The following is a 57,671-nucleotide window of genomic DNA, read 5'->3' as shown; positions in this document are numbered from 1 at the left end:
AATGAGTTTGCAGATATTTACCGTTATGTTTTGCAGGTTTCAGATAAAAAATTGGTAGAAATTGACGAAGAACTGGCTTTCGTTAAAAAATATTTCAAACTGATTCAGCACAAATACGGAAAATCTTATCAACTAAACATAGAAAGCCATCGATCTCAAGGTTTTATTGTTCCGCTAAGTCTTCAGTTATTATTAGAAAACGCCATTCAGCATAATTTTGGAACAGAAACAAAACCCGTTTTTATTACCATTAGAATTGATGAAAATCTTACCGTTTCAAATAACAGTATTCAAAAGAGAAATGCAAAATCTCCATCAGGAAAAGCATTAAAAAACCTCAACGAACAGTATTTTTTACTAACTGAAAGTCAGATAAAAATTCAAAATACCAACCATCAATTTTCCGTAACCCTACCTATAATTCCAGAAGCATGATAAAAATAGTCATTATTGAAGATGAAATTCCGGCAAGAAAAAAAATCATCAGATTTATTAACGAGTTAAAAGAAAATATCGAAATCACAGCAGAAATCGATAATGTGGAAGAAGCTGTAGAATTTCTCAAAATAGAAAAATCTATTGATCTTATTATTTCGGATATTGAATTATTAGACGGAAATGCTTTTGAAATTTATGATCAGGTGAAAATTTCCTGTCCGATTATTTTTACGACCGCTTATGACCAATTTTGGATGAATGCTTTTGAAACAAATGGAATCGAATATCTTCTAAAACCTTTTACATTAGAGCGTTTTCAAAAAGCCTGGAATAAATTTTCAGTACTTAATAAATCTCATGCTTCTAATGAAATTTTATTGAAAATCAGCCAGATTCAAAAAGAAATTCAGCCTAAAAGTTTCAAAGAGCGGTTCAGCGTGATTAGCAATAAAGGAATTTATTTTTTAGAAACTGAAAAGATCACATTTTTTAAAGCTGAAGAAGGCGTTATTTTTGCGTTTGATGATTCCGGTAAAAAACATTTACTCAATCAAACTGTTCTTAAAGAAATAGAATCTCAGCTCAATCCTAACGAATTTTTTAAAATTAATCGTAGCGAGCTGGTCAATAAAAAGAGCATCATAAAACTTGAACGCTATTCGAAAAATGCTTTAGCGTTAGAAATTAAAGGCTGGGAAGATCTACTTATCACAAGCCAAAGTCAGACAGCAGCTTTCAGAGAATGGATTGAAAAATAAAAACCTCCCAATTAGGAAGGTTTATAATTTTAGTGAGGCGAAGGAATTTGTTTATTGGAAGCATTCACATCCTTCACTTCTTCTTTTTTTTCTGTAATTTTTTTGATAACGTATTCAATGACAATAGGGACTACCATTGCAAGTACCGCTTTTAATATTCTTGATTTCATAATAATTTTATTTTCGAAATTAAATTACAACTTTCAAGCCAATTTTTAATGACACAAAATTACAATTCTTCAGTCGTTGTATTTTGAGCCTGATAATTTGAATGAGCAATTCTAATACTTTTAGCGATTCTCTGTTTCAGTTTTCTTGGACCTAAAACTGTTAAAAACTCTCCCATTCCCAGAATCATTCGTTCCAGTTCAAAATTGAGCTGAACACAAATTTTAAAAGTTGTTCCGTTTTCGTCTTCCTTGATAATTTCCTGAGAATGATGAAATGGCTTGGTTTTCACATAAGGTGCATGTTGTGAAGTTACAAAAAAGACGACATTTTGTGGTCTTTGCGTCTCAGAAACCGTTGCTCCTATGACTTCACCAAAGTAACGATCTGCATCAAAATCCTTATCAATATATTCCGTCGTTTCATCGATTTCAATTTCCTCCATCCTGTCTAAAGCGAGATTGTAAATTGCTTTTTTATGCCAACAAATCAAAAACCAACGGTTGTTATATTCCTTCAGCAATTGCGGATGTACCGTAATAATATTTGATTCTCTCGCCTTAAAACTTTTATAACAAATCTTTAAAACCTTTTTGTTTAAAATACTTTCATACAGAATATCAATATGTTCCAGACCTTTCAGCTGCTCATTTTTATCTAAATGAATAATCGATTTCTGGCTGGTCGAATGTATAGAATCTTCCAGTTTCTGAATGACGCCATTCATTTCTTTGAACATTGAAAAATCTTTAAACTGCTTTAAAATCTGTATTGCATTATTCATTGCTTTCAGATCATTTTCATTCACAGAAATCTGATGAATACTGTATTCAGGATCGCTGTACCGGTAATACCTTCTTTCATAAACCTCAATCGGCGCCTCATACCCGAATTTTTCACTTCGCATATTCTGCAGATCAAGCTGAACAGTCCTTTTGCTCACAAAAGACTCTTTGCCTTCAAATTCAAACAAAGCCTCGGAACATTCGTCAATTAAATCTTCCAAAGTGTATTTTTTGTATTTATTCTTCAGACATTTATCTAAAGTTTTGTATCGGATCAAAGCGTTTTTATTGGACGACATAGTTAAAGTTTAAGGTTGAGTTAAAGACTAAAGCGTTTAAATTCCCTCCTCTTGAGGGGTGGCAAAAAATCTTTGATTTTTTGCCGGGGTGGTTACACGAATCATTCCACGAAGTCAAGTTACTACAAATCTCCTAGCATCACTATTCCCACTCTTCTCCCGTAATCGTTTTGAAAAAAACATCTGTAGAATACGTTTCATTTTCATACACAAAGCTTTTTAAAAATGGATGTATTTCAACTGCATAATATTTCGAGCCATCTGGATAAATTCTGAACTTTATCTTCAAAAATTCTCCGTCAACCTCTTCAATATCATCAAGATTAAAAATCTTAATCACAGGAATAATTTCTTCACCGGTAAATGCGTTTTCCAGTCCAAAACCGTTAATCCACAGTGCCATTTTGAATTCATTTAAATCTGTAATGAGTTTAAATTTCCCATTACAAACCTTTTTTTCCTTTCTGTATTGCATGATTGGTTTTTTAGTTTTCTCTGTGAAAAGATTATAAATTTAAATCTACTTTCTCTTCAAAACCTTCCCTTCAAAAGAAATCCCATCCCAGCCAAATTCCATAAAGTTTCTGATATTCTGATGATCTGTTCCTTCAGGATTCTGCAAAACATCGACTCTGTAAAAATCTCCAAAAAGAGCAAGCGTTTCTTCTTTAGATAAATCATTCAGCTTTGCAAAACTGAAAACTTTACACGAACCATTATTTTGATCTGCCTCATTCACAGTATTTCCGTTCGTAAATTTTGTCGGAGTAAAATCATAATGCTCATCAATAAAAGCAATAACATCATTAAACTGTATTTCTTTCTGGGAGTTTTCTAATTGTTCAAATAACATTTCATTAAATTTTCTCAAAAATAATTAAAATAATTTTATCTACGCAAAAAGATTGCATACTTGTGTTATTACTTTGCATTATCAAAATGAAACAAAAATGGAATTTAACGGAAACAACTTAATCGAATTGGGATACAGACCATCAAAATGGTTTAAAGATGCCATCGAATATATCAACGAAAATAATTTAGATGAAAATCAAATTACAGCATATTTGGAACAGTTCAAACAGCCGGAATTGATTCCGCTTCATGAAACAGCAAAAGATTTTGTCATCAACATCAAAGCTGAACACGAAAGTGAAAACTATAATGTGGAAAAAGTAATCAACACCATGAAAGTTTTGATGAAAACTCCGACTTTGGTTGCAGGTGCGATCATGCCCGATGCCTGTCCGACAGGTCCTGAAGGTCAGATTCCTGTTGGTGGAGTTGTTGTGGCAAAAAATGCGATTCACCCGGGATTTCATAGTGCAGATATCTGTTGTTCAGTGATGTTGACAGATTTTGGAAAAGCTGACCCTAAAGAAGTTTTGGATGCAGCCCATTCAATTACCCATTTTGGATATGGAGGAAGACCGAGAGGTGAGCAAAAGGAAATGTCTCAGGAGTTGATGGATGCTTTCAGAGAAAACTGGTTTCTAAATGAAGAAAAACTGATCAGCATTGCCCGTTCGCATATGGGAACTCAGGGAGATGGAAACCATTTCTTATTCGTCGGGATTTCTAAAAATACAGGAAATACCATGTTGGTGACTCACCACGGATCAAGAGCTCCGGGAGCTGCTTTGTACGATAAAGGAATGAAGGTTGCCAATAAGTTCAGAATGGAAATTTCCCCGGAAACACTGAGAGAAAACGCCTGGATTCCCTACGAAACGGAAGAAGGAAAATCATATTGGGAAGCGTTGCAATTGATAAGAACATGGACGAAAGAAAACCATACTTCAATCCACGATGCCGTTTTAAATAAAATGAAAATCGAAAAAAAGGATAGATATTGGAATGAACATAATTTTGTTTTCAAGGATGGAGATTTGTTTTATCATGCAAAAGGTGCGACTCCGTTGGACGATAAATTCATGCCTGATATTACGGGTCCAAGATTGATTCCGTTGAATATGTCAGAACCGGTTTTAATCGTTCAAGGGGAAACAAACGAGAGGAATTTGGGTTTTGCGCCACACGGAGCAGGAAGAAATTTCAGCAGAACGCAGCATAAAAAATCGTTGGCTCATAAAACTATTGAAGAAATTTTTGAAGAAGAAACTAAAGGATTAGATATCCGTTTCTTCTCCAACGAAATTGATATTTCTGAACTTCCGACAGCTTATAAAAGTGCCAAAAATGTAAGAGCGCAGATTGAGGAATACGGACTTTGCGAAGTTTTGGATGAAGTGATGCCTTATGGATGTATTATGGCAGGTGATGTGCAGAAAAATGCGCCTTGGAAGAGGAAGAAGAAATTTAGAAAAGCATAGTTTGTGTTGATAAACCTCCTATTCTAAAAATCTTCAAACAGTTTGTTATTAAGGAGGAATCTCTGCAAAGTTTCTTTTATAATTGTTTAGATTCCTCCGGAATTACAAACTAGGGAAATTTTTTAATCATTAAAAAACAAAAAAAATGACACCAAAAATATTAGAAAAATTAAAAGAAATGGAGGCAGAAAGAAATATAGAAATACTTCTTGCCGTAGAATCGGGAAGCCGAGCTTGGGGTTTTGCGTCTCCTGACAGCGATTATGACATACGTTTCATCTATCAACACGAAAAAGACTGGTATCTGTCGCCGTGGGATAAGGATGAAACGATAGAATTTATGACTGAAGATGATCTGGATGGTTCTGGGTGGGATCTGAGAAAGACTTTTCATTTATTGTTAAAGTCGAATGCAGCTTTATTGAGCTGGTTCTACTCTCCTATCGTTTATGTAAAAAACGAAAAGTTTTATGAACTTTTTAAACCTTTGGCAGATTCCTGTTTTTCTCCAATAGCGGTTTCTTACCATTATCTGAGCATGAGCAAAAAATATCTCGAAGCCTGCAGAGCCGATGAAGTAAAACTGAAAAGTTATTTCTACTGCCTTCGAACAGCCTTGACAGGAAAATGGATATTAGAAAAAGGAACGGTACCGCCAGTTTTGTTCAGTGAATTGCTGGTTTTGGTCGATGATTTTACGAGAACCAAAATAGAAAATCTTGTTGCTTTAAAAGCCACAAAAGGAGAATCTTATTATCATCCAAATGATTGGGAACTTTTTGGATTTTTGGAGGAAATAGTGAAGGATAATGAGGAAAGGTCTAAAGGTTTATCATCAGGAAAAAATGACAAAAATGAGATGGAGAGGGTTTTTAGGGAGATATTAAATTATTGAATATAAAAATTTGGAAATATTATTCTTTATTATTTTTTTTCCATTCCTTTTTATATTCTGTAAAAATTTCAATCAATTTATCATCTGTAACTTTTAATTTGAAATATGACAAATTTATAGATTCAGCATTTGATTTGGTAGATAAAATCAGTTTAGATGTAAATACTGTACCATTTTCTGAAGATTCGTAAGAGCCGTGAGATATAGACATTTTCATTGATTTTTCCCACGAATGAAACTTTCCTTTAAATTTAATTCCTTTGTCGTCAAAAACAATAGGTATATAAAGAGTATTGATTAAAGGAATAAAAAATAAAGTTTGTATAAAAAATCCTAAAAATGGAATTATTATTAAATCTTTATCATTTTTGACAAAACATATATAAGCAAAAATGAAATAAATTATATAAAATATTGAGTGAAAAACTGTATAAATAATTATAGAATCTTTCTCCATGCGGATAACTGTTTTCCCCATTTGTGTTTTGAATTAATTAATGTCAACCTTAAATCAACAAATAACCATAAGTATCTTATTACCAAATATAAAAAAATATTCTGACAATTGAATTTTATTTAATTTTAGTAATAAGCGTAATGATTTATAAAAAATAAAATGAAAAATATAATCGCCCTGTCTCCCATGTACACGGAAGACAGCAACAATCTGAAAAAAGCATCAATCAATTCACCTTACGAATTGAATCGTTTCAATGCAAAATGGAGCATTCCCGAAGAATTTCGTTCAAATGTGATTGCAGTGTATGGAGAAGATATTTATGCAGAAATCGTTGCTGAACAGTGCAATCTGACATTAACAAAACCCGATGATAACTGGCTTTCAAAAATTTCAGAAGAATTCACGAAACGTAAGATTTCTTATGGACGATTAAAAGAATTCGTTGATGAAGAAAATATTTTCATTAAATGTTCTGATTTTAAAAATTTTAAAGCCGGAGTTTTTGATCAAGTTACCAATATCAAAGGTTTTGATTCCTTAGATTTGGAAAGCACAGTTTTTACCTCAGAAGTTGTGGAGTGGGAACTTGAAGTAAGGTGTTTTGTTTTAAATAATGAAATCAAAACTTATTCTTCTTATTGGCGAAATGATGAATTTGATACGAATCAGCTTTCTAAAACTGAGCAAAAAGATCTATTTGAGTTTTTCAACAAGTTTATGAAACAATATTCTGAAACGCTGCCAAAAGCGATAGTTCTTGATTTTGGAATTATCAAAGGAAAAGGCTGGGCTTTGATTGAGGCGAATCCGGCTTGGTGTTCCGGTTTGTATGATTGTGATGCAGAGAAAGCTTTGGAGGTTATTGTGGAAAGTTGTGTGAAAATTGAGAAAAATGAATAAAGCACCACAATGCATAATATATCTTAATGATGAATTGAGGCTAAAACAAGAATATATTTTTGCCTACTCTTTTAGTGATGGCTTTACAGAACATCTCTTCGGATTCGATTTAATTATTAAAGATTTTAGAGAAGCATCTTTGTATTATTCCGGTTTTCAATTAGAAGAAAAACAGGAAGTTTTAAAGGAAGTCCCAAAATCGATTTGGGACTTTTTAGAGTATGTGGATAAAAACGAACTGCCTTTCTCCGAATATTCTTTTGATACAGGACTTTACATAAGTAATATTTCTGCACAACAAATTTTCTTAAATTGGAACGGAAAATCATATTTTATTTCTGTGGAAGGAACATCAAAAATACACTTCACTGAAAAAGAAACTGAAGAATGGAAACTACAATTCAAAAAAATATTGGTTTTTCTTGAAAATTTAGCTTCGAAGAAACGGAAAACATTAGTAAACAAAAAGACTCATCAATGAGAATCATTAAACCTAAAATACTTGGAACTTTGAAAATTCAAATGATGATGGCAGGAAATTATGCTGTTATAAATGGTATTAAAAATCCACCCAATAAATTAATAATTCCATGTGATAGATATGAACATGGATTAGAAATAATTGAACGACTAAAAAACGCTAAAGTTGGCGAAGTAATTTATACATAGAATGGATATTTCATATTTAAAATCCCGTAACCTCATCCTCTTCGAAGCCATCTCCGGAAGCCGTTCTTTCGGGCTTGCTACAGAAAACTCAGATACAGATATAAAAGGCGTATATCACTTACCGAAAGAAGACTTTTTTGGTTTAAATTATATTCCGCAGATTTCTAATGAGACAAACGATATAACATATTACGAAATCGCAAGATTAGTTGAATTATTACAGAAAAACAATCCGAATATTTTAGAGATTCTGGCAAGTCCGGAAGATTGTATTCAGCACAAAAATTCGTTGATGGATTTACTGAAACCTGAAGATTTCCTTTCTAAATTATGCAAAGATACCTTTGCAGGTTATGCCATTTCACAGATCAAAAAAGCAAAAGGACTAAATAAAAAGATTTTAAATCCTATTGAAAAGGAAAGAAAATCGATTCTTGATTTCTGTTATATTTTAGAAAATAACGGTTCGGTTCCATTGAAAAAATGGCTTCAAGAATTCCCCTCCTCTGGAGGAGTGTCCGCAGGACGGGGTGGTCTCTTACAGGAAAAATGCGGATTGGTGAACATTGATAATACAAAAGGTATGTTTGCTGTTTTCTACAACGAATCGGGAGATTTAGGCTACAAAGGAATTATCCAGAACGAAGAAGCCAATCAGGTATCGCTGTCATCAATTCCAAAAGGAGAAAAATCGGTGGCTTTTATGTTTTGCAATCTCGACGCCTACTCCACCTACTGCAAAGATTACCGTGAATATTGGAAGTGGGTTTCCGAGCGAAATGATGATCGTTACAACGTCAATCAAAACCATGGACAAAACTACGACAGCAAAAACATGATGCACACAATTCGTCTATTGCAGTCTTGTGAACAGATTTTTAAAACAAATTCTTTAAATATTCTGGTAGAAAACCGTGATGAATTATTAGACATCAAAGCCGGAAACTGGTCTTATGAAGCAGTAATGGGAAAAGCAGAAACTTTGATAAAATCAATTGAGCATTATCATTCCATTTCTAAACTTCAAGAAACTCCAAATTTAGAGAAGACTACTAAAATCTTAGTAGAAATAAGAAATTCTTTATACAATATTTAAACAGATAAAGGCTCCAAATTGGAGCCTTTATTATGATATAATTTATTCGGTTTTTGATTCCGAAAATTGAATAATTATTTTACCATTCTGATTTCTACGGCAACAAAACCTTTTGGAGATTTCTCTTTTTCAAAAGATACTTTGTTTCCTTTTTTAATCGGCTCCATACAGTTGTTACTGTGGAAGAATACATTTTCTTTAGAACCGTCTTCTGTAATAAAACCGTAACCTTTTTCACTGAAAAATGTTACAATTCCTGTCTTAATTAATTCTTCAGCTTCAATAGGAGCTGCACCCAATTGAATGTTGTTGATGTCAAAATCCTCAACATTGCTGTTATCCGGTGGTGTAGAAGTCAACTGACCGTTTGCATCAACATACATGATCATGTCATCAAGACCTTTACCTTTGTTGTTGACCGTTTTACGCTCTTCTCTTTTCTGAGCTTTTTCTTTTGCTTTCTGAACTTTTTTCTTGAAATTTTCTTTTTTTGAGAAAGAATCCGCCATATATATTTAAAAATTTATTTGTTACGAGCTGATATTTGAATGAAGTTTTACTTTAAAACATTTCATTTCATCAAATACTATTTCTGAAATTGATGTAGAAAGGTATCCTATTGTTTTTCAGTAATAATATAAAGATTGCCGGTACAAATATTTTTAAGGAATAAACTGGGGCATCTGAAATGTGAAAACTGAGGGAAAATAAATGTTTTTAACCCTGCCTGAAGCAAAAGTCGAAAACCTTTCTATTAATTGCTATGCAAATATACGAAAATATTATTGGTATTTAAGCTAAATATAACTTTTTCATATTCAATAATTTATAAAGGTAATTTTTTTATTAAAATTTAGTACTGAAAAAAACTTCGTATCGATTGTAACAAAGTAAAAAATTCAACTACAAATTAATTGATGTATCAATAATTGATTAATCATCATTAAACTTTTAATTATGGAAAAATTAGATTCAATCATTTTTTACAATATAGATAAAGCGATAAGAGCATATAGAAATTACGCTCAGAGACAGCTAAAAATCAACGGTTTTACCATTACAATCGATCAATGGTTGATCATTAAAGCAATTCTCGAAAACCCTGAAATCACTCAAAATGAAATCGGAAATTTAGTTTTCAAAGATAATGCCTCTGTGACAAGAATTATCGAGTTATTGGTAAAATCTGAATATGTGATTAGAACAGTTCACAGCACAGACCGGAGGAAAACCAATCTTGAAGTAACAGCTTTAGGCATAAAAATCATTAAAGACGTTCAAAAAATTGTAGAACAAAACAGAGCAATCGCATTAGATGGAATTTCTAAAGAAGAACTGCAAATCATGAACAACGCATTATTAAAAATTTCAGAAAACACAATCAACTCTAAAAAATAAAACACGATGGCACGACTAATCCTATTCATTTTTGTTTTGCTGATGTCTATTTTCAGCAGCAAAATCTCTGCACAAACAGCTTCCCAAATCTACTCTCTTTCGGGAAGCATCGATTCTGATAAAATCAATCAGGTGGAAATCAATTTGTTTAATGCTGAAAACAAATTAGTAAAAACCGAGATTGCCGATCAAAACGGAAAATTTACGTTTAATGATCTTGCAAACGGGAATTACATGGTAAAAATCAACAAAAACGGTTCTGAGGTCTACAAATCTGAAACTGTTTCTGTATCGGAAAATACAAACCTTCCTATAATTCATTTAAACGAAAAAACGATTGAAGGCGTTACAATCACAAAAGCAAAACCATATATCGAGCGACAGGAAGGAAAAATGATTCTGAATGTAGAAACAGCATTGCTGCAACCGGAAATTCAGCATTTGAGGTTCTGGAAAAAGCTCCCGGAGTCAATATTGATGGCAGTGACAATATCAGTTTAAGAGGAAAAGGAAATCTATTAGTTCAAATCGATGGTAAAAACACACCGATGACCGGAACTGATCTCGCCAATTATCTCCGGGGAATTCCCTCTTCGAGTGTAGAGAAGGTAGAATTTATTACCAATCCTTCCTCAAAATACGATGCAGCAGGAACTTCAATTATCAATATTAAACTAAAAAAAGATCAGCGAAAAGGCACGAACGGAAGTCTTTCTACTTCATTGGGAACGGGAAAATATATTAAAAACAATAATAATTTCAGCATCAATCACCGCAACAAAAAGGTAAACATCTTTGCCAATTATGGTTTTGCTTATAGAGAATTTTACAATCATCTGGTTTTAGACAGAAACTTTTACGACAACAACGGAAATTTCGAGAAAGCATATCTACAGGACAATTATTTAAAATTTAATTTTAGAAATCACATCGCTAAAGCCGGAATGGATTATTACATCAACGACAATAACATTATTGGATTTTCGGCAGGTTTCGTAAGCAACAGATTTGATCCGAGAGGTGACAATTCGAGTTTGGTTTTAGGCAGCAATCAACTTCCTGAAAGCACTTTTACTACACAAAACCGCTCAAAAGATCATTGGAAAAATGCTTCTTTTAATCTAAATTACAAATACAAAATCGATTCTTTAGGTTCAGAATTAACGACCGATTTAGATTATATCAATTACTCAAACACTTCACTGCAGAATTTTGACACAAAAAATTACGCCATCAATGGAGCACTAAGCAGTTTTGATATTCTAAAAGGCGACATCAATGGTGATTTAAATATTTACTCCTTAAAATCCGATTTATCGAAACATTTAAAAAACAACTGGAAAATAGAATCCGGAATTAAAACCAGCTTCGTAAAAGCAGACAATGATATGCAGTTTTTCGATGCCACTTCGGGAATTCCTATCGTTGATCAAAACAAAACCAATCACTTTATCTACGAAGAAAACATCAATGCATTGTACGGAAATGTTTCTAAAAAATGGGATAAATTCAGCACCACATTTGGCTTAAGAGCCGAAAATACCAATGTGACAGGAACTCAGATTACCACCAATCAGGTAAACAAAAAGAATTACACCCAATTGTTTCCGAGTGCCGTATTTTCTTACGATCTGAATGATCAAAATAACATTGAACTTAATTTCAGCCGAAGAATTACAAGACCAAGTTACAATCAGTTGAATCCATTTAAGTTTTTCCTCGATCCTACAACATACAGAGCCGGAAATCCAGATCTGAATCCGCAAACAACAATGAATTATGAATTCACCTACAGCTTAAAAAACAAATATTTCGCAACATTAAGCTACAGCAAAACCTCAGATAACATTACCGACGTTTTGAAACCAACCGTAGAAAACGGAAATATTGTAGTGGTTCAAACCAATGATAATTTAAGTTCGGCATCTTATTTAGGATTATATCTTATTGCTCCTGTGAAAGTCGCAAAATGGTGGGATATGAACAACAGCGCCAATTTCTACTATGGTTCTTACACCGGAAATATTTCCGATACCTATATTAAAAACCAGGGAAATTTCACCTTCAATGTCAACAGCATTAATTCTTTTAAACTTGGAAATGGCTTCACCGCCGAACTTACCGGAAATTACAGAGCTCGTGAAGTTTATGCTTATATGAATTTAAAACCAAACTGGTATCTGAATATTGGTGCTCAGAAGAAATTTAAAAACAACAGTACCTTGAAATTTGCCATCAATGATATTTTCTTCACCAGCAACCCCGAAGCTAAAAACGTCTACTCCAATTACATCGAAAATTTCGTAGTGCGAAGAGAAACGCGTGTTGCAACGCTTTCTTACACCTATAATTTTGGTTCATCTAAAAATGCACAGCCCAGAAAAACTGGTGGTGCGGATGATTTGAAGCAGAGGATTGGGAATGGATAAGTTATTGTGAAGATTAATAACTGTCATTGCGAGGAACGAAGTGACGAAGCAATCTCATCTCAGAATAAATAAAAAGGTTACGGTTTTCCGTAATCTTTTTTTATTACTTAATAATATATTTACTCATTCAATAATGATATATTCATTATATTTATAAAAAATAACAACCATGAAAATAGAGTCTATTTATATAAACAATTTTAGGCTACTCAAAGATTTCAAAATAGATTTGGAAGAATCTCTATCCTTGGTTTTAGGGAAAAATAATACCGGAAAAACTTCACTTTTAACTTGTTTAGACAAATTCATCAACAATTCAGATAAGAAAAAAATTGTTTCTGAAGATTTCAATCTTGACTACAAAAAAGAAATTGAAAAACTAATTTTTGAAACTATTGAACTTAATGAAGAAGATTTTAATAAAGATATTCACGGTATAAAATTGAGACTTGTAATTTCTTATGAAGAAGGAGAAAACACAAGTAATATTTCAGATTTGATGATGGATTTAGATCCTAATCATAATAAAATTATTCTAGGTTACGAGTATTATTTAAATTATGATCAATATAAAGAGTTTCGAAAAGAGTATAAATCGTTTGTGCTTGCTGAGAGGAAAAAAGTAAAAGAATGTGAAGAGAAAGAAAAGCATAAACCTGAAGAAGAAAGAAAAAAATATATTCCAAAGAACTTTGATTATTTTTTTAAACTGAATGTAGAAAAATTCTTTAAATATAGATGGAAAAGTATTAATTATGATTATGAACATTCAGTAATTGATGAAAGTAATTTTAATGATTTAGAACAATCTAAAACAAAAAGTAATTTAAGTGATATTATTAATTTCAAATATATCAGCGCGAAAAGAAGCGTTACAAATAAAGAAAATGAAAAAACTCTATCTACACAAACATCTGAAATATATGAAAGAAGTGAAAAAAACGATGAAGACGAAAAGAAAATTGACGAATTTAAGTCAGTAATCGAAGATACTGATGAAATTTTAGGAAATGTATATGAAGCCTTATTCAGTGATATTACCGAAAAAGTAAGTTTATTTGGAGGAGTAAGAAAAGATGAGTCTATAATAAAAGTAATTTCCACTCTGCAACGAAAAGAATTATTAAAAGGAAATACAACTGTTATATATAAACACAGTAATGATTCTGAATTCCCCGAACATTATAATGGTTTAGGTTATATGAATCTTATAAGTATGATTTTTGAGATTGAAATTTTAGTAAGTGAATTTAAAAGAGGAAAGGATGAAACTCCAGCTGACATTAACTTACTTTTTATTGAGGAACCGGAAGCCCATACTCACCCGCAAATGCAATATGTATTTATTAAAAATATTACCGAACTTTTAAAAGATGGAATAATACTTAAAAATAGTAGTGGAAGCATCACAAAAAAAATACCTTTTCAATATATTATTAGTACACATTCATCCCATATAGTTGCTAATTGCCAAGATTTTAATTCCATAAAATATTTAAAAAAAGAATCAGTAAATGACATTAAAGCAAAAAACATTAAAGATTTAGAAAAAGAATATACTAGCGCAGGAGAAGAAAAAAATTACCGCTTTTTAAAACAATATTTAACCCTTAATAGAGCTGAATTATTTTTTGCTGATAAGGCTATTTTTATTGAGGGCGATACGGAAAGAATTCTATTACCTGCAATGATGAAAAAATTAGACTTAGAAGTTGAATTAGATGCAAATGAACTTCCGTTATTATCGCAAAATATATCTGTTATAGAGGTTGGTAATTATGCAAATATTTTTGAAAAACTAATAAGCTTTGTTGGATTAAAATCTTTAATAATTACAGATTTAGATTCTGTAAAAAAAGATTTTATACGAAATAGCGATGGGAGTATTAAAAAAACAAAAAAAGACAAAGAAAGAAAGTCTGATTTTAGTTGTAGAGTCTCTGAAGCAGAAAAAACAAGCAATCCTACTTTGCTTTTCTTTTATCCATCAGATTCAATTTCTTTTCAAAATATTTTGCAAAAAAGTTTTGAAGAAAAGAGATTTTCCAAAAATTCAATATGGCAAGAACAAGTTGACGGATATTTACAAATTATTATGCAGACAGAAGAAGAAGGATATTGTGCAAGAAGTTTTGAAGATAATTTTTTTCATTTATCACAAAACAAAACTTTCATAAAAGATAACAGAAGTAAATTTAGTGGTCTTAAAAATCTTAAATTTTTTTACGACAATTCAAAAGATGCATATTTTTTAGCAGAAAAATGTGTCGATAGTAAAGGGTCTTTTGCAATTGATATATTGAGATGTACAAACGAAACATATTCTAACTGGCAAATTCCAGCTTACATTAAAGAAGGATTATTATGGTTAAGGAAAGACTAGACATACAAGATCAGCCAGAAGTATTATCAATTTTTGATCATATTGATAATGGGCACAATTTTCTATTAAGTGGTGGCGCAGGAAGTGGTAAAACATATTCTTTAGTTTCTGTAATTAGGCAAGTCATTAAAGAAAATCCTACAATTAAAATCGCTTGTATGACTTATACAAATTCAGCAGTAAAAGAAATTGAAGATCGTGTAAACCATAAAAATCTAAAAGTATCTACAATTCACGATTTTCTCTGGGATAATATTAAAAACTTTCAGTCCGAATTAAAGTCAACTTTAATACAATTAGCAAAGGACGATACTGTTAATAATATTGTTATAGATAATCCTGAGGAAACTTTATCTGAAAATATTGAAATTCAATATAAAGAATATGTAAGATTGAGAGAAGGGATTATCTCTCACGATGAAGTATTAACTATTTCGGAGTATCTGTTTGTAAAGTACCCTAAATTATGTGATATCTTAAAGGACAAGTTCAGATTCATATTCATTGATGAATATCAGGATACGAATGAACAAGTAATTAGAATATTTTTAAATCATTTACGAATATCTAAAAAGGAATCTATCATAGGTTTATTTGGAGATGCAATGCAATCTATCTATGATGATGGAATTGGTACTATAAATTCTTATTTAGAAGAAGGTATTGTAAAAGAGGTTGTTAAAAGTCAAAACAGAAGAAATCCAAAAAAGATTTATGAACTAGCTAATAAACTTAGAACTGATGGCATTACGCAAGAGCATTCTTCTGATTTGAGTGCTCCTAACATTTTACCTGATGGAAATGTAAAAAATGGTAATATTTTATTTTTACACTCTGTAGATAAGGATATTGAAAAAATAAAAAAATATTTAGAAAGTCTTAGTCAAGGGTGGAACTTCGATAATTCTAAAACAACTAAAGAGTTAAATCTGACTCATAATTTAATTTCTGCACAAGCTGGATTTTCAACTTTGATGGAGATTTATGACGAAGATCCAGTAATTAATCTTAAAAGAGACTTAGTTGAGAAAATCAAAAGTGATAATTTAAATATTGAGGACGAGAAAACATTTAATGAAGTAGTTGATGAATTAGGTTTACAGTCTCGATCATATTTATTAGATGAAATAAACTTAGATGTGTCAGCCAAAGAAGAATTTGAAGGAATAAAAAATTTACCTAAAGAAAATTTTTCAGATTTAGAATTTGAAAGCGAATTATTGATTGAACTAAAAGAAAAAAGTTTAAAACAAAAGAAAATTCCAAAAAAAAATCTAAATAAATATAATACAATAGACGAATTTGTCAGCGAATTAAATTTTACAACTAATGTCTTAAAGAAAAACAAGATACTCTCAAATGAAACTCATAGATTACTTTATGAAAAAGTAAAAGATAAATCCTTCAATGAAATAAGAAAAATTTATATTGATAAAGAAAATCTTATTGATGACAAAAGAGAAGTAGATGAGCAGAATGCTAAAAAAGGTTCAAAAAGAGACAATTTTATCAAACACTTATTTAAAATTCAAAATGTATTAAGATTTTATTCCGATAAAAATTTTCCTGAGTTTTTTAGAATTATGAAGAAAAATGGGATTTCTATTAATACTATTGAGGATAAAAGGAAACTTAAGAATAATATTGAACAATTGTTAACAAACCAAGATACAACAATAGGTCAAGTTATTGATAAAGCAGACGAACTACGAATTGTAAAGAAGGATGATAAATTAGATGAGTTTATATCCTCTTCAGAATATATATATGCTCAAGTAAAAGAAGTATCATATCAAGAGTTCATTAAATTATATAATTATTTAGAAGGTTTAACTCCATTTTCAACACAGCACAAAACTAAAGGAACTGAATTTGACAATGTATTGGTAATTTTAGACAGTGGGAATTGGACAAAATATAATTTCAATTATTTATTTACTAATAGAATAGATAAAGCGAGTGTTTTAGAAAGAACTCAAAAATTATTTTATGTTTGTTGTACTCGCTCAAAAGAAAACTTAGCAGTATTTTTTCAAGATCCGTCATTTCAAGTTCTTGAAACTGCAAAAAATTGGTTTGATATAGTTATTAATCTTGATGAATTCACAGATTAATACTAAATCGAAATGTTTCTTAAATTTAGAAAATAGAATAAAACCCTAACTTCCCGTTAGGGTTTTCCCTTTTCCAAACTTAACATAATATCCTCACAATCAAAATATTTCATTCAAAAATCATTTCAAATCAAAATAAATTTTATATTTGAAAAATAATTTAAAACACAAATACTTATGTCATCTACATCCGAAGTAGGACATGCCAAAAATGTGGCAAACCTACAAAAACTTACCCAGCAAGTTTCCGTTTATAGCCTTTACAATCCGCCGGTTCCAAATCTTACGGCTGCTAATCTTCAGGCATTGTACGCCACAGCTAATACAAAATTAGCCGAGGTCGAAGACAAACGAAACGCCAACAAAAACGCCATCGCTTTGCGTCAGACCGCTTTCGAAAACCTGAAAACAACCTGCACCCGCATCATCAACCGTTTAGAAATTTTGGGATTACTGGAGGGAACTTTAGATCAGGCAAAATCCTTAAACCGTTCTATCCAGGGCGGTACTAAGAAAAAAACAATTTCCGCAAAGACTGACAACGAAGAACAACCCACCAATAACCCCATTTCTACTTCCCGACAGTCATTCACCCAACAAACAGAAAATTTCGGAATTCTTCTGCAGCTGTTGGCAACCATTCCCAATTACAGTCCGGATGAAGCCGAACTACAATTAACCAATCTCAATACCTACCGCATTTCTTTAGTCAGCGCTACTCAAACCGTCGACCAAACCGAAGCCGAACTCAACGTAAAGCTGATTGAGAGAAACCAAATTTTATACACAGAAGAAACCGGTCTCTATTCCATAGCCCAAAACGTAAAAAAATATGTTAAAAGCCTTTATGGAGCTACCTCTCCGGAATATGCTACTGTCTCAGCTATAAAATTTACCATCATTCCTGATTAATACATTACAATAAAAACGATGATCAGGCCGATCAACCATTTTACAGCAATCAAGATTTAATTTTAAACATCCCAACCGAATATTCAGTTGGGATGTTTTTATATTCTGCCATCCACACACAATATTTTTGCTCCTGTAAACCATATTGTTAATCCTGCAAATAATATTCTTATCCCTTTAAATAATATTCTTGTCCCTACACATCATATTCTTGCTCCTGCGAATGATATTCTATCGCCTGCAAACAATATTGTTGCTCCTGTAATTTCTATTCTTGCTCCTGCAACTAATAATCTACAACCTAACAAAAACAAGACTTCACAAAAAAACCACCGGAAATTCGGTGGTTTTATATCTATATGATTTTAAAAATCTTAAGCTTCGTTCAAAGGCTTATGTTCTCCAGGCTGATCTTGTCCTTCAGGATTTACATTTCCTTCAGGTCTTGCCGGTCTGTCTGGTCTTCCTTGGCCTTCCGGTCTTGCAGGTCTATCCGGTCTGTTTTGTCCTTCTGGTCTTCCCTGTCCTTCTTCTCTTGGTTTTTGCTCAGGTCTTGGAGGTCTTGGCAATAAAACTTTTCTTGAAAGCTTCATTTTCTTACGGTCATCGTAACCCATAAACTTCACTTCTACCTGATCACCTTCGTTGTAAGGAACTTTATCAAGTCTCGCCCACTCGATTTCAGAGATATGAAGTAAACCTTCAGTACCTTTTGCAATCGCTACGAAAGCTCCGAAATCCATTACTTTCACTACTCTGCCCTGGTAAACTTCACCAATAACAGGTACAAAAGTAATTTCGTTGATTCTTGCAATCGCTTCGTTGATTTTCTCTCTGCTAACACCAGAAATTTCAATTCTACCGATTTCGCCAACTTCTTCAATTGCGATAACAGTATCAGTATCTTTCTGCATCTGCTGAATGATTTTTCCACCAGGTCCGATTACAGCACCGATGAAATCTTTAGAGATTTCCATCATCACCATTTTCGGAGCGTGAGGTTTCACGTCTTCTCTTGGAGCAGAAATAGTTTCATTTAATTTATCAAGGATATGAAGTCTTCCGTTTCTAGCTTGTAGAAGCGCTTTCTCCATAATATCCATAGACAATCCTTGGATCTTAATATCCATCTGACAAGCAGTGATACCGTCTGCAGTTCCTGTTACTTTGAAGTCCATATCACCTAAGTGATCTTCGTCTCCTAAGATATCAGAAAGTACTGTGAATTTTCCTGTTTTAACGTCAGTTACCAATCCCATTGCAATACCAGAAACCGGTTTTGTAATTTGAATACCTGCATCCATCAAAGCCAATGTTCCTGCACAAACTGTCGCCATTGAAGACGAACCGTTTGATTCTAAAATATCAGAAACGATACGGATGGTGTAAGGATTTTCTTCAGGAATCATATTTGCCAAAGCTCTTTGAGCTAAGTTTCCGTGACCAACTTCTCTTCTTGAAGTTCCTCTTAAAGGACGAGCTTCACCCGTTGAGAACGGTGGGAAGTTATAATGAAGGAAGAATCTTTCGTCATAATTAATCATTACGCTGTCTACCATGTTTGCATCTTTCACAGAACCTAAAGTTACAGCTGTCAAAGACTGAGTTTCACCTCTTGTAAAGATTGCAGAACCGTGAGCTCCAGGTAAATAATCGATTTCGCTCCAAATTGGACGAATTGTTTCAGGATCACGACCATCAAGACGGATTTTGTCATTGATAATCATCTGACGCATCGCCTCTTTCTCTACATCGTGGTAATATACTTTTGCAAAAGGAGTTACTCTCTCCAATTCTTCAGGATGCTCTACATATTGAGCTAAAAATTCAGCCAAAACAGCTTTGAATTTCTCACCTCTTTCTTCTTTTCCTGAAGGAGTTTTCGCTACTTCATATACTTTATCGTAAGTTTCTTTCCACACTTTTTCACGAATTGCTTCGTCGTGATTTTCGTGGCTATATTCTCTTTTTGGTAAAGATTTACCTACTTTTTCAGCTAATCTTTCCTGAGCTTCAACTTGTTTTTTGATTTCAACGTGAGCAAATTGAATCGCTTCAAGCATTTCTGCTTCAGAAATTTCTTTCATTTCACCTTCTACCATTACGATAGAATCTTTCGTTGCTCCAACCATAATGTCTAGGTCAGCAATTTTAAGATCTTCTAATTTCGGGTTGATAGAAAGTTCACCGTTGATTCTTACTACTCTTACCTCAGACATCGGTCCGTTGAAAGGAATATCAGTAATTGCAATTGCTGCAGATGCTGCAAGACCTGCCAAATCATCTGGAATAGATTGTCCATCGTAAGAAATCAATGAAATCATTACCTGAACTTCTGCGTGGAAATCTTCCGGGAACAAAGGTCTCAAAACTCTATCTACCAAACGCATTGTCAGAATTTCCTGATCTGAAGGTCTAGCTTCTCTTCTGAAGAAGTTTCCAGGGATTTTACCACCTGCATAGAATTTTTCTCTGTAATCTACTGTCAATGGTAAGAAATCTACACCATCTCTAGCTTCTTTACTGGCTACAACAGTTGCTAAAAGCATTGTTCCGCCCATTTTTACTACTACAGATCCGTCGGCTTGTTTTGCTAATTTCCCTGTTTCTAATGTGATTTCTCTGCCGTCTGCAAGAGTAATCATCTCTGTAATTGCTTGAGGTATACTCATAAATTGTTTTGTGTCGCACTCCGTATTGAGTGCTTTAATTAATTATATATCGTCTAAATGTGATGCAAATTTAGTGTTTTTGTTTTAAATAGTATGATGAAAGTATTTCAGCGTTAAATTCATCATTCCATTTGAGTTAACTATCTGTTGTGCATTTTAAATTTTGTCTTTCGAAAATAAGTGAAACGGCTTTGTTTAACTTTATTTCAGTATTTTTTTTAATTCCTTGTTTATCCTTACGTTTTTTTAATCGCTAAGAAAGGCAAGGTTTTTCAGATAGATTTCTTTTTTAAATATAAACAATGGCATTTCATTCAACAAACAAACACAATCGTTTAATTATCAATCATTAAAAAACACCTTCAAATAACGGGTTTAAATTATAGATTTTTCTTATTAAAAATTCTATAACCGAGTCTCCATTCTATATAATCAGCTTTATGGAAAATAAATGAACGAATACCAATTCCGATTAACAGATTTTTCCCAATTGTATATTGGAAACCAACTCTCTGATAGAAAATTGTTTTATCATAACGCTTATCGATTGGCTTTTTAAATAAATAAAACCCAGGCTGAATCTGAATGGCAAATTTTGAAATTGAAAGCCGGTAAGAAGGAAAAATATTCAGCAAAAGCTGATCATTTTGAAATCTTTTCTCTGTTTGAATTTTACCGTTTTCATCCTGATAAAATTTATGGTTGTAATCTTCGTCATACATTATTCCTAACCCCAATCCAAGTGAAGATTTATAGGTAATCTGTCTGTGGTAAACTGTTTCCAAACCCCAATTCTGATAATATCTTCCTTTAAATTTATCTATCAAATCAACATCATCATATGTAAAACCTTCATCTTTTCCATAAAAAATAGAATGTCTTACGCCACCAAAAACATTCACATCCAAAGTAGAATATTTGTCAAATACCGACAAAGTATCTTTCGGGGCAAATTGTCTTTCATCAAAATGATACGTGAGAGAAAGCTGTGAATTGAATGTATTCATTCCTTTATTGGGAAGTTTCAAGGCGCCATTTGAAAAATGGGTAAAATTTAAACCCAATCCTAAATCTAAATGCTGGGAAAGATAATATTTATAATTGACTCCGAAGTTAATGTACACACTCACTGAAGATCCGAAAGTTTGATTAAGATACCCTTTTTCCTGATCAAAAGGCGTCCAATTGAAAGCAAAACCACCGCTTGTGTTGTAATTCCAGGAATGAGTTGGCGTTTCTTTGATAGCTCCACCAAAGGTTCCATAAACAGCGAAAGGTCTTCCCATATCACTGTTTTTCAAGAAATCATAAGCTACAATTCCTCCTCCATAATAAGGTCTTCCAAATCTTTTATGCCACTCCTGACTTCCATCGGTTTGTATGGTCAGTTCTGCAGAAGCTCCGATAAATTCTCTATGTTTAAGGGTTTTAAGATAATCGTTAGTTCCTAAAAACTTTCCAAACTGCATACTTACTGAACCCTGAAGATTTGACCTTGGAATACTATCCAATTCCTGAGAATTGTAAAAACCTGAAATCAGCAGAAATATAAATAAATAAAAGTGTTTCAAATCAGTAGATTTATTAAAAAAAGCAAATTTAAACGATTTCTTTAAAGATTTGTAAACTCTTATGCCAAGTTTTAAAATTTTGACCGTATTTTAAACAAAAAAAGCAACCTCTTTCGAAGTTGCTTCTTTATTTTGGAAACCGGATAGATTATTTTCTTAATCCTAATTCAGCGATAATCGCTCTGTATCTTGTAATATCTTTTTTCTTAAGATAATCCAATAAACTTTTTCTCTTACCTACTAATTTCACCAAAGATCTTTCAGTATTGAAATCATGACGATTAGCTTTCAAGTGCTGAGATAAGTGGTTAATTCTGAACGTGAAAAGAGCTACTTGTCCTTCAGCTGTTCCTGTGTCTTGTGCAGATTTTCCGTGCTTTGCGAAAATTTCTGCTTTTTTTTCTGTTGTTAAGTACATTCCAATATTGTTTAATGATTATTATGTAACGGGTGCAAAAGTACGACTATTTTTTAATTCAGCAAAAAAACATTTTAGAATTACATTAAATCTTTTAAGAATTTCATTTTCAAGTCGCTGACTTTCTAATATTTAAATTAAAATATCATTAAATCTTCAACTTTGGAAACATTATTGATTCCATATATTAATTTTGATAGAAAAATATGTTAAAAAAATCTTAATAAAATTATGTCATCCCATTAAAAGACAGTAATTTTACAGCCGACAAAAAGATGAAAAATTTTTTATTTTACACGCTTATTTCTTCTGTATTTATCATCAGTATTTCTTCTGTAAAAGCGCAGAAAAGCATTGGTCATGATAATGTAAAGAAAATTCTGTACTTCAACCCTGAAGTAGAACCCGATATTGAAGAAATAAAAGAACCCACTAATCATGCTTTCTTTAGCGCAGTTTCGGATAACATCAGTGCTTTTCGAAAAAATAAAATGCTGAGATCTGAAATTCAGGTTTCTTTTGACAGCATTGACTCTAAAACTATTATGGAATACTGCAAAAACAACGATGCAGATTTCGCTATTGTTCCCAAAGTAAAATATTTCAAAGTAGGATTGGGAAAATATGTTTTCTCCAATCAAGTTGTTATAAGCATGAAACTTTTTGATTCTGAAGGAAATCTTATTACCTCATCCGATTATGATACTTACCGTAAAAACATGAGGCTTTTAGGTTCTGCTGCAAACTCAATAAAAATAGGAACCAATGGCGCCATGAAAAATATTCTGAAAGAATTAAGGAAAATAAAACCTTCTGTAGAAGCTGGTTTTTAAACTTTAAATAAACCTTAAATTTAGCACATCGGTCTCCAATTCTAAAAAATTTGGGCTATTTTTGCATATCAAAAATTTCATGTTTTGAATTCTACAGACGAACTTATCTTTAATCCCGCCGATATTGCCGAAAGACTTAGCGAACTTCACGCTGATGAAAGACTGTTGGCTTTTCTGAAAGTTCCGAAAGAATACAAAGCCGATGTTTTTTCACATTTAGATCCGGATTTTCAAGAAGAAACCATTCGAAGTATTGGAAGTGATGATGTTTCAGAAATCCTGAATGCAATGACTCCTGATGACAGAACTGCACTTTTTGAAGATTTCCCGGATGAATTGATTAAATATTCCATCAACCATTTAAATCCGCAAGAACGAAGAATTGCTCTGAAACTTTTAGGTTATAATTCTGATTCTATTGCACGTTTGATGACGCCTTATTACATTCAAATCCGTAAAGAATGGACTGTAAAAAGATGCCTTCAACAGATTAAAAAGGTCGGAAAAAAGGTAGAAACCATTAATCATCTTTACGTTGTTGATGAAAGAAATCATTTGATTGACGATTTGGCTTTGGGAAGTTTATTGTTAGTAGAAGAAGATACATTGGTTTCCGAACTTACAGATAATCAATTTGTTGCTATTAAAACTACTACCTCTAAAGAAGACGCCGTAACTTATTTCGAAAAATATGACCGCACAGCACTTCCTATTATTACAGAAGCTGGGGTTTTGGTTGGAATTGTAACGATTGACGATATTTTAGATCAAATTGAATCACAAAACACCGAAGATATTCAGAAATTTGGAGGTGTTGAAGCCCTTGATGATCCGTATATTCAGACCCATTGGTTTGAAATGATTAAAAAGCGTGGACTTTGGCTGATTGTTCTTTTCTTTTTACAACTGATTACGGCATCTGTCATGGGTTTTTATGAAAACGAGATCGAAAAAGCAGTAGTTTTGGCACTATTTATTCCTTTAATTATTTCAAGTGGCGGAAATTCCGGTTCGCAGGCTGCAACTTTGATTATTCGAGCAATGGCTTTACAGGAGATTACTGTAAAAGACTGGTGGACTGTGATGAAAAAAGAATTGGTTACAGGTTTAATTTTAGGAACTTTTTTAGGTGTAATTGGGTTTTTCAGAATTATGATTTGGCACAAACTCGGTTGGTTTGATTATGGTGATTACTGGTTTTTCATAGGAATCAGTGCCGGAATTTCTTTGGCAATGATTGTACTTTGGGGAACAATTTCCGGTTCTATGGTTCCGTTTATTCTTAAAAAATTTAATCTTGACCCTGCAACTTCTTCTGCACCATTTGTCGCAACTTTGGTTGATGTTACCGGATTAATTATTTATTTTACGATTGCAGCAATGTTTTTAACCGGAAAACTTTTGTAATTTTAGGCAAAGTCTAAAATTTTATGCGAGTTATTTCTTTAGTACCTTCTATTACAGAAGCTTTATTTGATTTAGGTTTAACGGAAAATGAAGTTGTTGGCAGAACAAAATTCTGTATTCATCCTTCAGAAAAAGTAAAAAATGTAGAAATTATCGGCGGTACAAAAAATCTTAATATTGAGAAGATTAAAAGCTTAAAACCTGACTTAATTTTAGCCAATAAAGAAGAAAACGTAAAAGAACAAGTTGAAATTTTAATGAAAGATTTCAAAGTGAATGTTTATAATACCGAAACGATTGAAGACAATTATTATTTATTAAAAAACTTAGGATTACTCTTTCATAAAGAAGAAAAAGCGCAGCTTTTTAATCTTAAAATCTACGAAGTTCTCAATCAGACTAAAATTAATTCTAAAACAAAAGTTGCTTATCTGATTTGGAATAATCCTTATATGACGGTTGGCTCAGATACATTTATCCATCATATTTTAACTGAAATAGGTTTTGAAAATATTTTTAAAAATCGAACCCGTTATCCGGAAATTCAAACCGAAGATTTAAAGGAAGCAGATGTTATTATGCTTTCCTCAGAACCTTTTCCATTTAAAGAAAAACATATTGAGGAGTTAAAAGCTGTTTATTCTGATAAAAAAATAATGATTGTTGATGGAGAAGCTTTTTCCTGGTATGGAACGCATATCGCAAAATGTGAAAATTATTTTAAGGAATTAATTGCTGAATTTAATCATTAAATTAGGTTAAAATCCATTTTCCAAACGGACTAAAGCCCTTTCCTATTTATATTTTGCTCGTAAAAAACTCCGATTTTTCGTCGGAGTTTATATTTTATATTAAATAAGATTACAAAATCTTTGAAACTTCATTACAAAGCCATTCTAGCAATTCTAAATCTTCTTTTGTAAAAGGATCGATGGTGTGAGAATCAATATCAATCTGACCAATATTTTCTCCGTTTTTGAAGATAGGAACTACAATTTCCGCCTTTGTATCGATTGAACAGCTCAAATAATTATCCTGCAAATGAACATCAGGAACAATGAATGTTTGGTTTGAAACAGCAACCTGCCCGCAAATTCCTTTACCGTAAGGAATAATGATGTGATCGGTTTCCGCTCCAACATAAGGACCTAATTTTAACTCATCTTTATCTCCATTTTTGAAATAAAAACCAGTCCAGTTGAAATAAGAAATTTCCTGATCCAACAAATGACAAACTTTTTCAAGTTTCTCCTCAGTATTATGTTTTGGACTTTCTAAAATAAATGAAAGCCTTTTTTTTAATTCAGACATTATAATAATTTTTTATGAAAATTGTTTTAGAGACAGCTCGTTTTTAAAACCGAACATCGCTCTTTCTTTTATCATTTCTGCAACTCCTTCGGGAACCTGATTTTCCCAACCACTCATGTTACAGGCAATTTTTCTTAAAATTTCTCTTGAATAAATCTCCAAAAACTCAGGATTGTAATTGGTAATATCTACAATACGATTATTCATCTTGAAATATTTGTATAAATCTTTTAAATTTTCTTCCACTTTTAAGTTTGAAGAATCTAATAATTCGTGAGTTTCAGGATCTTTGTAAGGATAAAGGTACACTCTCATTCCGTTTCTGAAAAACTTACCAAATGCTTCCAAAATTCCACCTGAAAGATCTTTATAATATTTCTCGTCAAATACCATCAACATATTGTTTACTCCCATTGTAACGCCAATATCGCCGTTTGTATAGTGAGAGAAATAATCTATTAATCTGTAATATTCTGAGAAGTTTGAAATGATAACTGTATATCCTAATTTACCAAGAACGTCTACTCTATCAAGGAAATCTCTTTCATCAATGTCTCCGTCTGCACGAAGGTTTGAAATGGTAATTTCGATTAAAATCTCTGTTTCTTCCTGAGTACAGATTGCATCTTTTAGAAACATATCGATTCCGCTCTTAAGCATATCAATATTAACCTTTGTAACCGGTCTGAAACTACCTCTTACTGCAAAAATATTTTTCTTGTACAAAATATCTGCAGGAAGCATATTGTTCCCTTGAGAATTGAAAATTACAGCATCGGTCATATTATTTTTCACGAGCTGTAAAGACATTAATCGGTTATCAACGTAAGCAAAAGCAGGCCCGTTGAAATCAATCATATCAATCTCAAGACTATCTATTGCAATATCATCGTAAAGAGATTCGATCAATCTTCGTGGGTTATCATAATAATGATAAGCTCCGAAAATAAGATTTACACCAAGATTCCCAAGAGTTTCCTGCTGTAAAGTAGCATCATTTTCTTTGAATTTAACGTGGATTACAATTTCATTATAATCTTCATTTTCATTCACCTGAAAACGAATTCCTACCCAACCGTGACCTTTTACTGTTTTATCAAAATTGATTGTGGTTACCGTATTTGCGTAAGAAAAATACTTTCTCCCGGGATTGTTGTCTCTTGAAATTCTTTCTTCAATAAGTGACACTTCATAACGAAGCATTTTACGGAGTCTGTTTTGGGTAACATACCTGTTTTTTACTTCTTTTCCGTAGATGGCATCACTAAAATCTTTGTCGTAAGCCGACATTGCCTTAGCAATTGTACCGGAAGCTCCCCCTGCTCTAAAAAAGTGTCGAACAGTTTCCTGCCCTGCTCCAATCTCTGCGAAAGTACCGTAAATGGTAGGATCTAGATTAATTGTTAATGCTTTTTGTTTAGGAGTTAATTTCTGATACATTAGGACATTAAATTTTTCGTAAATTTACCAAAATTAAACCAACCTCAAAACAAAATGAAGTTGAAATTTTTAGGAACAGGAACTTCACAGGGTGTACCGGTAATTGGCTGCACTTGTGAGGTGTGTACTTCACAAAACCCAAAAGACAGCCGTTTCAGGGCTTCAGCAATGGTCACAACCAATGAAAACCGAAAAATTCTTATCGATTGCGGACCAGATTTCAGGCAACAAATGCTTATCAACAAAGAAAGTCATGTAGATATTACTCTTCTCACCCATGAACATAACGATCATGTGATTGGTTTGGATGATATGCGCCCTTTGATTTTTAAAAGTGGTGAAAATATGCCGATTTATTGCCTTTCAAGAGTCGGAAACGAAGTGAAAAACCGTTTTCCTTACGCTTTTGCAGATGTACGATATCCCGGAGCGCCGGCTTTCGATTTGCACGAAATTGATAAAGAAAGTTTCACTGTTTTAGATACTGAAATAACTCCGGTTGAGGTTATTCATTATAAAATTTCTGTTTTGGGATATAAGTTTAAAAATCTTGCTTATATCACCGATGCTAATTTCATTTCTGATTCGGAAAAGGAAAAACTTCATGGTCTGGATGTATTAATTTTAAACTGCATTCGTAAATTTGATCCCCACCCTGCCCATTTTGTCTTGCCGGATGTCATAAAATTGTTTGAAGAATTAAAACCTAAGAAATTATTTTTAACGCACATTAGTCATCATTTCGGCTTGCATAATATTGAAGACAAGGAACTTCCACCCGGAATCCACCTTGCCTACGATGGTTTGGAAATAAATTTTTAAAGAAAAGTTGATAAAAAGTTTTTGAATAATAGAAAAAGTTTCTATATTTGCACACCGATTTACAGCACAATAACACTTGCCCAGTTGGCGGAATTGGTAGACGCGCTAGACTCAAACTCTAGTATCGAAAGATGTACCAGTTCGATTCTGGTACTGGGTACAAGAAATTAATTACAGCTAAAAGACAGTTCTCCGGAATTGTCTTTTTTGCCTTTCAACGCAAAGATTCGCAGTGTTTTAGCAAACAACATAAATAATTTAGCTATGCACCTAGAATCAGTACTTCAGCACACCTTTGACACGAGAAGAGACACGAAAAAAATATTCGTGGCTATGACTCACAAATTCACAATTAGAACCGACAAAAACAAAGACGGTAAATGTTTAGTTTTTCTTCTCATTAGATCAGGAAAACTAAAAACAACAATGAATCTTGATATTAAGATAGATCCAAAATATTGGGACAACTTAAGATGCAGAGTTAAAAAATCAGAAAACTTTGAAAACTTTAATATCATTCTTGATACTATCGAGGCTAAAATCATAACTATTAAAAGAGACTTTTTAATTTATGAGAGGGTTCTCACTCCGGAGCTTCTGGTGGAAAATATTAACAACAGTGTACCTGCATTTGACTTTATTTCATTCTGTACATTCCATAGTGAAAGTGGAAACTACAAACCAAATACGCTGAAGGCACATAAAACAGCTATAAATAAACTGAAAGAATTTAGAAAGGAAATTCCATTTTCAATGTTAACTCTAGAGTTTTTTGAAAAGTATCGAAAATGGCTTCTAACTTACAAAGGAAATAAGGACCCCACTTGTTTTACTGATTTCAAAATTTTAAAAAAATTTATTAACCTTGCTGATGAAAAAGGAATTCGATTGGCTTTTAATAAAGATAAATTTATAGTAAAAGAAAGCAAGACAACACCGGTATTTTTGGAACCTGAAGAAGTGGGTAGACTTCACAAATATTATTTTAATGAGTTTATAAGTCGATATCACTTCCTTCCATTAGGATATTTCCTTTTTTCATGTTACACAGGATTAAGAATTTCAGATATCCAAAATTTAAAAAGGCAGGATGTTGAGCAAGATATTTTTAGATTTAAGCATGTTAAAACTTCCAATGACCAATACATGAAAATTACAGATGAATTACGTTCCATTTTAGATTATAATCCAAAACTATTTATTGATAGACTAAGCGATCAAAAAATAAATAAACAGTTGAAAAATATAGCGGATGTGTGCAAAATTGAAAAATCAATTTCTATGCATGTTGCCCGCCATACTTTTGCAACAACTTTTTTAAAGAACTCCGGAAGTATCGCAAAACTTTCGAAACTTTTAGGTCATTCCACAATGAAACATACTATGGTTTATGCGCATCTTACAGATCAGGACGCACTTCAAGAGATGAGAAGAATTTCATATTCAAAATCAGAGGAAGAAGATGAGCAAATTAATACACAGTCTCCGTCGTGATGTCAATAGTATAAGTATCTGCAGAATAATCTTTTGTCCAGCTAGTAATAATGTGAACATTTTTATAACAGGATATATAATCTTTAATTTTCACATTTAAGTCATCCGCTTTAATTTGGAACTTCCAAGTAAACTCAGTTCCGTTGACTCTTTGTCTCAGCCACTTTTCCCAGTTGGAATAAAATAAATCAGGAAAGGTGGCTTGAGGTTTAGATATAGCATTATTTTGACCATTAGAAATTCCATTGTAGAAAACCAAGGCCAAGCAGCTGCTATCATCTCTCTTGACTGTCGCAGTCGGATGTGAATTAGCTTTTACTTTCTCTACAGGCATAGGATATCCGTTGATTTCAATTTCATTAGTGTCTTCAATAGCCTCCTTATTAATTGTCGCTCCTGATTTTTGATAAAACATACTATTCAGCTTGTTATCTCCGTCGAGATCTGTATGCTTCAAGAGAAACGTTCTTTTCTGCAATAGATTCCTTTTAGGAATTTCAACTTCCGCATGTTCAAAATTCTTTATATTATTAGGTTCTGCGCCAAGCTTGTTCATGTAAATTGTTTTTTCATACGGTTCGAAACCGTAATTAAACCAATTACGAACGATATTAATAAAATCTCCAACCTTCATATCTGGAACAGCTTTTGCCAAGTTTATTTCATTTGGATTTTCAACAACAGCATCTTCATCTGAAGAAGGAGTTCCGGTGGAAACAATACTACTTGATTTTAAATCATATTCTAAAACATTGTAATTTTCTGAAAAATTTGAAACACCTCCTTCTATTAAAAATTTAAGCGTTGCATGATTCACATTTAACTCTATTGAAAATGGCAAAATAACTTCCTGAAATGAAGAATAATAGACATCGTGATTCCAAATGTCATTTCCGTTTATCTGAATTTGACATTTTAAATTTGTTCTATCCCTTACTTTAATTCTGAATTTCCCGTTAATAAATACTTTATCAGAAAAATCAAGAGGCACATCTTCACTGTAAAAGTATCTGGGATAATATCTTGTGTAAAACATTCCATTAATCCACTCATTATAGTGAACAACATTTTCCTGTTTATAATAATCATTCATACTAAGAGTGAATGCATTTAAAAACTGAGATATTTTATTGAAATATTCAGTTCCCGAAAACACCCATGCATCTAAAAACATTGGATCCGTAAGAACTTCTCCTTTCAAAGCAAATCCAACATCTTGAAAACATTTTTTCAATAAATAAATAAAATGAATACATGGATGAATTATATTTTGGTTGAAAATATTTCCGGAAGAATCAACATAATTTCGTCGCATCTCGTTATATGAAGAATCTAAATCATTATAATAACCGTTAAAGGCATCCCACATTTTTTCCGTCGGCGAATACTTTGATGTATTTATTCTCGGAAAATTAAAATTAGTCTGTGGATATGTTTTTGCGCAAATATCTTTAGCATAAGTATGAATGTCTGGTACAGAAAACTTTTCCCAACTTAATTCCGATAATTTTTTATCCCAATTCGGTAGATCTTCAAAACCAAAATCTATTTGCCCAGCTAAATATTTCCCTTCAATTGACTCGATATTTAGTTTTGCATCACTTAACGTGTTTTCAAATAATAAAGGTCCTGCAATAACATTGTCAACTCCAAAAGTTTCATATGATTCAAAATCTCCAAAGGAATTTTTAAACTCTTCATCCTGATAAATTTCAAACGGAAACATATATTTAGTGTACATTTTGTCACTTACCTTATAATTGTTTTCTTGAATAGAAATCTTTTGATTACTCAAATCAAGAACTTTATTCTCTGCAAAAAATTTTATTTCCATTACTGTTCAACTATTAAAAATTCAAGATCTCTGCCTAACAACTCTTCTGTTGAATCATCTAACATCAACTTTTGAGTTGTACTGAAGCATCGATATATTTTTCCGGCAATTTTCATGAAAACCAATTTACTTTCTACCATTTTTTCAATCAAACTTAATTCTTGCTTTATGAAAAAGCCGGTATTCAAAGCCAACATTTTAGTTTTTGTAAAATCGTATTTTTCATTTTGGGATTTAAAAATATTCTTAGCATACGTATGGCTAAATTCAGCTGTTATTTTGTATTCACCGGTGAACGTAAACCATTCCGGAACTAAGTTGTCATTTTCAAAATGGATATCGATTGAATTGAAATTTTGCGGCAACTCATAGTACTTTACTACTTTACTGCCAAAGCTTAACTCATCTACATCATTGGTTGATTCGATTTTCTCAACAATAATATTTTCACCGACAATTTTAGAATTAAAAAAAACTGATTTTTTATTTCTTTTCCTGAAAAGCCAATTTGAAATCAAAGGATTTCCGTCCGGTTCTCTGCCAGGGAAAAATTTTAAATTGGATATTGTCTCCGTCATCAAAATGGAATAGTTTACATCCAACTCTTCAAACTTTAAATCGATTATAGCATTTTTCATTAGTTCAAAATCATTTCCTATTGAAAAAAAATCCGACTTAAATCTCGGAAATTGAGAATGTATCTTGTCTGAAATTTTAAATAAAGCTTTTTCATTCACGTACGGCTGCGCATAAATATTTTCTTTTATGGTTTCAACTCCATTCAAATTATATTTTGCCGAAATAGTCACTCGAACCAATCGAGCTGCTGCATTCATTCGATTGAAAATAATCTCCGGAATATCCAAACAAAATTTTGTAGAAAACTGGAACGAAGAAAATGAAACAACAGTTAAAACAACCGGAATAGTGATCGTTTTAGTTTCATATGATATTATTACATTACCGGTATGAATACCACCCGCTATATTTGCCGATGAGACGGTAGTAAATTTTATAAACCCAGAACTACTCATTCCGTTGAAAACGGTACTTGATAACCAGTTTGGAGTGGTTATAGCAAATGTTTTATTTTCCGGATTTGTAATATAGACGCTCTCATTTGCGGTTTGTGGGGTTGATTTATTGATATTAAAAGTTAAACTGCTTTTATCAGCGAAAATATCTGAATTCAATCCTATTGCAAGATTAATATTCACATTAGCAATTCGGGAATTGTCTATTTTGAAAAGTCCTCCCAAAACATTAACATTGCCCTGAGCAGGTAAATTCTGATTATTTTCAATTCCAAAATTTTCAATACTAAAACTATCTGTAATATTCGTTTTTGTTAAAAAATTATCTGCCAAAAACTTTAACTGAATAGGTGTACTATTATTCAAAATAGCAACTAAAGTTTCTCCATTAAGAATATTGGTGGATCTATTGAAAAATACATTATACTGAAGTTTATCAACTTTTATTGATGCACTGTCATTATTGAAAATAGTCAATGTTACGAACAATGACGCAATATCATATGTCGAAATTTGTTGATTGTATAAGCCTGTAGCCGTAAAAATAATTTCAGCTTCATAGACTCCATTTGGCAAACTATCAATATTGGAAAGTTGAGTTGTTAAATTTTTGATTCCACCACCTGCAACAGTAATGCTATTATGAAATACTGAAGAACCTATTAATGTCAACCAAGGAGCAACCGGCTGCATAAAAACAATGTCAAAAACAATATTAGGATTTTGAATTAAGTAATATTGTAAATTTAAAATGAAATTGCTTGGAAGTGGTTTTTCTTGGCTAGCATTCCAAACCAAATTATCATTCAATTGACTTAAATTTAATTGAAAGTAGGGTGAAAAGTTCCCTCCGCTTCCATCTCCCGGATCTATTATTGGATTTTGCGCTGGCATACTAATGTTTATTTTTATTATTTAATTTTTCTGAATCATTTACCATCTCCTTTATATCTTTTCCATTTCGAGCGGATTTTACGATATAAGATTGAATACCATTATCTTTTATATCTTCCATAATTTCGTTGCTCTTATTAAGTGCATTTATTAACATTATCATCATGTCATCTGAACCTGAAGAATTTGGTTCAGTAACTGGTTGGGTATTATACCCATTTTCAAATCCAACTGCCTTTCTGCTATTTGCTGAAAGAATAGCTCTTTTTAATTCCGGAGAATAAGTCGTCCAGGTTGGATTATCAATCACCATCTCAACTTGATTTTCACCTGCTATAAAATGCGTTGGACGATCAACCAGACCGCTTGATAATCTTCTACGTCTGACATTGAATTTTTTACCATCCTGTTGTCTTATCATAGGATATTCATTCCCAGTCATATTAAATCCGGATTCGTAACCGTCAGCAGTTGGAAGAGGAGTATTTAATACAGTTGCCATTTGGACCGCACCTAATGCACCCACAACAACAGATAAAGGAATCGCCATCGGATACCCGGGATCGGTCCAAACCTTCATAATACCTAAAGCCGTATTACCGATAATGCTCGCTATCTGCATTGCACGTTCACGTTTTGCAGATCTAACCGCCATTTCAGCTTTCTTTTTCTCTAAATCAGTATCAGCTGCAATAGTTAATCTTTTGTAAGTTTCCTGATTGATAATTCCAGAATCTAATTGCTGTTTAAGTATATTCTTTTTTCTATCCGTATTTCGTTCGTAGGTTTTAAGTTGTCTTTGCTCATTAGCTTCTACATACTTATAATACATAGCAAAAGCACTTTGAAGCGCTGTAACAGCCCCCTGCATCGTTCCGAGCATATCGGTGCCGCTTTGAAGATTGTCAAACATTTGAATCCACTGGGTCTGATCAAGTCCAAGAATATCAACCTTGGTTTCTTTTCCTAAAGTGCTTGTTTTTTTGTCACCTAATTCCTGTGTCTGTCCGGCTGCTTTAGCTTTTAATTCAGCAATTTTATTTCCTGCGTCTTCAATATATTTTAAAACCTCTTTACGCTGATCATCCGTCAATAAAGTAAGATTCAGTTCTTCAAAGTAGGTAACCATCTCTTGAAGGTGAGCAACCTGCAAATCAATTTCTCTCTTATTATAAAGCCTCTGAAGAGCTTCTTTACCGTCCGCAAAGGTTTTTATTTGACTTAATTCAAAAGTGCTTATTCTTCCACGCAAAGCGCTACGCATTTGCGATATTGAAGTGTATTTAGCAACTTCATTATTATATTCAGATTGAAGCTGCTGTAAAGAATTTTGGTGTACTTCGTCATTTGAAGCTATAAACTTACGTTCCGACTTATATTTAGCAGTCAGACGTTTATTTGCAGAAATTGCATCTTGATTTTCCTTGTATGTTTCTAATGCCGCATTGTTATCAGTCCATGATTTCTTTAATTCTTCAAAAAACACCTTATCATCACCTTTGGCTGCATCAATTTTTTTCTGAAGAATATCAAATTCAGTTTTTCCAATTCGCTTTTTGTCAATTTCTAATTTTCTTCGTTTTTCTTGCAGCTCAATCTGAGCAATTTCTTTTTCATAGCCCTCCTGCATTGCTTCAACCTTCGAATCTTGAATTCCAACTTCAGTCTCGCGAGTAACCCTTTCTGCATCTTCACCGAATTTTTTATAACGATTCATTTCACGTTCATGCTGCTCGGCTTCCCTCTTTTCTCTTTTTTCTCTTGCTAAACGTTCACGTTCTTCTTTTTTTCGTGCTTTTTCAGCGTCTTTTTTCGCTTTATCACCTTCAGGATCAGGAATATTATAATTTGATTTAGTTTCAGAAGAAGTCTTTTCAGAACCGAGCATTAGATTTAGCTCAAACTCTAATTCAGCTTTTCTTTTACCTTTAGCTGTTTGTATCGCTTTTTGTAGATAAAGTAATCTCTTTTCATCGGCAGTATTGATTTTATCCAGCAATGCTGTATTATTATTGATGTTATTGATTATGCCAGCACCTTTATTATGCTCACCAAAGCTTCCTTCGACTTTTACTCTAAAATCGGCAAAATCTTTTCCTGAAGAAATGTTTTTTTGTCTAATTTTATCTCTTTCCTGTTGTTCTTTTTCTCTAGCAGATTGACCTTTTATGTACTCAATTCTATCTTTTTCAATTTGATCATAAATACTTTGTTTTGCAGATGCTCTTGCTTTGGCTATAGCGGTTAATTCAACTTGTTTTGCCAAATCTTTATACACCTCAATTAATTTAACAGTCGCTCTAAATTCTTTATCGACTGTATCAATAAACTCAGGATGCATCCTTATTAAAGATTCATAAGCTTTTTTTCGCATTTCTTTAGTAGCAACTTCAGATTTGATCGTATTAATCAAATTTTTCAATTTGTCATCAAACTGTTCAACTGCTGATTTTCCGCTTTGGTAAGCTTGCTTCTGAATCGTTTCGAAACGATTCATTTCATCTGTATGTTTTTTTGCAGCTTCACGAGCTTCATCTTGTCTTTGTTTAAAAATAAAAAAGGCTGTAGATAATGCTGTCACTAAAATCAAAATAGGACCTAATGGATTTGCCGCAATAGCGGCTCCAAAAGCACGCATAGCAAATGATGCTTGAGCAACTTGTAGTGTAACTAAAGAATAGGCAGCTCCCATAAGAGCAAGACCCATTGTATACAAAGTATTTAGGGTTGTCCCAATAGCAGTAATGACATTTCTTGCTTTCTCAACTATCGTCAATGCGAGAACACGCTCTAATGCAGTTCGCATTAAGCCATTATAAACCCCTGTGACCAAATTATATGATATAGTGGTTGCAATGACAACTGCTAAAATTTTTGTTAAGAAAAATAGTGAATTCCTAAAATCGGACACCTTACCATCGGTATCTTCAATAACCCCGATAAATTTCCCAAAGGCAGTGACAGAGTTATTAATGAATTCTGCGACTTTCTGCGAGGTAAAAGCTTCAGCTATTTTTTTCTGAACTTTTTCGTAAATACCCGCTGCATTGTTATTTACTTTATTAAATTCTTCTTGGAGAGAAGTGGCATCTGATAAAGATTGGCTTGCTAAATCAACGCTGTTTCTAAATTTGTCAGTATTTTCAGTTGCTGCCCCAATGACTCTCTGGACTTCATTATCATTAAGTTTTAAAGCGTCAAGAACTGCGCTCACTTGAGTAGCATCTAAGCCTTTTAATCCTTCTGAAAATTTCAGAAAAAATTCAGCAGGATTAGAATTGATTAGCTCTTTAACTTTTGCAACCGGTTGATTCATTATCTGTGCAAATCCAGCAGCATTCCCAGATGCCACTCTAACAAATTTTGCAAACCCAGAAGAAGCAATTTCCGAGTTGATATTTGATTCTTCAAAAGCAGATCCAAAACCTAACAAAGTTGTTAAAGCAGGTTTCATAGCTGGTGGCATCGAACCAAGCCTCGCAACAAAATCAGCAATATTCTGTTCACTCGAAGCACCCGAGGCTGCAAGTTCATTTAAGGCTGATCCAATTTCATTAATAGATTGTGATATTGGAAGATCTTTAGTTTCTTTATATAGGGTGGCAATTCGGCCCATAGAATCGGCGAGGTTCTCAACACCTCCCTTCCATGAATCACCAAGTGCAACAAATGCTTTATCAACTTCTCTTGTAAACTCTAACAATTCTTGCTTAGGCACACCCAACCTACCACCTACTTCAGATATTTTTAATAAATTTATTTTATTAGTTCTGGTATCAAAATCCGCATATGCTTTAGTTAAGTCTTGAACTTCCTTTTTAGTCATGTTAGCTGTCTTCTCAACTGCAGACATAGCATCGGCCATTTTGTTATTACGATCAATAACATTTTGAATAGAGAGTGTGAGACCTGCTAATGTGCCAAGAATAGCTACAATGATACCCGAATAATGGTTGAATCTCTCAGCAAGAGATCCAAAAGAACTTCCTGTTCCTTCTGCCGATTCGTTGACTTCTTCCATACGATCACGAACTTCCTGAAGTCTTTCTGCTAATTCCGAAAACTGTGGTGTTCCAGGAATAGCACGATCTAATCGATCACGTAATAATGATGATTGACCTCGTAATTCTGCCATCGTTAGACTATTAATTGCCAAACGATCTGTTAACTGTTGACTTGCGACAGTAGTCGCCGACATTCGAGTTCTGATGTCCTCCAGCCTTCTGTTAAGCTCAATAGCACGTTCACTACCTGGTATAACTTTATCTAAATCATCTTTGAGTAAAGCTGCTTCCTTTCGCAACTCACCCATTGTCATCTTATTAATTTCTAAAGCTGCTGTTAGATCACGACTATCAGCACCTGTCTGATTCATTCGATTATTAACCTCTTCAAGACGTTTGTGAAGAAGAACAGCTTCATCACTTGTAGGAATAACATTCTCAAGCCTATCACGCAATAGCCCCGCTTCAGTGCGCAGCTGCCCCATGGTAAGGGTATTGACATCAAGACTATTATTAAGTTCTACCGCTTCCGTCTTAGTCTGGGTCATTCGGTTCTTCACCTCACTTAGACGTGCATCCAATGCTTTCGCCTGATCACTTCCGGGTACTACATTCTCCAACTCACTCTTAAGTAACGCCGCCTCTTTACGCAACTCACCCATCGTAAGTGTATTGACATCAAGAGTAGTAGATAACTCTTGAGCCTTATTCTTTGTCTCAGCAATTTTAGCAGTAATCTCATCCAACTGTCTTTGCAGCTGATTTGCTTGTTCAGTACCAGGAATAAGATGATCTAACTGACTTTTTAATAGTTCAGCTTCTTTCCTTAGCTGACTCATGGTCATTCTGTTAACTCCTAATGCATTTGTAAGTTCAATAATCTTATTTCGCCCTTCGGATATCTTTACATTATTTGCTTCTATCTCGGCGCCTAATTTATCTGTTTCTGCAATTGTTGCAGCATGGGCATTGATCAGATCATATTCTTTATTCGTTAGGTTAGATATAGCAGTCTGCATAGATTCATTACTAGCCAATGCCTTAACATTAGCAGAATCTATCTTAGCTTGTATCTTAATATATTCTTTTGAACCTACATCATAAGTACTTTGCTGAGTCTTAAGCACTTTTATTGTAGCATTGTGTGCAGCTTCATTTTCTTTCAGCTTATCCTTCAATGCGCTGATCTTAGCACTATAAGTGGAGATATTCTTTTCTTCTGAAGCCCTCTGTTTAGTAACTTGTTTGAGAGACTCATTAAGAACTTTATTAGCATCTGTGTACTCTCTTACTTCCTGATTGAGTTTATAGATTTCTTTTTGGGCAGGATCAGAATTTACGGCAATCGTCATGCGCATTATCTCATCCCTAATGTGTTTACCTGATGCCATTGGATTATTAGTTTGTGCAAATTTGCCGAAGGCAAGTGGCAACAATTGTGACGCATCCACAAGAGGTCGAAGACCTTAAAATATGGAAATGCGCAAATTTTGCGCAAACGTCCTATTGGTGGGCTTTTGCCATATATCCGAACGCATGACGGGCGGGCGAAACCCTTTTACGTTATGGAGCGGGTCGGGCTCTGAAAGAGTGTATCAAATTTTCAAAAAATCCAAAAAAGGTTAAAAAGCGGATTTACAGCTTTTTAACAATTTTGGATTTTTGAAAATTTGGTTTTTTCGGTAATTCGCATTTCTAAACTCTACTTATTTAAAATCATTACAAATAGCTGATTCCGTGCATATTAGGTATATAAAAAGTTCGTTATAACGAACTTTTTTCGTATCTTTATAGTAGATAAATAATTAAAAATGAGCACATTACCACATCAGGCGAACGGAGTGAAGAAAGTAACTCCTGCCACAGAGGAAAAAGCGAACACTAAAATCGAAACCGTAAAAGTTGAAGCGAAAAGCATCAATCTTGAGACGACCGCTGAAAAACGCATTAAAAACGCTGAAAATTTTTCACAAATCTGCAAAAAACACAACTTTTTAAAGGAAAAATCTGACGAATTGAACGCCTATGTAATAGGTAGAGACGGAATAAAAGAGACTATAAAAATCAAAAATGCTGAACAGGTCTCTTTTGAAATCAGTAATACCACGATTATAGGAAAGATTTTGGAATTATGCCAATCAGAACTGTTTGAAATGGTTGATAAATCAGAAAAAGAAGTATTAGATTTTATTGTATAACTAAAATAAAATAGGCGAAGCACTCGACCGCTACGCCTATTTTTTAAATAATTTTTAATGATATGACCATCATCGACCACAAAAATACAAATTTATCATCCAAAGTACAAGAAACTTTGTTTGTAAAAGGGTACAGCCAAATTTTTAACTGGGTAGATTATTTTTCTTATAAAAATCAAACTGCAGATAAAATTTTTAGAGCAGAAGCTATCGCAGAACTATTCATTCAAAATACCTCCGAAATTTCAGATTATGCAGATTATGAATTTTAAAAAATTAAAAATTTGCTATTTATGGCAGGGAAAAAAGCAAGTTCCGAAAATCAATATTTCGGGTGAGTGGCTTAAAAATGCAGGTTTTGAAATTGGCAAAGACGTGAAAATAGAAATTAAACCAAATCAGTTAATTATTAGTTATGAAAATTAAAGTTTATAACGGCAAAACAACACCTCCCGAAGAAAATGAAACTATATTTTATATCCAAAGCAAAGGCAATTATTCAGGGCGACCACTGAAAAAGCCAATACCCAATTGTTGGGAGGTTAGAACCTTCAGAAGCGTAGATTTTGAAATTCTTTATATAATCTATGAAAGTAAGATTTTAAGTGTTTTTTTACGTGGCTCTGTGATTCCTTTTCTAAGTCTCGAAGAGTATAAAAAAATTATCGATCCTATTTTGAAAAAGGCAATTCACGAAAACAGAATTATAAATCTTCATTATTTGCAAATCAGAAAAATAGAAGAGAATATCAAACACCAGGATAAAATAAAATCTTTACTATTCGAATTAAAAAAATCACTATCAAATCAAGTTTATCAAAAACTAGAAATCGAAATTGTATAAAGAGAAACGCCCAAATGATGGGCGTTTTTTATATCTAATTATTAACCGTTTACAAACGCTTAATTTTTAAAATTTTCGGCTGCGCCGATGTTTGGAAGGAAAAATTTTTCTGTTATCATTTGATTTACATCTGATAGAATTTTTCCGGCTTTTATAAGATCTTTTGCCTTTCCAGAACCCACCGCTTTTTTAAATTGAGCATTAAAATTTCTCATTCTAATTTTCAAATAAAATTTTTCTTTCCTTCGGATTCAATACCCATTTGATGTTCTGAGAACAATTTTGCTGTTCCTATAAATTTTTCTTTCGCATCCTGAACTTTAGAAATCACAATATTCATTCCATTAGCAAATGCTAAAAATGAAACGGTAGCTGATTCAGCATTTTTTGCAGCTTTATCAAATCGAAAATAAAAATTTAACAACTTCTTATTTTCAATCTTTTTAATTCTTTTAGAAATTCGCTTTTTATTCCTCATCTTCAACAATATTTTTAAGTTTAATATGCGTTTTATAAATCTCTATACTGATTCTTTTGTAATGGTTCCAAGGATTGACAGCCAATGCAAGGCACATATCAAAGAAATTTTGAATTATTCTATAGTTATCATCTTCTGTAATTTCCAGATCTGACATTCTTAATACAACATTTGCAAGATCATCCATTGTATAAGGGTATCTTCTGAAGAATCTTTTAGCCAATTCAATATGTTTAATATCAAACATTTCCGGACTATGTTTTACACTCCAATAATTCATAAACAAATATACTGAAATCAATGACTTGTAGGTGCATGAGATCTGTTTGAAATGTAAGTATCTTTCATCACCGCCATATATTTAGGACGGCAGATATAATACTTGAATGCGTCACTCATGTTTGTGGACCACATCGGGCGACGCTCCATTGCTATACTTTCAGAAGTTTTGTTTTTGTGAATTCTATTGACTCCATTCCTGTCCGGCTTTATGATTTGTTTTGCCACTTCCATTGATGATTTAAGATGCTTACACTGGAAGAGATCTATCGCTATTTTAGGAAGTTTTGAATTTGTTTCGCTCATCATCATTTTCATAAGATTAAATTCTTCTTCCTGATAAATAGTCGGCTGACCGATGCTCATTAAATTGACATTCCATTGAAGATTTCTTGAAACTTTTTTATTATCTGATTCGATTGCATTCTTTAAAGCATTTGCCCAATCCCTTTTTGTTTTAGCATTAGCATTTCCGGAACGGTCATAATAGAGATCAAAAGTTTTATTTCCGTGACTTTTGTAAAACTCCCGGAACTGCTCTCCTATTACCGTTTCACTTTGCTCCAAAGTGTGAAAATCTTTTAATATTCTCTGAATCCAATTCTGTTCCTGACCGGTAACCAGAGAAATCATATCTCCAAAATCAGCACCTCCCTCTAATTTCTGACGCTTGTTAATATATTTAAGTCCATCTGAAGTCATTGCTATAGGCTCACCAAAACCAAACTGATAACAGAAATCCAACAAAAGACCGTCATCATAGAAGTTTTTGGCTGTTAGGTATGGATAAAATTTTTCACCTTGCTTAATCTCGTGTTTCATCGTTAAAATAGCAGGTCTAAATTGCTCAGGACCTAAACTTTTCAACTGACCTTTGAAATAATCCAGCTGAAGAATATCAGCATTTGCAAAAGTTGAAACCATCGCGAAAAGCGTAGAATTAATTCTAACTTTTGCTAAGCGCTGATTCCATCGATGCAGTAATTTTTTTTGACGATTGTATTCTAATTCATCTTTCTTGATATACGCCTTTACTAAAGCTTTTCTAATTTCATTAACAATTAACGATGCCTGAACAACAGTTTTAATTTGTTCCGGATCCATATTCTTTTCCTGGTCTAAAATCCAATCATATTCATTTGAATTTAGAATATTGGGCATATCCGTTGTGAATGTTTTACCAAGGTAATAATGACTGTGACCAAATCTCATTTTCTCACCACGGACTGCAGGAAGTAATTTGTCTAATTTATTTTTATCCTGGTATTTTACTTCATCTCCGAAAGCGTGCTGGTAGGAATCACCCGCCATTGACGAGATTATATCCATTGATGCCAGCTTAAAAAAGCATCCATTATACCATGAAATCGTGTGCTTATAGCTTAAAGGTTTCTTGTAAGGTTTTGCAAAACTTGCCGGAGGTCTTTCGTTTGTAACATAATGAACACCTTCCTTCATTCCCATATCGTTCCAACCTTTAATCATGGAAGGAATAGTATTTGACAATAAATTGGTGTAATAATCTCCGGTAAAGGCAAAATACGCTCCCGCCATTCCTTTAATTACCCTAACAGATCTACGGGCAATTATCTGAGTTGTTTTACCTGTAGCACGACCACCGACAATATACAAGTTTGTAGGATCTATGACTTCCACAGCCATACCTATCGAATTTACATACTGATATTCTGCAGCTCCATTGTAAGATCCGTTTGGTTTATCAAAAATTCTGTTAGACGCCATTTCTAGGATTATTTTCAAAATTCAGAAATCGTAACGGGAATTGGTCTACTTCAGCTTTAGCAGCCTCTTTGATTTTTTCCGGAACATCAGGAAGCCCATCGATAAAAGCGGCCAAATCATTACGAGAAACAGGTTCCTCACCAAACATTCTAATATCTGTGGTAAGAATCTGAACTTGCTTCATAAGATCTTCTTCCATTTCTCCGATTTCTTCTTTATCCAAGTCAAGAACTACAGCCATTTCTTTTAAAATCAGAACTGAATCCTTGAAGTCTCTGGCGGTTTTAGACACACGAATAGCAGCTGTAAATGACTTCAGCATTTTATCAGCAATTAATTCCTTCCACGTTTTTTTTGATAATTGATTTTCTGAAGCAAAATATGTGAGCGCATCATTTACAAGCTTCTTAGCTTGAAACCTTTGCATTTCATCAACTATTACCAAGTGCTTTATGATAGATTCCAGATTAGGAAATTCAAACATCCTTTTGTACATGCCCCAAATCTTTTCGAGCAAAAGCATATAACTAGCAACTTTTGGAGGTACGTTTTTAGGATCTCCAAATTCCAACCATTCAAGAAGATCTTCTAATTCAAAATCGTCAAAATCGTATTTAGTCGCCATTGTTGAATATTTCGTTTTTCAGTTCCTCAAGCTTTTGCTCATCCCAGATTTTATTCATCTGCTGCACTGCAGTAAGATTTCCTTTTTTTGCATTTTCCAAAACGCTTTTTTGGACAACTGCCTGAGCGAGAATTACACCACGGTAGTAGCTTTCAAAAATCGGAGTGCCTTTGGTTCTGAAATCCCGAAGAAACAATCTTTTATTTGCCCCTATTGCGTCAGCAATAATATTGGCTGCTTTACCAACTGAAGCCAGCTCTTCAACAAGAGACAGCTGCTCCGGAGAAAGCACACACCAAATAGTAATTGGAATATTTGTGTTTTCGAGATTCATGGATATTAGTTTTAATTTATTCGAAAAACCACTTTGCAAGTAGAGAACAATTCTTTTCTTTTTTCGTAAACCTGTCGGGAATTCACAAAACAATACTGCTCATAACAAGCATTATCTCCCCAGTTTCCGGAACCTTCAATGTTGTAGTAAGAATTTTCTGTCTTGCAAAGTGTAAATTTTGAGTGATTCCAAGTATAAATTACGGAAATCAAGGAGTTGGAATTTGCCCAGCTGTCAATCGCATCACAAACCTTCATATTTCTATTTCTCATCGAATCGGAAATCAAAAGATTGATTCTTCCAATCTGACCTTTATTGTGAAGCTCCTGAAGTGCTTCAATAACCCGCATTGATACGCTGTATGTAGTAGCATACAATTCTTCGATAAAATAATCTTCAGCAATTCTCAGTAAAAAAGTAATAGCATTAAACTGCTTCATCGACTGCAGGAAAAAAGCTTCTCCGTCTTCCGGCAAACGCTCCATATCTCTTTTTAGATTTTCAACATTTGCGGTGTGCATATTTAAAAACTTAGAGGTAAAGGCGGAATCAAATGACTCCGCCTCCTGGTTATTAGAATTTACCCCGATATCGTTTATATTAAAAAGCATTATTTATCTGCAAACGTGTGATTGAATTCTTTTTTCAATCTTTCTTCGATAAGGCCCTGTTTTTTCTTCCAATATTCCGCAAGAGTAGTTTTACCTGCAGTATTATTTTTACTTACATTTTTCATCGCATTAGCACGATTTTTCACGAGATCAGCTTCTGACATATCGTTTACGTCCTGAATCATTTTCAAGTCTTTCAGAGTTTCATGCTCACCAAGAATTCTTCCCGAATCTCTGTAGAAATCAAGTTCTTTCTTAATGTCCTGATTGACTTCGTAAGCTTCTAAAGCCTCTTTGGCTAATTCGTACAGTTTTTCTTCTGATTGCTCAAGGTTTTCTGCACTGATTATAGTTCCAACAACACCGGCATATTGCCTGTAAGCTGTAATTTTATCAGTAACCAAAGCCTTCAGCTCTATTGGTGTATTTTCATTATCCAGGAAAGGATATTCCTGACGGAATTTCATTCCTTCCAAGACATCCGGATGCTCAGGTAATTTTAATGCAGCAAGAAGACCATTCTCCTTTTTAAGTTCAGCATTTGCCTGATGTTGGTTTTGGATCTCCAGTAATTTTTCGGGCGAAACAGGATTGGTATCAACAATGACATTAATTTCTTCATCATCATCTTCCGCATCTTTGTACAAGACAATTTCTTTGTCTTTGATATGGAATATCTTTTTGATATCATAAATCAATCCCTCCAGTTTACCAGGTGTGTAACCTAATTGGTAGTGATAGACTTGTTTTGCTGTAGCTTCTTTACCATAAATCTCAAGCAATTTATTGTACAGAACTTTTTTCTGCAAAGATTCCTGATCCTGCAGAAGTTTAATTACATTATTTCTCATATGAATAATTTTTAATTATGTAGAATTTTCTGATAAGAATGTAGAGGAATAGAGCGGGAAGATATTTATACAAATAAAAGACTGTTTCAAATTCCACTCTCCACATAATATGAATGAAAATTGCGATGTAATAAATCATAAAGATTAAAACAGAAAATAAGTCTGCAAAAGCAAATAAGCATGACTTTCTGTAAATAACAGCATCTTTGTTTTCCTTATTTTGATTGTGTAAAACACCAAATTCGAAGAGAATAAAAACAGATAATCCTGCAAATGAAATTACATCATCGTATAGATTTATAAAAAGCATTAATGAAAGCAAGAAAATCTGCAGGTACTTAAACCTCTTGTGCCAAACATTCATATTTAAATTTTTGACAAACCTATTGCGAACGCCAAAATTTTATTGTGACGCAAAAAAGCTCCGGAAATCCGAAGCTTTAAAAGGTTAAAAATTTATGCAGTTTATTTATAAATATAGTACAATTCCAAACTTAATCCAGTTTCAAAATTAACAGTTAATCTTCCATATTCAAAATCACAAAAACCATCTTTATCAATTGTAGTTTTTGGACCAATAAAAGACCATGATGAAATTTGTGATTTTCCTAAATTGTGAATCATCAATTTATAGTTATAATCTTCTTCATCAAGAAATTTAATTCCTTGAATATAATCTATAAACTTACTACGGATATCGTTCATAAATCAAAAATAAAAAAATCCCGACAATAAAATCGGGATTCATAATTAAACTTTTTTTTCTTCATAAAACTCAGCTTCTTCATAAGCGTGAGTGACATACTGATCATCATCTACAAGAACCATCAACTGCCCTTGTTTTCTCCAGAGCGATCCTGCGTCTACAGGAATACCTTGCATAGAGATGAGATCATTGTAATTACGGTAAAAATCCATTTTTGTAAGAATTTCGTTCGTCAATAATTTCTAAAAACTCCGGAGAACCGGAAGTAATTTGGTTCAAACATCTGAAATGCAAAATCAAGTTTAAGAATTTTACTTTTTCAGAACCTTCCGGAAGACCCTCATACGTTTTTTGCAAAAGAGCAAATACATTATCAAAGCTTCCAAAATTTTCGAAGAGCATAATGTTTAACTCTACCATTCTCTGCTCTAGATTGTTGATTGGATGCGCTTTTTCCGGCATTAAAAAAATCGTTTTCATTGTAGTTTATTTCATGTTACAATGAAAAATACGGAGTATTGTACTTTCTATTATACCGATTAATCGCATTTTCCTGCGCAAGATCCTGGCTACTCCCGTAGGCGTAAGTTTTTCGATCAGTGTTATTGGAAATTTTGGCTAAAAATACGCCGTTGAAATTCTGAAAAACAATTACTAAATCTTCATTGTTTTGTTTTACTGTAGCTTCTTGAGCTGTCTGTGTTGTTTGATTTCGCATTTTTTTTATTTTTAAAAGTTATCCTCTAAAAAAGCCCACAGAATAAGGCATAAAAAAACCTTGACTTTCGTGGGAGTCGCGAAACCAAACAGATCCGAGGATAAGTTTTAACCACTACTTGCCAAGGCAGGCTTGTATAATCGTAAAATAATTATTGGATAATTTAGAGACTTATCCTAACGTCTGTTTGATTTCGCTTCAGCAAAGATGCAAACAATTTTTCATCTGTGCAAAAAAAATCTCAATTAAATATTAATTGAGATTTTTAAGTTCTGGAGCTTTTGCGCGTAAATCTGTTTTTGCTTTCAGAAACCTATCTATTCCTTCCAACAAAGCTTCTTCCTGTTTATCAGTGAAAGTTCTTTTAGGATCTTTCAATACCTGTCTGATGTAATCATACTTGATAGTGCACATTTCGCAGAATCTTTTTAATTCTATTCCGTCGAAAAAATCGATGTAAAATTGTTTTCCCATAAAACAAATATACAAATAAAAGTTCGTTATATAGAACTATTGTTTTGTAATTCTGATTTAATATCTGCAATTATAGAATCTGAGAGGCCATATGTCAGTTCCTTCAGTGTAGCATCATATTGCTTCATGATGATGGTATTATGCACAGCAAATACTTTTTTACGATTGTATTTAATTTTAGATCTGGGATAGGTTAATCTTTTCATATCAAGGAAACGAAGCAAACCTTTATGTTTATAAATCATCGAATCTTCAGAAACTTCAAATGATCTCTTGGAATAACTTTTATCTGAGAAATCAGGCATATTTTTGTCCTGAGCATTCGAGATAATATCTGCACGCTTTTTTAAAGTACGCTTTACAAAGGCACTGAAAATTATTTTTTCATTATCTCTTTCTCCAATTAAATCCATTTTTAAAAGTCTTGGTATTTTTCTTCATCAATCTCAACAACATAACCATTACACTGAGATTTCTTTGAAATCGGATATACTTTCAAAGAATTATAATCTAAATCCATCGAGAGGCAGTTTTCACCATTTACACCAAAAAAATATGTTATCATCTTTCTTGCAACCAATAATGTTCTTTGAAAAACATCAATATATTCTTCTTGAGTCTTAAATGTTTTGTAATCTACTTTTTCCATCACAAAAAACTGGAGAAAACTTCTGATTCCAGATTCGTCTTCTTTTCCAAAACCATCATAAGATGGAAGTACAACACCTAAAAGCATATTCTCTTTGCCACTATGAGAAGTAAGCTCCAATGACAATTCATCATCATCAACAACAAACTTAACAGATTTTATTTCTGAAACGCTTGTCTTCATTTCAAAAACTTTTTCGCGCAACGTATTTGGATCAATCATGAGATGTATTTTTATTTCGTTGAGCTTCCATTTCTTTTTCTTCTTTCATATTTCGCACAGTCAAATCATACATTCTGATCAAAACCATAAATGCATCACTTTCTCTCAGATCATTTAAAGTTCCAAAAACTCCACTTTCAGCAAGCTGAAAAGAAGTAGATCTCAAACCGATTGATTCATGTTCTATAGTAACAGCATCAGTAGAACCACCGCTTTGAAATAGTATCGTTAAATCAATTTCTTTTCCGTCAACCATAATCTCACACTGAGTTGTAAGATAGTTGAAAAACGAGACGAAGAGCAGGTAAAAACCATACACATAGCGAACATCAAGATATTTAAAGAATACTACTCTTTTATCAATATTTACCGCACTGTACTTTTCTCCAGGTCTCAAATAGAAAATTGAAAAAAGCTTGAGTAAGCATTCCATATCTCCAGTCTTCGTAAAGTTGGCCAATTCTCCCAAACCGTCTTCCATCTGACCATAACTCATTCCGGAGAATGAGTCTTTTGGCCCTACAAAAGTCATCGCTTTATATTTCATTGACTTTACAGGATTATGAATATAATCCTGAATCAAATGCATTTTTCCTTCTTCGTCGATTCTAAAAAAAGAATCCAAAAGCTTAGAACACATCGTTACATTTTCCATCTTAGCAGTTTGAGCACTTTCTAATTCGTTCTTGCTAAACTCCATATTCATAAGACAATACAACCCGTGAGCTCGAAAATCGGTTAAATTAATATCTCCTAATTGATACAGCAAAACCAACTTACTCATATCAAGATACTGACGGCGATCACACTCACCCATATTTTCAGGAATGTAAACCGTTTTATCTATTTCTAAAAATTCTAATAAATGCATAAAGTATTTTATAGAGTTACAAATCCGTCGTTTTCATCAAACTTATTCGAGCGAACCTTAATAGGTCTTAAAGTTAATTTTTTCACTTCGTTCTCGAGATCAATAAGTAAATTATTTAACTCATTATTATAATATAAAACTGACGCTTCGATATCGTAACCGGTTGCCGCTTTTTTATTTTTCTTTTCGCCTTTCATTGCGCCTTCAGGGAACAACTGTACAGATAGTTTTTTTATTCCGTCTGCCATTGCAAAATATACACAACAATTCTGAATCAGTGTATAAATGTAAGTGGTTTTGTTTTCTTTAAATTCCGAAAACCTCGCACCTGTACGGTTGATAATTTCCCGCTGTTCAAAAAGCTTCAGGGATGGTCCTAATTTATAATACAACAAATAGGAATCGTTGATATTTACATATTTCTGAAATTCATCTAAGGAGAAAACGAAAAGACCTGTGAACTGCTGCATAAAATCTGACTGTTCCATATCATTTTCCATAATAAAAATGATGAGTTCATTCACGATATCGTAATAAGATTTTTCCAGTGCTGCATCAGACTTATCAATCTGCCATTCCCAAGGAACCCTGTTATGTTCATCATTTCTGAAGGAGCGACCTTGAGACGTAAAAGCCAAATCCGTCAATGGAGCATAATTCCTAAAAGCGTCCAGCGCAATTGCATATCGCGCCATTGAGCAGAATTCATCTTCTAAATCACCATCTTCATATTTATCAAAAGCTAACTGATAATTATCTTCACCTATAATTTTCATTACCTTTCTAGAAGCCGTTCTAAGATGTTGCCAAATATGATTGATATTAATGTCCGCATCATTAATGCCTAAAACCTCTAAAACCTCAGAAGCGTCAGGAAGATTTTTATTAAAAAGTATTTCCATTACACATTATTTTTTACGCGATCCTTAGAACTCTGATCTTCCTGCTTTTGGGCTTCCTCATGGTAGAAACCTAATTGTAAACCTTTTTGCGGAAAATTAATTTTCAATGCATGATTAGCGGATCTAGTCACTACCATCTCCGGAACCTTCACTCCAATCAATTTAAACATAGTGTATGCGTAGAGTTGTTCGGATCCGGAATCAGCTTTACCCGCATCAGTTATACCACCTAAAGACTTATGAATCCCGACCGCTGCGGATACCGCTGAATCCGCCTTATCTGCAATCTTTATTTGAGTTTCTACAAAATCTTTAATATTCTGATCGATTGGAGTTACTTTCCAACCTAATTCTACAAGATTATTTCCTTCCGGAGACAATATATTTTTAGTATGCCAGATTTTTCCAGCTTTAGCGTCACCGGAAAGCGTAGAAATAATTGATTTGAATAATTCTTTTTCATAATCGTCTAACATTTTTTCATCATACGTTTCATTTTTTGCGGAGCACTCATCCTGAAGCTCCTTTCTTTTATCATCCCAAAATTTCGCCGGAGAAGTAATGTGATATTTTGCATTAATACTGTTTTTTGCCAATGCTTTCAGAATCAACGGAACCGCAGTTGCTCGATTAATCCATTCTAAGGCACCAAGAATTGTTGGAATTGCATAATGATCAGTAGCAAAAGAATATAATTTTGAATAAAAAACCGATATCGGATTTTTGGTAACATTTTTTGCATCGAATAACGGATAATCTCTATAACCGTTAGGCTGAAAAGCTGTCCATCCATCAGACACCAATGCATGAGTAGCTTCAGGCGAATCTTTTTTTCTAGCCAAACGAGCCCAAAGCGGATTGATATGCTCCAAACTATGAATAAATGGCTTACCGAGTCTCGTCGATTTGGCATTAATCATTTTTGTAAAACTACCCTGCATAAAGTTTACATCCTGAATTGTCTTTTCAAGATATGTATTTACATCAAAATCATCTAACCAGCTTTGAACTTCCGGATCATGCACCCATTCTCTGGTTGGTTTACCGTCTACATAAATTGTCTTGAATAAATGAGGACCCTGACCCCAAAGCAACTGCTGTTTTTTTTCCATCACTCCCGGAATGTTGGGATTTCTGTAAATAGTATCTCTAAGCAGCTGCGGCATGTCATTATATAATCCATACGGCAATAATTCTAAACCATCTACAAAAGTGTAGGTCTGTGACCATGAATGATAACTGGACATTCCGTTGCGCGGAGTATCATAGTCGATTTCTTCAACCTGATAAGAAAAACACGTAGAAGGCGTAGAAACAACAGCATGTTTACCATATTTTTCAACTGTCTCAACTTCGACAACTGCACTCTTTTTAAATCCTATTTCACTCATGGTCTCACTTTTATATCATTTAATTGAACCAGTAAAGGGTAGTAGAACTGGCGACGCTCACCTGATCTGATCCTTGAAAAACTGACTAAGATGTCATGCTTTTTACTTTGATTTCTGCGATATCCTTTTTCCAGAGAAATATCATTTTCAGTTTTAAAACCTTCAGACTTTTTTTCCGTCTCATTATGAGAAAGATATTTAATTGAAAATGGAATGCATTGCCTTGAAAGCTCACGCATAATTTCCAAAGCTTTAATCGGAGTTATAGATATTTCTTTCTCTGTCATGGTGCGAAAATAAAATGCGCCACAACAAAAAGTTGTGACGCATTGAGAAAAATCTATTAACCTATTTTATGTTCTCCATCTTTCGATCAAGACAATTTTAGAGGCCGTCTGATAAACCTCGAATGTGATTGTAGCTCCGGAAACAGCTTTCCATTGTAAGCCATCTTTTGTAATAATCATTACATCTCCAGCTAAATCTTCAGAAATGGTACAAGCTTTCGCGACCACACTTTCCTGACCAATGAATGTTACCTGAGTCTCTGTAATATCTTCTAATGAAGTAATATCTAGAGCCTGAGCAGTCGCTGTAATTTTTACTTTCTGAACAGAAGATAATTCCGTAATAGCAGCTGTGAAATCCACTTCAGTATAAGCCTGCTCCTGAGTAGGAAGAGGACCATTGTAAATGAAGTAAACATATTTGCTTCCAATTTCCTGCTCAAAAGTGAATTCGAATTTTTTACCATCTTTGCCACCTTTGTGAGTTGATTTGAAAATCAACGGCGCACAAGGCCTTCCTAATACTTTCGTATTATCTGACGCCTGACATCCTGGAATGAAAACGATAAATTCTTTATCCAAATTATTTACAGAAAACTCTAAAGCCTCTAACTCATCACCCGGGTGAGTTCCCATAAACTTCACTTTATGAGATCTCGAATCCTGATCACCCTGAGATTCGTAAGAGTACTCCTGTGACGAAGATGTAATGTAGATGGGCACTAAGCCTTTTCCTTCTTTAAAGACCGGCTGACCTACCAACAATACATTATTACTGTTTGGGTTCGGAAAAGACACAAGGTCTTCAACAAGCGCCAAATAAGCGAATCTTCCCGCATTAATCGGGGAACCTGCACCTGTAGCAGGTCTGTTTAGTTTTTTTAAGTTGTACATGATTATTGTTATTAATTTCTTTGAATTTCGATAAGCTTCGTCTGAAAATCACTTGTTACAAATGATTCTAAAATGATTGAATTGCCTTTGATTGATTTCCAAGGTTCATTTTTTCTTAAAATAATTTTAGTTCCGGTAACCATCGTCATATAACCACCCATTGAGGTATCATCACCGATCAGGATAATTCTTTTGCCAGGTTCAGAAAAATCTGAAACACTGCCATCGGTAAACATAAGATCTGATCCCGCTTTAACTTTATAAACTCCTGCAGGTGGTAAATTTCCATTATCCGGATTCCACTCAGAAACATTTCCTTCCGCAAACAAATTTCCTGTATAATGTAAATAGACGTCGTCTGATGGCATTTCCTGCTCAAATGTCATATCGTATTTACTACCGTCCTTATTATTTTTATGCGAAACTTTAAAAGTTAACGGAGCATCCGGAGTTCCCAGAACCTTTGATTTGTTGCTGCTAATTCCTTCCGGAATTGCAACGATAAAATCTAAATCATGGTTTTTTTTTGAAAATTCCAGAGCTTCAAGTTCAGTTCCTGGGTGAGTTCCTATAAATCGGACTTTAAAAGCCCTGTTATCTTTGTCACCAACACTATCAAAAGCATATTCTTGAGAGGTATTCGTAACATAAAGCTTTACGACAGTTGCGCCTGCTTTTAATACAATATCGCCAAGCAATACAACCTCAGTCGCATCAACCGGAGGAAAATACACTATATCATCTGCATAATATAAATACGCAAACCTGGAACGTTTTCCCGGGGCACCGACACCGACTCTACCTTTATCAAGAATTTTTATAGTCACAGTAATTATTTTAAGAAAAGGCTTCCGGAGAAGCCTTTATTATTAACCTCTAGAAGTTTCGAACCATACTCCTTCAAATTTTCTCAACTTGATAAACTTGGTATCGGAGTCAAGAACCGCATTAGACGTTACATTGATTGTACTTGTATCTGAAACTGTCAGAGCATTTTCAGATCCGAAAATCGTAAGTTCCGCACCTTCATTCCCTCCTTCAATGCTTAAAAGAGTTCCTGCAGCTGAACCTTCATACTTCTGTACAAGACCATCTGAAAGGTCTATAGCTAAGTCATTAAATGTTTTCACATTTGCAACAATACCAGGGAAACTTGTGGTTCTAGCAAGCTCTTTATAGGTTCCATCAGCCTGCACAACCATTGTTAAGGTGTACATTGTTTTTGGATTAAAATCCGCAGTAAGATCAAGATTTCCACCATTTCCACCAGTTTTCATCTTGATTACAGAGTTTGTTTTCATTTGCTGATTTCCTGTAATTTTTACTACGGTTCCTGCAGGAAGTCCGGTAAGTTTTAAAACATCTGAAATCAGTTCCGGATGAACGTGAATTTTATTGTAATTAAGTTCAATTGGCGAAGACATCGGGCTACCGAATAAAGGAATAGTTACCGTATCATTAAAGATAGGAGCGTCATTTACCCAGATGAACTGAGCTAATCCTTTAAATTCTGAATTTGGTAATTCGAATCCTGAGAATACGAAGGCACAACCGAATCGGTAATCAGCATGAATGAAAGTATTTCTTTTCAGTTCTTCCATTCTATATTTTTCTTTTTCTTCCGGAAGATATTCCAGGATCTCAATGTTATCATCAGATGTGATAAGAATAAGATTTGTTCCTTCCAAGTCTGGCAAACCATAGAAAGGCAAGTTTGGATAACCATCAATATAATTGATTTCATTACCGCTGTAATCATTATTCTGAGAATTGATATGCTTATAATTATCCTTGACCTTCACAATATTTGAAGGCGCCATAATAATTCTTCTGCCACTTGCATTTCTTACCGGCAACGGCAAGCTCTCAACCATACCTTTCACATACTCATAAGCATTTGCAGTGATGAACTGTCCTAATGGAGATACATACTGAACAATAGTTTTTTTGATATTGATGAAGGAGTACAGTTGGTGAAGAATTCCTGATTGCGCATTCAGATAATGACCTTTAGACTTAATTCCGGCAGGTGTAGGAACAAAAATTCCTTTAATCGCACCCTCTCTATCTTCCTGTCTTGCTTTATCAGAAATTTTCTTTAACAAGAATGCAATAAAAGTGTACTTGTAAGGCGATGAACCATCCATTGTATAAATCGAAGCCAACCATGAGTTCTCCAATTCCTGCAATTGATATCCGGTAAATTCAAGATCAATTTGAATTCTATAAATTCTACGCTTTTCAGCTGCTAGAAATAATTCAAAACCTGGCGCCCAATCCGGCTTTCTTGCCTGAGTAACATTTGAAATATCCATCACAGCATCTTGAACCTGATCTACAACTCCGAATCTCTTTTCCCAAAATTCAGGAAGACCATATTTTTCTACATAAAGGTCTCTGATAAAATCAGGATTCTGAACCTGATATTCTTTTAAATCTTCATTCAGCCTTGTAATTGTACTTACATCGGTAAAGTCAGTTTTTCCTGCAGTTTTTCCTGCAGCTCTGGCATTCCAGTTTCTTCCTTCGAAGTTAAATAATTTACCTTTAGCTTCCGGCATTGCACCGAAAAGCTGAACAGCTGTAGACAATGATGCTACCAGGGCTGTACCTACTAATGTTTTTTTCACGATTGATTTGATTGACGCTTCACTTTCCGGCTGCTTTGATAATTCCGCAATTACAGCCTGCTGTTGCTGAACAACTGCAACCGGATCAGCGACAGGTTTTTCTTCAGTAGGTTCTTCGGTCACATTACCTGCAAGTAGATCCAAGATATTTTGCTTCTGAGCAGTCTTAGCATCTTCAGAATCTTTTTTTGCTTTAGCCACAACCGCTAAATGAGCATTAAGATTCTTCATCACATTTGCATGAAGCTCACCAGGGAATTCTGACTTTAATGTAGCTTCCTGCTCTACGCTAAATGCCAACGCTCCCTTGTCGTCAACCGGCAAATCTTTTAAACTTAAAGCCGATAGTACATAGGCGACTACGGCCGAATAAATTGGTTTTTCCATTGGTTATTAATTTTATTTAAATTGATTTTATTTTAAGAAGCCTGTTGTAATTCTCCCAGAGCTCTGGCAAGTTCAAATGCTTTTTTCTCATTACCGATACTGTGAATCATTTTGAATGCGAGAGCTTCATCAGCAGTGAAATTATCAGCCGCAAAAATTCTAGGATCAGAAGCTATTTCAGTGAAAGCCGATTTAACATCAGCAACAAATGCATCTCTGATAGGTTTTAGCTCTGCCTTAAGTCTCTTTTTAAATTCTTCATCTTTTCCTGCGTAAAAATCCTGCATTGCCTGATTTTTAAGTTCAGAACCTGGAGCATTTATAATCATTACTTTCAATCCTTCTTTTGCCATGGCTTCACGAGCATCTAAAAGAATGCACGTTGCGCCTAGTGATCCAAATCCTGATGAGATATTTCCTTTAGCCATCACATGATCGGCAAGAAGACAAGCAATCCAGTAATGAAGAGAATAACAGTCATTCGCCAAAACAACAATAGGCTTTCTCTTTTCAGACTTAAATTCGATGAAAGCATTGATCGCAGCAACAGCACCTCCGGGACCGTCGATCTCAATAACTATAGCTGAAACTTTATCGTTGTCATTTAGCTTTCTTAAAGCATAGAGGTAGTCGTCGGCGCCATAAGTACACATATCGCCATAAGTAGACATTGGACCGGTCATCATTAAATAACCAACTACTTTTTCTTCAGTAGTTCCTGCCATTCTTCCACCACCAACATTTCCATTATCATAAGAAGCTCTGAAGGCAACACGATCAAGTGGCTGCCCAACAAATTCTCCGGAAATGTATTTGTTGGCTAATTTTTCATACTCAGCAACATTGGCGAAATTCATCAGCCATTTACCGCGCATAATCTCAAAAACAAGTGAATTTGTATTCATGGTAATTTTATTACCGCAAAGATGTTTATGAGCAAGAAAAAAAGTTGTGACGCAAAAAAGCCACCTGTTAGGTCAGGTGGCTCAACTTCAATTGAAAATGATCCGAGTTAAACGGATTTTAGTTTAAACGTACTGCAGATTTAATTCTGACGTTATTTTGTGTATAGTTACTATTTAAAGTAATATTTAATTTTTCTAAGGCTTCTTGAAAGTCATTAGCTTTTATTAAAATATTTCCTGAACCGTAATCTAAATGGTATTCTATCATTTTATTTGTTTTTGTTGATACAAAGATATTTCGATAATATCTTAATTCCTTACGGAAACCCGTAAGGAAATTAAAAAAGTTTTTTTTTATAATTAAAAGGGAAAATTATTAATCTTTATATTTAGCAAAAAAAACAATATTGATGAATTTCAGAAGCGACATTTCATTTTTAAGAGCATTTTCTGTTATAGCAGTAGTACTTTATCATTTCAAATTTGCCTTTTTTAACGGTGGTTTTATAGGTGTAGATATTTTTTTTGTTATTTCCGGATATCTAATGACAAGAATTGTCTTAAGCAATTTTGAAAAAAATAATTTTAAATTATTAGAATTCTATCAAAAAAGAGTTGTAAGAATATTTCCAGCACTTCTGGTAATGACAACAATTTTTGCAGCGATAATTTACTTTTTACTACCTACGCAATTCATCAACTATTTAAAATTATACTTTTCGAGCATAGGATTCTTTTCAAATATCTATTATTATCTTAATTCCGGATATTTTGATTCGTCGTCTCAATTCAATATTTTACTCCACACATGGTCATTATCTGTAGAATGGCAATTTTACATGATTTACCCTTTAATTTTACTCATTGTTAAAAAGATATATCTGAATAATTTAAAGTTATT

General features: G+C 33.5%; 63 protein-coding genes and 1 tRNA gene (2 of these 64 cut by a window edge). 26 read left to right on the top strand and 38 right to left on the bottom strand.

What is annotated here, in order from left to right:
* Together OEA66_RS12365 and OEA66_RS12360 are read left to right on the top strand one after the other, a co-directional pair.
* Positions 1–435, top strand: the final stretch of a protein-coding gene (locus OEA66_RS12365) for a sensor histidine kinase (RefSeq protein WP_267281663.1). Its footprint begins 591 nt before the window's first position; only the last 435 of its 1,026 coding nucleotides appear in the window; the start codon falls outside the window, past its left edge; its stop codon occupies positions 433–435.
* The gene (locus OEA66_RS12360) at positions 432–1,196 is read left to right on the top strand and encodes a LytR/AlgR family response regulator transcription factor (protein WP_267281662.1); all 765 of its coding nucleotides are present in this window, start codon (positions 432–434) and stop codon (positions 1,194–1,196) included. The genes OEA66_RS12365 and OEA66_RS12360 overlap by 4 nt, the downstream gene beginning before the upstream one ends.
* Before the next feature lie 29 nt (positions 1,197–1,225).
* On the opposite strand, the gene OEA66_RS12355 is transcribed toward OEA66_RS12360, so the two are convergent.
* From OEA66_RS12355 to OEA66_RS12340, 4 genes are all read right to left on the bottom strand, one after another.
* A complete protein-coding gene (locus OEA66_RS12355; RefSeq protein WP_267281661.1) occupies positions 1,226–1,366 on the bottom strand; it encodes a hypothetical protein in 141 nt (46 codons plus the stop codon).
* A gap of 59 nt (positions 1,367–1,425) precedes the next feature.
* Complete coding sequence (locus tag OEA66_RS12350; protein WP_267281660.1) at positions 1,426–2,448, bottom strand: helix-turn-helix transcriptional regulator; 1,023 nt, start codon at positions 2,446–2,448, stop codon at positions 1,426–1,428.
* 142 nt (positions 2,449–2,590) lie between these two features.
* Positions 2,591–2,923 carry a hypothetical protein gene (locus OEA66_RS12345; RefSeq protein ID WP_267281659.1) on the bottom strand — a complete coding sequence of 111 codons (333 nt, stop codon included), beginning with the start codon at positions 2,921–2,923 and terminating at the stop codon, positions 2,591–2,593.
* 45 nt (positions 2,924–2,968) lie between these two features.
* The gene (locus OEA66_RS12340) at positions 2,969–3,301 is read right to left on the bottom strand and encodes a HopJ type III effector protein (protein WP_267281658.1); all 333 of its coding nucleotides are present in this window, start codon (positions 3,299–3,301) and stop codon (positions 2,969–2,971) included.
* A 679-nt stretch (positions 3,302–3,980) separates the two neighbouring features.
* Here OEA66_RS12340 and OEA66_RS20530 point away from each other — a divergent pair.
* Positions 3,981–4,781, top strand: coding sequence for an RtcB family protein (locus OEA66_RS20530; protein ID WP_375379300.1), 801 nt, complete (start codon positions 3,981–3,983; stop codon positions 4,779–4,781).
* A 145-nt stretch (positions 4,782–4,926) separates the two neighbouring features.
* Positions 4,927–5,676, top strand: a complete 750-nt coding sequence (locus OEA66_RS12330; RefSeq protein WP_267281656.1) for a nucleotidyltransferase domain-containing protein — start codon at positions 4,927–4,929, stop codon at positions 5,674–5,676.
* 19 nt (positions 5,677–5,695) lie between these two features.
* On the opposite strand, the gene OEA66_RS12325 is transcribed toward OEA66_RS12330, so the two are convergent.
* Positions 5,696–5,887, bottom strand: a complete 192-nt coding sequence (locus OEA66_RS12325; RefSeq protein WP_267281655.1) for a hypothetical protein — start codon at positions 5,885–5,887, stop codon at positions 5,696–5,698.
* Between the two features lie 405 nt (positions 5,888–6,292).
* Here OEA66_RS12325 and OEA66_RS12320 point away from each other — a divergent pair, with 405 nt between their 5' ends.
* Genes OEA66_RS12320 through OEA66_RS12305 form a run of 4 tightly spaced genes read left to right on the top strand, consistent with a single transcriptional unit; the run spans position 6,293 to position 8,801 of the window.
* A complete protein-coding gene (locus OEA66_RS12320) occupies positions 6,293–7,036 on the top strand; it encodes an ATP-grasp domain-containing protein (RefSeq protein WP_267281654.1) in 744 nt (247 codons plus the stop codon).
* Entirely contained in the window at positions 7,029–7,517 is a 489-nt protein-coding gene (locus OEA66_RS12315; protein ID WP_267281653.1) for a hypothetical protein, read from the top strand. Before OEA66_RS12320 ends, OEA66_RS12315 begins: the two co-directional genes overlap by 8 nt.
* Complete coding sequence (locus tag OEA66_RS12310; protein ID WP_267281652.1) at positions 7,514–7,705, top strand: hypothetical protein; 192 nt, start codon at positions 7,514–7,516, stop codon at positions 7,703–7,705. The genes OEA66_RS12315 and OEA66_RS12310 overlap by 4 nt, the downstream gene beginning before the upstream one ends.
* A gap of 1 nt (position 7,706) precedes the next feature.
* Entirely contained in the window at positions 7,707–8,801 is a 1,095-nt protein-coding gene (locus tag OEA66_RS12305; protein ID WP_267281651.1) for a nucleotidyltransferase domain-containing protein, read from the top strand.
* A gap of 74 nt (positions 8,802–8,875) precedes the next feature.
* On the opposite strand, the gene OEA66_RS12300 is transcribed toward OEA66_RS12305, so the two are convergent.
* Positions 8,876–9,310, bottom strand: coding sequence for a cold-shock protein (locus tag OEA66_RS12300; protein ID WP_267267406.1), 435 nt, complete (start codon positions 9,308–9,310; stop codon positions 8,876–8,878).
* A 448-nt stretch (positions 9,311–9,758) separates the two neighbouring features.
* Here OEA66_RS12300 and OEA66_RS12295 point away from each other — a divergent pair, with 448 nt between their 5' ends.
* The 7 genes from OEA66_RS12295 to OEA66_RS12265 all read left to right on the top strand — a co-directional run bounded on the left by OEA66_RS12295 (position 9,759) and on the right by OEA66_RS12265 (position 18,400).
* On the top strand, positions 9,759–10,199 hold the full coding sequence (locus OEA66_RS12295) for a MarR family winged helix-turn-helix transcriptional regulator (protein ID WP_267281650.1): 441 nt from the start codon (positions 9,759–9,761) through the stop codon (positions 10,197–10,199).
* Positions 10,200–10,205: 6 nt separating this feature from the next.
* A complete protein-coding gene (locus tag OEA66_RS12290) occupies positions 10,206–10,700 on the top strand; it encodes a carboxypeptidase-like regulatory domain-containing protein (RefSeq protein WP_267281649.1) in 495 nt (164 codons plus the stop codon).
* Entirely contained in the window at positions 10,616–12,628 is a 2,013-nt protein-coding gene (locus OEA66_RS12285; protein ID WP_311136919.1) for a TonB-dependent receptor domain-containing protein, read from the top strand. The genes OEA66_RS12290 and OEA66_RS12285 overlap by 85 nt, the downstream gene beginning before the upstream one ends.
* 169 nt (positions 12,629–12,797) lie before the next feature.
* Positions 12,798–15,011, top strand: a complete 2,214-nt coding sequence (locus OEA66_RS12280) for an ATP-dependent nuclease (RefSeq protein WP_267281648.1) — start codon at positions 12,798–12,800, stop codon at positions 15,009–15,011.
* Positions 14,993–17,125: a UvrD-helicase domain-containing protein gene (locus OEA66_RS12275; protein ID WP_267281647.1), complete on the top strand. Its 2,133-nt coding sequence runs from the start codon at positions 14,993–14,995 to the stop codon at positions 17,123–17,125. Before OEA66_RS12280 ends, OEA66_RS12275 begins: the two co-directional genes overlap by 19 nt.
* Positions 17,126–17,302: 177 nt before the next feature.
* Positions 17,303–18,037: a hypothetical protein gene (locus OEA66_RS12270; RefSeq protein WP_267281646.1), complete on the top strand. Its 735-nt coding sequence runs from the start codon at positions 17,303–17,305 to the stop codon at positions 18,035–18,037.
* A gap of 87 nt (positions 18,038–18,124) precedes the next feature.
* Entirely contained in the window at positions 18,125–18,400 is a 276-nt protein-coding gene (locus OEA66_RS12265; RefSeq protein ID WP_267281645.1) for a hypothetical protein, read from the top strand.
* Positions 18,401–18,411: 11 nt separating this feature from the next.
* On the opposite strand, the gene OEA66_RS12260 is transcribed toward OEA66_RS12265, so the two are convergent.
* The 3 genes from OEA66_RS12260 to rpsO all read right to left on the bottom strand — a co-directional run bounded on the left by OEA66_RS12260 (position 18,412) and on the right by rpsO (position 22,698).
* Positions 18,412–20,709, bottom strand: coding sequence for a polyribonucleotide nucleotidyltransferase (locus OEA66_RS12260; protein ID WP_267281644.1), 2,298 nt, complete (start codon positions 20,707–20,709; stop codon positions 18,412–18,414).
* 380 nt (positions 20,710–21,089) lie between these two features.
* Positions 21,090–22,280, bottom strand: coding sequence for an acyloxyacyl hydrolase (locus tag OEA66_RS12255; protein WP_267281643.1), 1,191 nt, complete (start codon positions 22,278–22,280; stop codon positions 21,090–21,092).
* A gap of 148 nt (positions 22,281–22,428) precedes the next feature.
* Positions 22,429–22,698: a 30S ribosomal protein S15 gene (gene rpsO / locus OEA66_RS12250; RefSeq protein WP_027386233.1), complete on the bottom strand. Its 270-nt coding sequence runs from the start codon at positions 22,696–22,698 to the stop codon at positions 22,429–22,431.
* 275 nt (positions 22,699–22,973) lie between these two features.
* Between rpsO and OEA66_RS12245 the strand changes: the two genes are divergently transcribed.
* From OEA66_RS12245 to OEA66_RS12235, 3 genes are all read left to right on the top strand, one after another.
* Positions 22,974–23,531, top strand: coding sequence for a pyruvate decarboxylase (locus tag OEA66_RS12245; protein ID WP_267281642.1), 558 nt, complete (start codon positions 22,974–22,976; stop codon positions 23,529–23,531).
* Between the two features lie 84 nt (positions 23,532–23,615).
* Positions 23,616–24,938, top strand: a complete 1,323-nt coding sequence (gene mgtE / locus OEA66_RS12240) for a magnesium transporter (RefSeq protein ID WP_267281641.1) — start codon at positions 23,616–23,618, stop codon at positions 24,936–24,938.
* Between the two features lie 23 nt (positions 24,939–24,961).
* Positions 24,962–25,690 carry an ABC transporter substrate-binding protein gene (locus OEA66_RS12235; protein WP_267281640.1) on the top strand — a complete coding sequence of 243 codons (729 nt, stop codon included), beginning with the start codon at positions 24,962–24,964 and terminating at the stop codon, positions 25,688–25,690.
* Between the two features lie 109 nt (positions 25,691–25,799).
* On the opposite strand, the gene OEA66_RS12230 is transcribed toward OEA66_RS12235, so the two are convergent.
* Entirely contained in the window at positions 25,800–26,249 is a 450-nt protein-coding gene (locus tag OEA66_RS12230) for an XrtF-associated fRMsr-like GAF protein (RefSeq protein WP_267267394.1), read from the bottom strand.
* Positions 26,250–26,261: 12 nt separating this feature from the next.
* Positions 26,262–27,689, bottom strand: a complete 1,428-nt coding sequence (locus OEA66_RS12225; RefSeq protein WP_267281639.1) for a TonB-dependent receptor — start codon at positions 27,687–27,689, stop codon at positions 26,262–26,264.
* A gap of 54 nt (positions 27,690–27,743) precedes the next feature.
* Here OEA66_RS12225 and OEA66_RS12220 point away from each other — a divergent pair, with 54 nt between their 5' ends.
* The 3 genes from OEA66_RS12220 (at position 27,744) to OEA66_RS12210 (ending at position 30,005) form a co-directional block, all read left to right on the top strand.
* On the top strand, positions 27,744–28,511 hold the full coding sequence (locus OEA66_RS12220; RefSeq protein ID WP_267281638.1) for an MBL fold metallo-hydrolase: 768 nt from the start codon (positions 27,744–27,746) through the stop codon (positions 28,509–28,511).
* Positions 28,512–28,589: 78 nt separating this feature from the next.
* Positions 28,590–28,671: transfer RNA gene (locus OEA66_RS12215), tRNA-Leu, on the top strand.
* 104 nt (positions 28,672–28,775) lie between these two features.
* Positions 28,776–30,005 (top strand): site-specific integrase, encoded by a 1,230-nt coding sequence (locus OEA66_RS12210; protein WP_267281637.1) that lies wholly within the window; start codon positions 28,776–28,778, stop codon positions 30,003–30,005.
* On the opposite strand, the gene OEA66_RS12205 is transcribed toward OEA66_RS12210, so the two are convergent.
* From OEA66_RS12205 to OEA66_RS12195, 3 genes are read right to left on the bottom strand one after another with little or no spacing between them, the layout of a single operon-like run.
* Positions 29,983–31,839 carry a hypothetical protein gene (locus OEA66_RS12205; RefSeq protein WP_267281636.1) on the bottom strand — a complete coding sequence of 619 codons (1,857 nt, stop codon included), beginning with the start codon at positions 31,837–31,839 and terminating at the stop codon, positions 29,983–29,985. The genes OEA66_RS12210 and OEA66_RS12205 overlap by 23 nt on opposite strands.
* The gene (locus OEA66_RS12200; RefSeq protein ID WP_267281635.1) at positions 31,839–33,767 is read right to left on the bottom strand and encodes a hypothetical protein; all 1,929 of its coding nucleotides are present in this window, start codon (positions 33,765–33,767) and stop codon (positions 31,839–31,841) included. Before OEA66_RS12200 ends, OEA66_RS12205 begins: the two co-directional genes overlap by 1 nt.
* 1 nt (position 33,768) lies before the next feature.
* Entirely contained in the window at positions 33,769–39,162 is a 5,394-nt protein-coding gene (locus tag OEA66_RS12195; protein WP_267281634.1) for a hypothetical protein, read from the bottom strand.
* 420 nt (positions 39,163–39,582) lie between these two features.
* Between OEA66_RS12195 and OEA66_RS12190 the strand changes: the two genes are divergently transcribed.
* From OEA66_RS12190 to OEA66_RS12175, 4 genes are all read left to right on the top strand, one after another.
* Entirely contained in the window at positions 39,583–39,969 is a 387-nt protein-coding gene (locus tag OEA66_RS12190) for a hypothetical protein (protein ID WP_267281633.1), read from the top strand.
* Positions 39,970–40,031: 62 nt separating this feature from the next.
* Entirely contained in the window at positions 40,032–40,241 is a 210-nt protein-coding gene (locus OEA66_RS12185; protein WP_267281632.1) for a hypothetical protein, read from the top strand.
* Complete coding sequence (locus tag OEA66_RS12180; RefSeq protein WP_267281631.1) at positions 40,231–40,395, top strand: SymE family type I addiction module toxin; 165 nt, start codon at positions 40,231–40,233, stop codon at positions 40,393–40,395. The genes OEA66_RS12185 and OEA66_RS12180 overlap by 11 nt, the downstream gene beginning before the upstream one ends.
* Positions 40,385–40,813 (top strand): DUF6943 family protein, encoded by a 429-nt coding sequence (locus tag OEA66_RS12175; protein WP_267281630.1) that lies wholly within the window; start codon positions 40,385–40,387, stop codon positions 40,811–40,813. Before OEA66_RS12180 ends, OEA66_RS12175 begins: the two co-directional genes overlap by 11 nt.
* Before the next feature lie 59 nt (positions 40,814–40,872).
* Here OEA66_RS12175 and OEA66_RS12170 read toward each other — a convergent pair whose 3' ends face one another.
* From OEA66_RS12170 to OEA66_RS12055, 24 genes are all read right to left on the bottom strand, one after another.
* Positions 40,873–41,028 (bottom strand): hypothetical protein, encoded by a 156-nt coding sequence (locus OEA66_RS12170; protein ID WP_267281629.1) that lies wholly within the window; start codon positions 41,026–41,028, stop codon positions 40,873–40,875.
* Positions 41,029–41,036: 8 nt separating this feature from the next.
* The gene (locus OEA66_RS12165) at positions 41,037–41,291 is read right to left on the bottom strand and encodes a hypothetical protein (protein WP_267281628.1); all 255 of its coding nucleotides are present in this window, start codon (positions 41,289–41,291) and stop codon (positions 41,037–41,039) included.
* Positions 41,281–41,571: a hypothetical protein gene (locus tag OEA66_RS12160; RefSeq protein ID WP_267281627.1), complete on the bottom strand. Its 291-nt coding sequence runs from the start codon at positions 41,569–41,571 to the stop codon at positions 41,281–41,283. The genes OEA66_RS12165 and OEA66_RS12160 overlap by 11 nt, the downstream gene beginning before the upstream one ends.
* 17 nt (positions 41,572–41,588) lie before the next feature.
* Positions 41,589–43,313 (bottom strand): hypothetical protein, encoded by a 1,725-nt coding sequence (locus tag OEA66_RS12155; protein ID WP_267281626.1) that lies wholly within the window; start codon positions 43,311–43,313, stop codon positions 41,589–41,591.
* Positions 43,303–43,938, bottom strand: coding sequence for a hypothetical protein (locus tag OEA66_RS12150; RefSeq protein ID WP_267281625.1), 636 nt, complete (start codon positions 43,936–43,938; stop codon positions 43,303–43,305). Before OEA66_RS12150 ends, OEA66_RS12155 begins: the two co-directional genes overlap by 11 nt.
* On the bottom strand, positions 43,928–44,272 hold the full coding sequence (locus OEA66_RS12145; protein WP_267281624.1) for a hypothetical protein: 345 nt from the start codon (positions 44,270–44,272) through the stop codon (positions 43,928–43,930). The genes OEA66_RS12150 and OEA66_RS12145 overlap by 11 nt, the downstream gene beginning before the upstream one ends.
* An 11-nt stretch (positions 44,273–44,283) precedes the next feature.
* Positions 44,284–44,883, bottom strand: a complete 600-nt coding sequence (locus tag OEA66_RS12140) for a hypothetical protein (protein WP_267281623.1) — start codon at positions 44,881–44,883, stop codon at positions 44,284–44,286.
* Positions 44,883–45,734, bottom strand: coding sequence for a hypothetical protein (locus OEA66_RS12135; protein WP_267281622.1), 852 nt, complete (start codon positions 45,732–45,734; stop codon positions 44,883–44,885). The genes OEA66_RS12140 and OEA66_RS12135 overlap by 1 nt, the downstream gene beginning before the upstream one ends.
* 465 nt (positions 45,735–46,199) lie before the next feature.
* Positions 46,200–46,439, bottom strand: a complete 240-nt coding sequence (locus OEA66_RS12130) for a hypothetical protein (RefSeq protein WP_267281621.1) — start codon at positions 46,437–46,439, stop codon at positions 46,200–46,202.
* A gap of 45 nt (positions 46,440–46,484) precedes the next feature.
* Positions 46,485–46,676, bottom strand: a complete 192-nt coding sequence (locus OEA66_RS12125; protein ID WP_267281620.1) for a hypothetical protein — start codon at positions 46,674–46,676, stop codon at positions 46,485–46,487.
* Positions 46,636–46,920, bottom strand: coding sequence for a hypothetical protein (locus OEA66_RS12120; protein ID WP_267281619.1), 285 nt, complete (start codon positions 46,918–46,920; stop codon positions 46,636–46,638). The genes OEA66_RS12125 and OEA66_RS12120 overlap by 41 nt, the downstream gene beginning before the upstream one ends.
* Before the next feature lie 16 nt (positions 46,921–46,936).
* The gene (locus OEA66_RS12115; RefSeq protein ID WP_267281618.1) at positions 46,937–47,158 is read right to left on the bottom strand and encodes a hypothetical protein; all 222 of its coding nucleotides are present in this window, start codon (positions 47,156–47,158) and stop codon (positions 46,937–46,939) included.
* Positions 47,159–47,410: 252 nt separating this feature from the next.
* Positions 47,411–47,632 (bottom strand): hypothetical protein, encoded by a 222-nt coding sequence (locus OEA66_RS12110; protein ID WP_267281617.1) that lies wholly within the window; start codon positions 47,630–47,632, stop codon positions 47,411–47,413.
* Between the two features lie 26 nt (positions 47,633–47,658).
* The gene (locus OEA66_RS12105) at positions 47,659–48,045 is read right to left on the bottom strand and encodes a hypothetical protein (protein ID WP_267281616.1); all 387 of its coding nucleotides are present in this window, start codon (positions 48,043–48,045) and stop codon (positions 47,659–47,661) included.
* A 2-nt stretch (positions 48,046–48,047) separates the two neighbouring features.
* Positions 48,048–48,503 carry a hypothetical protein gene (locus OEA66_RS12100; RefSeq protein ID WP_267281615.1) on the bottom strand — a complete coding sequence of 152 codons (456 nt, stop codon included), beginning with the start codon at positions 48,501–48,503 and terminating at the stop codon, positions 48,048–48,050.
* Entirely contained in the window at positions 48,496–49,374 is an 879-nt protein-coding gene (locus OEA66_RS12095; RefSeq protein ID WP_267281614.1) for a hypothetical protein, read from the bottom strand. The genes OEA66_RS12100 and OEA66_RS12095 overlap by 8 nt, the downstream gene beginning before the upstream one ends.
* Before the next feature lie 8 nt (positions 49,375–49,382).
* Positions 49,383–50,276 (bottom strand): DUF6712 family protein, encoded by an 894-nt coding sequence (locus tag OEA66_RS12090; RefSeq protein ID WP_267281613.1) that lies wholly within the window; start codon positions 50,274–50,276, stop codon positions 49,383–49,385.
* Positions 50,276–51,667: a hypothetical protein gene (locus tag OEA66_RS12085; RefSeq protein ID WP_267281612.1), complete on the bottom strand. Its 1,392-nt coding sequence runs from the start codon at positions 51,665–51,667 to the stop codon at positions 50,276–50,278. Before OEA66_RS12085 ends, OEA66_RS12090 begins: the two co-directional genes overlap by 1 nt.
* Positions 51,664–51,954, bottom strand: a complete 291-nt coding sequence (locus OEA66_RS12080) for a hypothetical protein (protein ID WP_267281611.1) — start codon at positions 51,952–51,954, stop codon at positions 51,664–51,666. Before OEA66_RS12080 ends, OEA66_RS12085 begins: the two co-directional genes overlap by 4 nt.
* Before the next feature lie 66 nt (positions 51,955–52,020).
* A complete protein-coding gene (locus OEA66_RS12075; RefSeq protein WP_267281610.1) occupies positions 52,021–52,848 on the bottom strand; it encodes a hypothetical protein in 828 nt (275 codons plus the stop codon).
* Between the two features lie 11 nt (positions 52,849–52,859).
* Positions 52,860–53,675, bottom strand: a complete 816-nt coding sequence (locus OEA66_RS12070) for a hypothetical protein (RefSeq protein WP_267281609.1) — start codon at positions 53,673–53,675, stop codon at positions 52,860–52,862.
* Positions 53,676–53,717: 42 nt separating this feature from the next.
* The gene (locus OEA66_RS12065) at positions 53,718–55,865 is read right to left on the bottom strand and encodes a hypothetical protein (protein ID WP_267281608.1); all 2,148 of its coding nucleotides are present in this window, start codon (positions 55,863–55,865) and stop codon (positions 53,718–53,720) included.
* A 32-nt stretch (positions 55,866–55,897) separates the two neighbouring features.
* The gene (locus OEA66_RS12060; RefSeq protein ID WP_267281607.1) at positions 55,898–56,770 is read right to left on the bottom strand and encodes a S49 family peptidase; all 873 of its coding nucleotides are present in this window, start codon (positions 56,768–56,770) and stop codon (positions 55,898–55,900) included.
* 118 nt (positions 56,771–56,888) lie between these two features.
* A complete protein-coding gene (locus OEA66_RS12055; RefSeq protein WP_267281606.1) occupies positions 56,889–57,038 on the bottom strand; it encodes a hypothetical protein in 150 nt (49 codons plus the stop codon).
* Positions 57,039–57,180: 142 nt separating this feature from the next.
* On the opposite strand from OEA66_RS12055, the gene OEA66_RS12050 reads away from it, so the two are divergent.
* Positions 57,181–57,671, top strand: the beginning of a protein-coding gene (locus tag OEA66_RS12050; RefSeq protein ID WP_267281699.1) for an acyltransferase family protein. It continues 1,342 nt past the right edge of the window; the window shows 491 of its 1,833 coding nt (coding positions 1–491); it begins with the start codon at positions 57,181–57,183; the stop codon falls past the right edge of the window.

This window comes from Chryseobacterium luquanense (genome assembly GCF_026460945.1).
Taxonomy (GTDB): Bacteria; Bacteroidota; Bacteroidia; order Flavobacteriales; family Weeksellaceae; genus Chryseobacterium; species Chryseobacterium luquanense.
This window is presented reverse-complemented; position numbering and strand designations above follow the sequence as displayed.

Excerpts from the sequence above, each read along its gene's own strand:
- OEA66_RS12360 (WP_267281662.1), top strand. The coding sequence starts at position 432 with ATGATAAAAATAGTCATTATTGAAGATGAAATTCCGGCAAGAAAAAAA.
- OEA66_RS12355 (WP_267281661.1), bottom strand. The coding sequence starts at position 1,366 with ATGAAATCAAGAATATTAAAAGCGGTACTTGCAATGGTAGTCCCTATT.
- OEA66_RS12350 (WP_267281660.1), bottom strand. The coding sequence starts at position 2,448 with ATGTCGTCCAATAAAAACGCTTTGATCCGATACAAAACTTTAGATAAA.
- OEA66_RS12345 (WP_267281659.1), bottom strand. The coding sequence starts at position 2,923 with ATGCAATACAGAAAGGAAAAAAAGGTTTGTAATGGGAAATTTAAACTC.
- OEA66_RS12340 (WP_267281658.1), bottom strand. The coding sequence starts at position 3,301 with ATGTTATTTGAACAATTAGAAAACTCCCAGAAAGAAATACAGTTTAAT.
- OEA66_RS20530 (WP_375379300.1), top strand. The coding sequence starts at position 3,981 with ATGGGAACTCAGGGAGATGGAAACCATTTCTTATTCGTCGGGATTTCT.
- OEA66_RS12330 (WP_267281656.1), top strand. The coding sequence starts at position 4,927 with ATGACACCAAAAATATTAGAAAAATTAAAAGAAATGGAGGCAGAAAGA.
- OEA66_RS12325 (WP_267281655.1), bottom strand. The coding sequence starts at position 5,887 with ATGTCTATATCTCACGGCTCTTACGAATCTTCAGAAAATGGTACAGTA.
- OEA66_RS12320 (WP_267281654.1), top strand. The coding sequence starts at position 6,293 with ATGAAAAATATAATCGCCCTGTCTCCCATGTACACGGAAGACAGCAAC.
- OEA66_RS12315 (WP_267281653.1), top strand. The coding sequence starts at position 7,029 with ATGAATAAAGCACCACAATGCATAATATATCTTAATGATGAATTGAGG.
- OEA66_RS12310 (WP_267281652.1), top strand. The coding sequence starts at position 7,514 with ATGAGAATCATTAAACCTAAAATACTTGGAACTTTGAAAATTCAAATG.
- OEA66_RS12305 (WP_267281651.1), top strand. The coding sequence starts at position 7,707 with ATGGATATTTCATATTTAAAATCCCGTAACCTCATCCTCTTCGAAGCC.
- OEA66_RS12300 (WP_267267406.1), bottom strand. The coding sequence starts at position 9,310 with ATGGCGGATTCTTTCTCAAAAAAAGAAAATTTCAAGAAAAAAGTTCAG.
- OEA66_RS12295 (WP_267281650.1), top strand. The coding sequence starts at position 9,759 with ATGGAAAAATTAGATTCAATCATTTTTTACAATATAGATAAAGCGATA.
- OEA66_RS12290 (WP_267281649.1), top strand. The coding sequence starts at position 10,206 with ATGGCACGACTAATCCTATTCATTTTTGTTTTGCTGATGTCTATTTTC.
- OEA66_RS12280 (WP_267281648.1), top strand. The coding sequence starts at position 12,798 with ATGAAAATAGAGTCTATTTATATAAACAATTTTAGGCTACTCAAAGAT.
- OEA66_RS12275 (WP_267281647.1), top strand. The coding sequence starts at position 14,993 with ATGGTTAAGGAAAGACTAGACATACAAGATCAGCCAGAAGTATTATCA.
- OEA66_RS12270 (WP_267281646.1), top strand. The coding sequence starts at position 17,303 with ATGTCATCTACATCCGAAGTAGGACATGCCAAAAATGTGGCAAACCTA.
- OEA66_RS12260 (WP_267281644.1), bottom strand. The coding sequence starts at position 20,709 with ATGAGTATACCTCAAGCAATTACAGAGATGATTACTCTTGCAGACGGC.
- rpsO (WP_027386233.1), bottom strand. The coding sequence starts at position 22,698 with ATGTACTTAACAACAGAAAAAAAAGCAGAAATTTTCGCAAAGCACGGA.
- OEA66_RS12245 (WP_267281642.1), top strand. The coding sequence starts at position 22,974 with ATGAAAAATTTTTTATTTTACACGCTTATTTCTTCTGTATTTATCATC.
- OEA66_RS12235 (WP_267281640.1), top strand. The coding sequence starts at position 24,962 with ATGCGAGTTATTTCTTTAGTACCTTCTATTACAGAAGCTTTATTTGAT.
- OEA66_RS12230 (WP_267267394.1), bottom strand. The coding sequence starts at position 26,249 with ATGTCTGAATTAAAAAAAAGGCTTTCATTTATTTTAGAAAGTCCAAAA.
- OEA66_RS12225 (WP_267281639.1), bottom strand. The coding sequence starts at position 27,689 with ATGTATCAGAAATTAACTCCTAAACAAAAAGCATTAACAATTAATCTA.
- OEA66_RS12220 (WP_267281638.1), top strand. The coding sequence starts at position 27,744 with ATGAAGTTGAAATTTTTAGGAACAGGAACTTCACAGGGTGTACCGGTA.
- OEA66_RS12210 (WP_267281637.1), top strand. The coding sequence starts at position 28,776 with ATGCACCTAGAATCAGTACTTCAGCACACCTTTGACACGAGAAGAGAC.
- OEA66_RS12205 (WP_267281636.1), bottom strand. The coding sequence starts at position 31,839 with ATGGAAATAAAATTTTTTGCAGAGAATAAAGTTCTTGATTTGAGTAAT.
- OEA66_RS12200 (WP_267281635.1), bottom strand. The coding sequence starts at position 33,767 with ATGCCAGCGCAAAATCCAATAATAGATCCGGGAGATGGAAGCGGAGGG.
- OEA66_RS12195 (WP_267281634.1), bottom strand. The coding sequence starts at position 39,162 with ATGGCATCAGGTAAACACATTAGGGATGAGATAATGCGCATGACGATT.
- OEA66_RS12190 (WP_267281633.1), top strand. The coding sequence starts at position 39,583 with ATGAGCACATTACCACATCAGGCGAACGGAGTGAAGAAAGTAACTCCT.
- OEA66_RS12185 (WP_267281632.1), top strand. The coding sequence starts at position 40,032 with ATGACCATCATCGACCACAAAAATACAAATTTATCATCCAAAGTACAA.
- OEA66_RS12180 (WP_267281631.1), top strand. The coding sequence starts at position 40,231 with ATGAATTTTAAAAAATTAAAAATTTGCTATTTATGGCAGGGAAAAAAG.
- OEA66_RS12175 (WP_267281630.1), top strand. The coding sequence starts at position 40,385 with ATGAAAATTAAAGTTTATAACGGCAAAACAACACCTCCCGAAGAAAAT.
- OEA66_RS12170 (WP_267281629.1), bottom strand. The coding sequence starts at position 41,028 with ATGAGAAATTTTAATGCTCAATTTAAAAAAGCGGTGGGTTCTGGAAAG.
- OEA66_RS12165 (WP_267281628.1), bottom strand. The coding sequence starts at position 41,291 with ATGAGGAATAAAAAGCGAATTTCTAAAAGAATTAAAAAGATTGAAAAT.
- OEA66_RS12160 (WP_267281627.1), bottom strand. The coding sequence starts at position 41,571 with ATGAATTATTGGAGTGTAAAACATAGTCCGGAAATGTTTGATATTAAA.
- OEA66_RS12155 (WP_267281626.1), bottom strand. The coding sequence starts at position 43,313 with ATGGCGTCTAACAGAATTTTTGATAAACCAAACGGATCTTACAATGGA.
- OEA66_RS12150 (WP_267281625.1), bottom strand. The coding sequence starts at position 43,938 with ATGGCGACTAAATACGATTTTGACGATTTTGAATTAGAAGATCTTCTT.
- OEA66_RS12145 (WP_267281624.1), bottom strand. The coding sequence starts at position 44,272 with ATGAATCTCGAAAACACAAATATTCCAATTACTATTTGGTGTGTGCTT.
- OEA66_RS12140 (WP_267281623.1), bottom strand. The coding sequence starts at position 44,883 with ATGCTTTTTAATATAAACGATATCGGGGTAAATTCTAATAACCAGGAG.
- OEA66_RS12135 (WP_267281622.1), bottom strand. The coding sequence starts at position 45,734 with ATGAGAAATAATGTAATTAAACTTCTGCAGGATCAGGAATCTTTGCAG.
- OEA66_RS12130 (WP_267281621.1), bottom strand. The coding sequence starts at position 46,439 with ATGAACGATATCCGTAGTAAGTTTATAGATTATATTCAAGGAATTAAA.
- OEA66_RS12120 (WP_267281619.1), bottom strand. The coding sequence starts at position 46,920 with ATGAAAACGATTTTTTTAATGCCGGAAAAAGCGCATCCAATCAACAAT.
- OEA66_RS12115 (WP_267281618.1), bottom strand. The coding sequence starts at position 47,158 with ATGCGAAATCAAACAACACAGACAGCTCAAGAAGCTACAGTAAAACAA.
- OEA66_RS12110 (WP_267281617.1), bottom strand. The coding sequence starts at position 47,632 with ATGGGAAAACAATTTTACATCGATTTTTTCGACGGAATAGAATTAAAA.
- OEA66_RS12105 (WP_267281616.1), bottom strand. The coding sequence starts at position 48,045 with ATGGATTTAATTGGAGAAAGAGATAATGAAAAAATAATTTTCAGTGCC.
- OEA66_RS12100 (WP_267281615.1), bottom strand. The coding sequence starts at position 48,503 with ATGATTGATCCAAATACGTTGCGCGAAAAAGTTTTTGAAATGAAGACA.
- OEA66_RS12095 (WP_267281614.1), bottom strand. The coding sequence starts at position 49,374 with ATGCATTTATTAGAATTTTTAGAAATAGATAAAACGGTTTACATTCCT.
- OEA66_RS12090 (WP_267281613.1), bottom strand. The coding sequence starts at position 50,276 with ATGGAAATACTTTTTAATAAAAATCTTCCTGACGCTTCTGAGGTTTTA.
- OEA66_RS12085 (WP_267281612.1), bottom strand. The coding sequence starts at position 51,667 with ATGAGTGAAATAGGATTTAAAAAGAGTGCAGTTGTCGAAGTTGAGACA.
- OEA66_RS12080 (WP_267281611.1), bottom strand. The coding sequence starts at position 51,954 with ATGACAGAGAAAGAAATATCTATAACTCCGATTAAAGCTTTGGAAATT.
- OEA66_RS12075 (WP_267281610.1), bottom strand. The coding sequence starts at position 52,848 with ATGTACAACTTAAAAAAACTAAACAGACCTGCTACAGGTGCAGGTTCC.
- OEA66_RS12065 (WP_267281608.1), bottom strand. The coding sequence starts at position 55,865 with ATGGAAAAACCAATTTATTCGGCCGTAGTCGCCTATGTACTATCGGCT.
- OEA66_RS12060 (WP_267281607.1), bottom strand. The coding sequence starts at position 56,770 with ATGAATACAAATTCACTTGTTTTTGAGATTATGCGCGGTAAATGGCTG.
- OEA66_RS12055 (WP_267281606.1), bottom strand. The coding sequence starts at position 57,038 with ATGATAGAATACCATTTAGATTACGGTTCAGGAAATATTTTAATAAAA.